Raw genomic sequence first — 52653 nt, forward strand, 5'->3', positions numbered from 1 at the left:
GGCGGGATTTGAACCCACGACCCCCAGTCCCCCAGACTGATGCGCTACCAGGCTGCGCTACTGCCCGATCAAGCCGGCAAACGGCACTCCCCCTCTAGCAGCGCTGCCCTGTGGCCGCAACGCGTCTCGCGCTCACATCCCGCCGGGAACCACTTGGCCGCGGATTTCGCCGCCAGGATGATCCTTGGTGTGGACGTTGATATACCACTCACCCGCCATCAGCTCCTTGGCGTCAGCCTCGGAGAGTGTCGCCTCGCCGGTGATCGGGCCGGTGACGGCGCTGCCCTTCTTGCTCAGCCACAGCTTCACCCCGGCATTCTTGCCCGCCCCGGCAGGGCCATGGAAATGCGCCATCGTCACTTCACTGGAGAGATTCTCGTAGGTCACGTTCCAGGTCAGCTTGCGGCTCGCCGGATCATAGGTGAGATGCGCGACCCCGCTGCCTTTCGTCATGACCGGCGGCACCTGCTCGGCACCGCTGAGCTTGACGTCAAACGACATCGCCGCCGCTCGCGCGCGCCTAACCCCTTCGAGACCAACGCCAACCGCACCGATCATGCCAAAAAACGCCCGCCGAGACACTTCCTTCGCCATCGTGACCTCCATCCTAATCGGGTTCCGGGGCGGCGATGATGGCGCATCCGGGAGGCAAATGCCAGGGCTTGCACATGATGTAGGATTGCTGAGCAACAGGCCGAGCAACGCTTGACATCCCCGCGAGATCGCGCAAGTAATTGATTATCATGGAGAAATCAAAGAAGCGCCGCATCCACGCGCACCCGTTTCGCAGCGGCCCGGTTTTTCTCCGGCGCGCAGCAGAGTAGCACGCAGCCATAGCATAAGGTGATCCCCCATGGCCCTGAGCCACGACCGCAACACCATTGATTTCGCGCAGTATCAGCCACGCCATTTCCGCTGGGCGTTGCGGGATCGGGTAGCCACCATCACCCTCGATCGGCCAGAGCGCAAAAATCCGCTGACCTTCGAGTCCTACGCCGAACTCCGCGATACGTTTCGCGCGCTGCTTTACGCTGATGCGGTGAAAGCGGTGGTGATTACCGGCGCCGGTGGCAATTTTTGCTCCGGCGGCGATGTCCACGAGATCATTGGCCCGCTGGTTCGCATGCAGGAGGCGGGAGACATGCAGGGTCTCCTCGACTTCACCCGCATGACCGGCGATCTCGTCAAGGCGATGCGCGCCTGCCCGCAGGTGATCATCGCCGCGATCGACGGCGTCTGCGCCGGCGCAGGCGCGATCATTGCCATGGCCTCCGATCTTCGCCTCGGTACAGCGGCCAGCAAGGTCGCTTTTCTCTTCACCCGGGTCGGCCTCGCCGGCGCCGATATGGGGGCTTGTAATATCCTGCCGCGCCTCATCGGCGCCGGCCGCGCCGCCGAGCTGCTCTATACCGGCCGGGCGATGGACGGCGCCGAAGCCGAACGCTTCGGCTTCTTCAACCGCCTCGTCGCGCCCGAGGCCCTGGCGGCCGAGGCCGAGGCCCTCGCTGCGTCTCTTGCCGACGGGCCGAGTTTTGCCCACGCAATGACCAAGCGCTGTCTGCACCAGGAATGGAACATGGCGATCGACGAGGCGATCGAAGCGGAAGCACAGGCCCAGGCGATTTGCATGCAGACCAAGGATTTTGGCCGCGCCTATTACGCTTTCGTTGCCAAGCAGAAGCCGGTATTCGCCGGCAACTGACCGCAACCGCCTGATGCCCCCGGCAAAAAAAAGCGCCCGGCGCGAGGCCGGGCGTGAGGCTTGGTTTCCGAAATCCGACACGGGTGGGAAACCCGCATCGCTCACCGAGGGGTGACACCCTTTCTCTCGCCCCACCTGTCACGATGGGCGAAAAAGAGAAATGTCAGCGCGTCACTGGGAATGAACGCACCCCTCCCTCAGCCATTTCCATTCGGAGATGACTGATCCGTATGGGCCGCGGGGGCGCGGCCATAGCCTTGCAAGGCGACCTGATAGGTATGCGCCTTGCCAATCTGATGAATGCTCGCCCGTGTCGCCGGTTGGCTGGCATCAGCCGGATGGGCTTGAAGGACGGCGCCTCCGGAGAGCAACCCTAGGGAGACACAAAGCACGACGAATGCGCGTTTCATAGACAGTCTCCTCACTCTGAGGTTGGCCGGCCCGTGATTTCTCGTATCACGACCGGCTGCATAACCTATAATAACTTTTGTTATGACATGCAACGTGATTAACAGAAATTTGAACTAAGTTTCGCCGCGTGCTCCCAGCCGCACGGTGAGACTTGCGCGCCGCCCGCGAAACCAGGCAGGCTATGGGCGTCGTCGTCATGTTTCGCTCATGAGGTGCCCTATGCCGCCCGTCATTCCCCGCTGGCTCGGTCGCTTTGCGTTCGGCATGGTGCTGTGGCTCGCGCTTTTCGGTGTTCTTTCCTTTGCCCCGGCGCGGGCGGCGGGCTCGGGCTCGCCGACCCTGGATGCGGTGCGCGCCCGCGGTGTGCTCGTCTGCGGCGTTGCTGGCAATGCCGCCGGCTTTTCGCTCCCCGATAGCCAAGGGGTGATGCAGGGGATCGACGCTGAGGGGTGCCGCGCCATCGCCGCCGCCGTGCTCGGTGATCAACACAGGGTGAAATTCGTCCCGACCACCACCGAAAACCGTTTCACCGCCCTGCAATCTGGCGAGATCGACGTCCTCGTGCGCGAAACCACCTGGACGCTTGGGCGCGAGGCGAGCCTCGGTCTCGAATTCGGGGTCATCAATTTCTATGATGGCACTGGCTTCATGGTGAAAAAATCCTCGGGCGTGACCTCGGCTCGCGATCTCGACGGCGCCACCATCTGCGTCGAACCGGGCACCTCGACCGAGCTTGCGATTGCCGATTATTTCCGCGTCAACAATATGAAATACACGCCGGTCGAGATCCAGGATCTCCAGGAAATCCACAATGCCTTTCTCTCTGGGCGTTGTGACGCCTATTCCACCGACAGTTCGGCGCTCGCCGGATTTCGCTTCACGCAAGGCGCACACGCCGAGGATTTCCTCCTCCTCCCCGAGCTGATCAGCAAAGAGCCGCTTGGCCCGATGGTGCGCAAGGGCGATGACAAATGGTTCGACATCGTGCGCTGGGTGTCATTTGCGCAAATCACCGGCGAGGAATATGGCGTTTCTTCGCGCAACGTCGATAGTTTCGCGAACACCGCCAATCCCGATATCCGTCGCCTGCTCGGCCTCGAAGGGGGCCTCGGCAAAGCCCTCGGCCTCGATGATAAATGGGCCTATGATATCCTGAAGCAGGTTGGCAATACCGGCGAGGTGTGGAACAGAACGATGGCGCCGCTCGGTCTGCCGCGGGGATTGAACGGGCTTTGGAATCGCGGCGGGTTGCTGTTCGCGCCACCGATCCGCTGACCAAAATGCGCCGCCCGTCGTTCCGCATGCCGTCGCTCCGTTGGCAGGCGTTGGGATGGCAGGCGCTGGCGTTGGCCGCGGTCGCGCTGGTGATTGCGACGTTCACGAAAAACGCGAGCCAGCACCTCGCCGCCCGCCATATCGCGACCGGATTCGGTTTTCTCCAGCAGGCAGCCCCGATCCCGATCGGCGAATCCTTGCTGTCCTACACGCCCTCGGTCAGCAGCTATGGCCGTGCGATCGTCATCGGTATTCTCAATACTTTAAAAGTCTCGATCCCGGGCTGTCTGCTCGCAACCTTGCTCGGCACCCTGATCGGGATCGCGCGGCTTTCGCCGATCCCACTGCTTGCGCGGCTTGCGGCGCTCTATGTCGAGACCTTGCGTGACTTGCCGCTCTTGCTGCAATTGCTGTTTTGGTATGGCGTATTTCAAACTTTGCCGGCGCCGCGCCAATCCCTTAAGCCGTTCCCCGGGATATTCCTCTCCAATCGGGGCCTTCGTCTTCCCGCTCTCGTCTGGCAAAGCGGGTTCGGTGTGATTTTGCTCGCGGCCTGCGCCGGCCTCGTGCTCGCCCTCATACTCGCCCGCCGGACCGCCCTTAGCCCGCATCCGGCGCGTAGGTTTGCCGCCTTTCTTCCTATTCCGCTGCTCCCTGCCTTGGCCTTCGCCGTCTTGCGTCCCGCCGTTGTTATCGAATGGCCGGCGCTGCATGGCTTTAATTTCCACGGCGGCATGATGGTCAGTCCGGAATATGCCGCCCTCGCGACAGGCCTCGTGCTCTATACGGCAAGCTATGTTGCGGAAATCGTCCGCGGTGGCTTGATGTCGGTTGCTCGCGGCCAATGGGAGGCGGGGGCGGCGCTCGGGCTTTCGCGCGCCGCGGCGCTGCGTCTGATCGTTTTGCCGCAGGCACTCCGCCTCATCATTCCGCCGATGACCAGCCAATATCTCAACCTCGTCAAGAATTCCTCGCTCGCCGTCGCGATCGGCTATCAGGATCTGGTTTCGATCGCCGATACCGCGCTCAATCAGACCGGCCAGGCGATCGAGGGCATCGGCCTGATCATGGCGGTCTATCTCACCATCAGCCTCGGCATCAGCCTTGCGATGAATCTCTACAACGCGCGGCTTGCGCGGCGGACACGCTGATGGCGCGCCGTCTTATCTCGCCGCTCGTGACCCTCGTGCTGGCGCTCGTTCTTGCTGACATAGCCTGGCATTTTTTCTCCTGGGCGGTGCTGCACGCGATCTGGCGCCTGCCCGCAAACGCCGCCCAGGCGCCCGATACCGATCTCTGCCGCGCCGCGATCGGCCATGGCGCCTGCTGGGCGGTGATCGGCGAGAAATACCGTTTCATCTTGTTCGGGTTTTACCCGTACAGCGAGCAATGGCGGCCGGCGCTCGCCATCGTCTGTTTCGTCGCGCTGTTCGGGGTTTCCCTGATGCCACGATTCTGGCGGCCGTCGCTGATTTTGCTGTGGATCGCCCTGCTGTCCGTGGTCGGCATTCTGATGTGGGGTGGGGTGTTCGGCCTTGCCTTCGTCGCCGCCGATCAATGGGGCGGGTTGCCGATCACGCTCATTCTTGCAACGTTTGGCCTTGCCGCTGCATTTCCGCTCGCCGTTCTGGTCGCGCTGGCGCGGCGCGCCGAAGGGCTGCCGGTGATCCGCCTGCTCGCGGTGGCTTATGTCGAGCTGGTCCGCGGCGTCCCCTTGATCAGCCTCCTTTTCATGGCGAGCGTGATGCTGCCATTGTTTTTGCCAACCGGATGGGACATCGACAAGCTGCTACGCGCTCAGCTCGCCTTCGTGCTCTTCGCCGGCGCCTATCTCGCCGAGGTCGTGCGCGCCGGCCTTGCCGCCCTGCCGCGCGGTCAATACGAAGCCGCCGCGGCGCTCGGCCTCTCTTATTGGCAGCAGACGCGCCTGGTCGTGCTACCGCAGGCGCTGCGCCAGGTCATTCCAATGCTGGTCAACACCTTTATCGGATTCTTCAAGGATACGTCTCTGGTTTTGATCATCGGCATTTTCGATCTGATGACCACCGGGCGCACCGCGACCCTCGAGCCCGCCTGGCAGGGGTTCGGCAACGAGGTCTATCTGCTGCTCGCCGCGATCTATTTCGGATTTTGCTTCACCATGGCGCGTATCAGCCGCACGCTCGAGCGCCGCCTCGCGACACCGCATCACGAGATCGAGGAGCCGGCATGAGCCCTTCTTCCACCGCCGCGGCGCCTGCCATCCTCATGGAGGCGGTAGAAAAATGGTATGGCCGCATGCATGTGCTGCGGGGCATTTCGCTCGCCGTCGCCGCCGGCGAGCGGATCGTCATTTGCGGCCCTTCGGGCTCGGGCAAATCGACCCTGATCCGCTGCATCAATCGTCTCGAACGCCATGAGAAAGGCCGCATCCTCGTCGAGGGGCGAGAACTCTCCGATGAGCCCCGCACCCTCGCCTGGATCCGGCGCGAGGTCGGCATGGTATTCCAGTCTTTCAATCTCTTTCCTCACCTCACTGTGCTCGAGAATTGCACCCTGGCCCCGATCCGCGTGCGTGGCCTCGCGCGCGTCGAGGCCGAAGCCCGCGCCATGGAATATCTGACGCGCGTGCGCATTCCCGAACAGGCGCGTAAATATCCGCCCCAGCTCTCCGGCGGCCAGCAGCAACGTGTCGCCATCGCCCGGGCGCTCTGCATGCAGCCGAAAATCATGCTGTTTGATGAGCCGACCTCAGCACTCGATCCCGAAATGGTCCGCGAAGTGCTCGACGTCATGATCGAACTCGCCGAAAGCGGCATGACCATGCTGTGCGTCACCCATGAAATGGGGTTTGCTCGCCGCGTTGCCGACCGCATCCTGTTCATGGACCAGGGCGAGATCGTCGAAACTGGCCCGCCGGAGACGATTTTCAACCGACCGCGCTCGGAACGGCTGCGGATTTTTCTCGATCAGATTCTGCATCAGACCTGAGTTTTTCGGCCCGTGATTGATCTGGATCATGGCGCGGCGGCGCGGCTGGCCTTTAGCGTCGCAGCGTGGCAAAAATCGTATTCATGAAGGATCGTCAGCCAGCGGCGCAGCAGGCCGGGCGCCCGATGGTGCGCGGGGTTAGCCTGCGCGGCGGGGCGAGCGGCGGCCCGGTCCCACTCCTCGATGCCGCTGAGCGCGAGGCGCTGGCCGCCATCGGCACGGTCGTCCGTTTTCCGCGTGGTGCCATCCTCCACGACGAGGGCGAAAAAATCTCGTCGATTTTCAACATCACAGAAGGGGTCGTAAAAACCTACCGGATGACCGAGGATGGCCGGCGCCACGTCCTCGCTTTCCTGTTTCCTGGCGATCTCGTCGGGCTTTATGAGGAGCATCGCTATCTCAATACCGCCGAAGCGGTGACCCCGGTCACTGCCTATCGCCTGCCGGTCGCGGCGTTGGAGAAGCTTCTCGAGCGCGACCCGGCGCTCAATTTGGCGTTCCTCAGCAAGGCTTGCCATGATCTCCGCCAGACCCAGCGCCACGAAATCATGCTCGCGCGTCGCGAAGCGCGCCAGCGTTTGCTGATGTTTCTCGACACGCTGGTGCCGCAAGCGAGCGCCATCGCCGGCAACCCGCAAGGGGCGATCCTCTCGCTGCCGATGCGGCGGGTGGAGATCGCCGATTATCTCGGGCTGTCCCCCGAAGCCGTCAGCCGCGGCTTGCACGCGCTGGTGCGCGAGGGGAAACTCCGGCTGCATGGGCTGCACCAGATCGAAGTGCTCGATCGCGGCGATCTTGCGGCGCTGACCGGCTGATCAGCGTCGTGGCGCCTCGTCGCGCCGTTTCGGCCCGTAATCGCGCAGCACCTCGACCATCTGCCCCTCTCGCGCCGCCATCGCCGCCACCGGATACAGCCCGACCCGATGGCCGGGACGGTAGAGGCTTTCGAACGCATCACCCCCCGGCGCGAGTTCGTGCCCCGGCTCGGCCATGGCCAGCCCGAGCGAACGCGACCCAGGCGCCGCCGCGAGCCGGCCGACCCGCAGGCGATAATCGCTGAAAATCTCCCACCGTCCCCGCATTTGCGCCGCTTGGTGATCGTCCTGTTCGCGCCAGGTGATGAGCGGTGCCTCGGTCTCCCAGACCAACAGCGACAACAGCCAGCCCGGCCGCGCCAGCGCCGCAAAGCGCTCGACCGAGCGGAAGCCGGCGATACCCTCGAGCACCCCACGCAGCGACGCCGCCAGCGCGAGATAGCTCTCCTGCTGCGTCGGGGCCGGCAGCACTTCGAAAATCACCACGAACATGGCGCCTCCTTTGTTACATTACGACACATGAACGAGACGCACCCGCAATCCCGCCATGATAATGTGCTGTCGTTGACTCGCAAAAGCTTGCCGGTTAGCAGAGCCTGATGACCGAACCGTTCGGTCTGATTGCTTCCGCCAGCGGTGGCGAAATCTTGGCATGCCTCGCATGAGGGACATGTTAGAAGCGCTGATGCCACGCTTTATCCGGGATCGATAGAACAGACCGCGACCATGGACCAAAATCTCAGCGAAACCGAGACCAAAGCGGACCAGACGCGCGCCGACGCCCCCCGGCGGGTCGCGCCCGACATCGCCCCGCACGAGCCGATCACGCGCCCCCCGGCGACGCGGCGCGGGCTGCGGCGCGGGCTTGTTCTGGCGCTTTTTCTGTTCGCCGTCGGGCTTGGCGCGTGGTGGAAACTCGGGCCCGGCGCGGCCCATCACGCCGCCCCCCGCCCCGCCGGCCCGCTCGCTCAGCCGGTGCGCGAAGCCACGGCGATCGCCGGTGATTTCCCGGTCGAACTCGTCGAACTCGGCACCGTAACCCCGGTTTATACGGTCACGGTCATTTCGCAGATTGCCGGCTATTTGATGGATGTCGAGTTCAAGGAGGGCGACATCGTCCAGCAGGGCCAGGAGATCGCACTCGTCGATCCTCGCCCCTACCAGGTGCTGCTCGAACAATATGAGGGCCAGCTCGCCGCTGATCAGGCGACGCTCGGCCAAGCGCGCATGGATCTCGAGCGCTATCACGCCCTCAACCGGCAGGATTCGATCGCCCGGCAGACCTATGAAGATCAGGTCTTCGTGGTGAAACAATATGAAGGCAAGGTGAAGCTCGATCAGGCGCAAATCGATAACGCTAAGCTTGATCTGATTTATTGTCACATCGTCGCCCCGATCACCGGGCGGATCGGGCTTCGCCTCGTCGATCCCGGCAATTTCGTACAGCCGAATAGCGCGACCGGCATCGCGGTGATCGCGCAAGTAGAACCCATCACCGTCATCTTCACTCTGCCCGAGGATAATGTGCCGGCGGTGCTCAGCGAACTCAAAAAACAGGGCAAGCTCAAGGTCGCCGCGTTCGACCGCAGCGATAGCGCCCATCTCGCCGATGGCACCGTCTATGCCATCGACAGCGAGATCAACACCTCGACCGGCATGGTCAATCTCCGTGCCATGTTCGACAATAAGAATGAGGAACTCTTCGCTAATCAGTTCGTCAACGCCCATCTTCTCGTCAACACCCTCCATGGCGCGACCATCGTGCCGCATGCCGCGGTACTCACCGGGATGCCGGGCAACTATGTCTATGTCATCAACCCGGATGACACGGTCAGCGCCCGCACCGTCACCATCGGCCCCACGAACAAGGACGAAACCGTGATCACCTCTGGCCTGAAGCCGGGCGAGCATGTCGTCGTGGATGGCGCGGATCGGCTGCGCGACGGCAGCAAGGTGAAAATCGTCGCGCCGCCGACCGCGCCCCCCGCGCCCTGAGATCCCGGGTCCGCTCCGGTGAATCCCTCACGCCTCTTCATCCTGCGTCCGGTCGCAACAACGCTATTGATGATCGCGATCATGCTCGCCGGTCTGGTTGCTTTCGGCTTCTTGCCGGTCTCGGCGCTGCCCGAGGTCGATTACCCGACCATCGAGGTGCAAACCTTCTATCCCGGCGCCAGCCCCGAGGTGATGACCACTTCGGTCACCGCGCCGCTCGAAGAACAGCTCGGCCAGATGCCGGGGCTCAATCAGATGCTCTCGGTCAACTCTGCCGGCGCCTCGATGATCACCCTGCAGTTCAATCTGTCGCTCGGCCTCGATATCGCTGAGGAGGAAGTGCAGGCGGCGATCAATGCCGCGAATAATCTTCTGCCCGCCGATCTCCCGGCGCCGCCGATCTATGCCAAGGTCAACCCGGCCGACGCGCCCATCCTTACGCTTGCGCTGACATCGAAAACCCTGCCGCTGATCAAGCTCGAGGATCTCGCCGAAACCAGGCTCGCGCAGAAGCTTTCGGAAGTGTCTGGCGTCGGCCTCGTCACCATCAGCGGTGGCCATCGCCCGGCGGTCAGGGTGCAGATCAACCCGGTGGCGATGGCCGGCTACGGTCTTAATATCGACGATCTCCGCACCACCATCACCAATATCAACATCAACCTCGCCAAAGGCGGGTTTGACGGCCCGGCCCGTGCCAGCACGATCAATGCCAACGACCAGTTGACGACCGCTGAGGACTATCGGCACGCCGTGGTCGCCTATCGCGCTGGCGCACCGGTTTATCTCTCGGACATCGCAACCGTGATCGACGGCGCGGAAAACGACAAGCTTGCCGCCTGGATGAACCGCGAGCCGGCGATCGTGCTCAATATCCAGCGCCAGCCCGGCGCCAATGTCATCGCCACCGTCAATCGCGTCAAAGCGCTGCTCCCCGATCTCAAAATGACCCTGCCGGCTGCGGTCGATATCGCCGTTCTTGCGGACCGCACGACCAGCATCCGCGCCTCGGTCCGTGATGTCGAGGTGGAGCTCGCGCTCGCCGTCGTCCTGGTCGTTTTGGTGATCTATGTGTTTCTCCAAAGCGTGGCGGCAACCGTGATCCCGAGTCTCGCGGTGCCGCTCTCGCTGGTCGGCACCTTCGGGTTCATGTATCTTGCCGGCTTCAGTCTCGATAATCTCTCGCTGATGTCGCTCACTATCGCGACGGGTTTCGTCGTCGACGACGCCATCGTGATGATCGAAAACGTCTCGCGCTTCATCGAAGCCGGTGAGACGCCACTGGCGGCGGCGCTCAAGGGATCGCAGCAGATCGGCTTTACCATCGTCTCGCTCACCGTCTCGCTGATCGCGGTCTTGATCCCGCTTTTATTCATGGGCGATGTTGTCGGGCGGTTGTTTCATGAATTCGCGATTACACTCGCGGTTACGATTATCATCTCCGCTTTCGTCTCGCTCACGCTCGTGCCGATGCTGTGCAATCGCCTGCTCCGCCGGCGCCCGGAAACGAGCGGCAAGGGCGGCGGGTTTTTTGCCACGTTGCAGCGATTTTATGACCGCCTTCTTGGCGGCGTGCTTCGCCATCAGACCGTGACATTGCTGGTCGCGCTCGCCACTCTGGCGCTCACCGCAGCGCTCTATATCTTCATTCCGAAGGGGTTTTTCCCGCTGCAGGACACCGGATTGATCCAAGGCCTCTCGGAGGCGCCGGGGAATATATCGTTCTCGGCGATGGCCGCGCATCAACAGGCGCTGGCCGAGGCAATCCTGGCCGATCATGATGTCCTGAGCCTCGCCTCGTTTATCGGCGTCGACGGCACGAACACCACCCTCAACCGCGGCCGCTTCCTGATCACGCTCCGCCCGCCGGATCAGCGGCAATTGGGGGTGCGGGATATCATCCGCCGTCTGCAGCAGGAAACGGCGAACGTCACCGGCATCACGCTCTATATGCAGCCGGCGCAAGATCTCACCATCGATAGCGCGATCAGCGCGACACAATATCAATTTGTGCTCGAAAATCCCGATCCCGCGTTGCTCTCGCTCTGGGTGCCACGGCTGGTCGAGCGGCTCCGGCGCTCGCGCGCGCTCGCCGACGTGGTCAGCGATATGCAAAATGGCGGCCGCGCCGTGCAGGTCGAGATCGACCGCGCCACTGCTGCTCGCTTCGGTGTCACGCCGGCGACCATCGACAATGCGCTATACGATGCTTTCGGCCAGCGCATCGTCTCCACTATTTTTACTCAATCGAATCAATATCGGGTGATCATGGAGGTCGCACCCGAAGCCCAACAATCCCTGGCCGATCTTGGCAAGATCTATCTTCCCTCCGCGACCGCGACCACCGGCGAGGTGCCGCTCTCGGCGATCGCAACGATCAGCGAGCGCCCGGCGCCATTGCAGATCGATCATCTGAGCCAGTTCCCGGCCAGTTTCATCTCCTTCAACCTCGCCGAAGGAGCCTCGCTCGGCGCGGCGGTCGGTGACATCAAAGACGCGGTCAAGGAAATTGGCCTGCCCGGGAGTTTCATGCTCCGCTTTCAGGGGGCGACGCTGGCTTTCAATGCCGCGCTCGGCAATGATCTTTTGCTGCTGCTCGCGGCCGTCATCACGATGTATATCGTGCTCGGGGTTCTCTATGAGAGTTTCATCCATCCGGTGACGATTCTTTCCACCCTGCCGTCGGCGGGGATCGGCGCTCTTCTTGCGCTGATGGTCGCGGGCAAGGATCTCGATGTCATCGGGATCATCGGGATCGTGCTCTTGATCGGCATCGTCAAGAAAAACGCCATCATGATAGTCGATTTCGCGTTGCAGGCCGAGCGCGAGGGCGGGCTTTCGCCACGGCTCGCCATCCGCCAAGCGGCGCTACTCCGGCTGCGTCCGATCCTGATGACCACGATGGCGGCCATTCTCGGCGCCCTGCCCTTGATGTTCGCGCACGGCACTGGCGCTGAACTCCGCCGCCCGCTCGGTCTTGCGATCGTCGGGGGCCTGATCGTGAGCCAGGTTTTGACGCTATTCACGACGCCGGTGATTTATCTCTTCTTCGACCGCCTGATCCACCCGCGCCGTGCCCGCGATCAAGCAACCCCAGAGCCGGCGCCATGAACATCTCGGCGCTCTTCATTCGCCGTCCGGTGGCAACGACGCTGCTCACCCTCGCGATCGTGCTTGCCGGCATTCTCGGCTATTTCAAATTGCCGGTGGCGCCCCTGCCGGAGGTCGACTTTCCGGTGATCCTGGTGCAGGCGACCCTGCCCGGGGCCAGCCCCCAGACCGTCGCCAGCAGCGTTGCAGCCCCACTCGAGAAACATCTCGGCCAGATCGCCGACATCGACGAAATGACGTCTCAGAGTTTTACCAGCACCACGCGGGTTGTGCTGCAATTCGGTCTCGACCGCAACATCGATGGCGCGGCGCGTGATGTCGAGGCCGGGCTCAACGCCGCTCATGCCGACCTGCCGACCCAGCTTCGTCTCAATCCCGTCTACCACAAGATCAATCCCGCCGACGCGCCCATTCTGGTCATCGCCCTGACGTCGAAAACCCGCAAGCCCGGGCAAATTTTCGATGCCGCGGCCAATATCGTCCAGCAGCGGCTTTCTGAACTGAGCGGCATCGGCGAAGTCGATGTCGCGGGTGCGGCGCTGCCTTCGGTGCGTGTCGAACTCGACCCCGATCCGCTCGCGGCTTACGGCATCGGCCTTGAGGATATTCGCGCGGCACTCGCATCCGCGAATGCCGACAGCCCCAAGGGCGCGATTGAGATCGGCCCGAAACGCTATCAGGTCTATACCAACGATCAGGCGCTGCGCGCCGCCGATTACCGGCCGCTGGTCATCGCTTATCGCAACAACGCGCCGGTCTTTCTCACCGATGTCGGAGCGGTCGAGGATTCCGTCGAGGATTTGCGCAACGCGGCTCTCGCCAATGGCCAGCCGGCGGTGCTGGTCATCGTCTATCGCCAGCCTGGCGCCAATATCATCGAGGCGGTCGATTCGGTGCGCGGCGCCCTTCCCGCACTGCAGGCGGCTCTCCCTTCCGACATCGATGTCACCCTGATCGCCGACCGCACGCCGACGATTCGCGCCTCGCTGCAAGACACACAAGCCGCACTTCTCATCGCGTTGGCGCTGGTCATTGGCGTCGTCTTCGTCTTTCTCCGCGACCCCCGCGCCGCCCTGATCCCGAGCGTCGTCGTGCCAGTCTCGATCATCGGCACGTTCGGGATCATGTATCTTTTCGGCTACAGCCTCGATAATCTCTCGCTGATGGCGCTCACGATCGCGACCGGATTCGTTGTCGATGACGCGATCGTGGTGCTCGAGAATATCAGCCGCCATATCGAGGCCGGCATGTCACGCCGGGAAGCCGCCTTGCTAGGGGCGCGTGAGGTCGGGTTCACGGTGCTTTCCATCAGCGTGTCTCTGGTCGCGGTATTTTTGCCTATCCTGCTCATGGGTGGACTGGTTGGGCGTCTGTTTCGCGAGTTCGCGGTGACGCTGTCGCTATCGATCATCGTCTCACTGATCGTATCATTGACGACGACACCGATGCTCTGCGCGCAATTTCTGCGTAACCATCACAAGCAGGGCCGCATCGGGCATGCAACCGAGGCGGTGTTCGAGGCCGCCCTTGACGCCTATCGCCGCACGCTGGCTATAGCGCTTCGCCATCCCGCCCTCATGCTGATCTCTTTGTTTATGACGATCGCTTTTAATTTTTACCTCTTCACGGTCGTCCCCAAGGGCTTTTTCCCGCAGCAGGATACCGGCCGGCTGATCGGCACCCTCGTCGGCGATCAAACCATTTCGTTTCAGGCGATGCGCGACAAGATGGTGCAGTTCATGTCCATCGTCCGTGCCGATCCGGCGGTCGAGAACATCGCCGGCTTCACCGGCGGGCGACAGACCAATTCCGGGTTCTTCTTCGTCGCCCTCAAGCCGCGGGCCGCACGTCACGCTTCCGCCGATCAAGTCATCGCGCGGCTGCGCGGCAAACTCGCGCGCGTCGCCGGCGCGCAGCTCTATTTGCAGGTGGTGCAGGATATCCGCGCCGGCGGCCGCCAAAGCAACGCGCAATATCAATTCACCCTCCAGGATATCGATCCCGACGAGCTTTACGTCTGGACCCAGAAATTGACCGCGGCACTGGAGAAAAACCCAGCCCTTGCCGATGTCAGCTCTGATCAGCAGCAGGCGGGGAGCGAAACCTATTTGGAGATCGACCGCAAGACCGCGGCACGTTTCGCCCTCTTCCAAAGCACGATCGATCAGAATCTCTATGATGCGTTTGGCCAGAGGCAGGTCTCGACGATCTACAACCCACTCAATCAGTATCACGTGGTGATGGAGGTGGCGCCGCGCTTCTGGCAGGACCGTACGGAGTTGCCGCGTTTCTATATCAGCCCCGTCGGCTCCTTCCCGAACGGCACATCGCTCACCAATGCGGTGATCGGCACCGTCACCACGCCGCATGGGCGCATCGCCAATTCGCCGCTGTTTGTCGCGGGATCAAATTTCGATCCAACGCTCGCCGGGCGAGATGCCGCCGCCGCCATCGCCACCAACGCCGCTCGCAACAGCCTCAACAACGCCATCGCCAATACCGGTGGCCATGCCGGCTCAACCGGTGCTGCGGTCAGCACGGCGCGCGAAAACATGGTGCCGCTTGCCGCCGTCGCGCATATGGTGGTGGGGAAAACGCCTGTCGTTGTCAATCATCAGGGGCAATTCGTCGCGACCACCATCTCGTTCAATCTGCCGCTCGGGCGTTCGCTGGGCGGCGCGGTGCAGGCGATTGAGAGTACTATGCGCGATCTCGGTATGCCGGCCTCGATTCATGGCAGCTTCGCCGGCACAGCCCGCATCTTTCAGCAATCACTGCGCTATGAGCCGGTATTGATCCTGGCAGCACTCGCCGCCGTTTATATCGTTCTCGGCATGCTCTATGAAAGCTATGTCCATCCGCTCACCATTCTTTCAACGCTTCCTTCCGCCGGAGTCGGTGCCATTCTCGCCTTGATGCTGACCGGACAGCAATTTACCATCATCGCCTTGATTGGCGTGATCCTGCTCATCGGCATTGTCAAAAAAAATGCGATCATGATGATCGATTTCGCGCTCGAGGCCGAGCGGAGCCGTGGGCTCGATCCGCGTGCCGCAATTGCCGAGGCCTGCGCGCTGCGCTTTCGCCCGATCATGATGACCACCTTCGCTGCCATCCTCGGCGCCCTGCCGCTGGCGATCGGCGGCGGTGATGGCGCCGAACTCCGTGCCCCGCTCGGGATTTCGATCATCGGTGGCCTGTTGGTCAGCCAAATCTTGACGCTGTATACGACACCGATCGTCTATCTCGCGCTCGATCGGCTGCGCCTCAGTGTTTTGCGCCGCCGGCGGAGCGCGGCATGAAACCCGCGGTGATTTTTCTTGCGGTACTCGGGCTCGGCGGCTGCATGATCGGGCCGGATTACAAGCGGCCGTCGGCGCCGGTTGCGGTTTCCTACAAGGAATTGGCGGGCTGGCAACCGGCGATGCCGCAGGATGAGCATGACCGCGGGGCCTGGTGGCTGATCTATCATGACCCGCTTCTCGATCAGCTCGAACGCCAGATCGACATTTCCAACTACACGCTCAAGCAAGCGGAGGCGAATTACCGCAATGCGCAGGCGATCGTGCAGGAGGCGCAGGCAAATTTGGTTCCGGTTTTGAACGCGACCGGCAATTTCCAGCGCACCGGGATCGGCGGCGGCAGCCACAGCGTCGTTACCGCCGGCAATGGCGTCGCGGTCTCCGGTGCTTCCGGGTTCGTCGGCAATCAATATACCCTGCAGGGAAATGGGAGCTGGGATCTCGATGTCTGGGGCGAGATCCGGCGCCAAATCGCAAGTGATGTGGATCTTGCGCAATATAGCGCGGCCGAAGTCGCCGATGCCCGACTTTCGGCGCAAGCGGCGCTCGCGACCGCTTATTTCAATTTGCGCGCAGAAGATTCGCTTGCCACTGTTTATGAAAACAACGTCAAGCAATTCGCTGATGCGCTGCGTATCACCGAAAATGAATATCATGCCGGCTATGTCGCGCGCGGCGATGTTCTCACGGCGCAGACGGAATTGCAGACGACACAGGCGCAGCTCATCGCGGTCGGCGTTGCCCGTGCGCAATATGAACACGCGATCGCGGTTTTGATCGGCAAGCCGCCGGCGGATCTCAGCATCGCCCCTGGCGCGCTGCCCAATGATGTGCCGGTGGTGCCGCCCTCGCTCCCCTCGACATTGCTCCAGCGCCGCCCCGATATCGCCGCCGCCGAGCGCCAGATGGCGGCAGAGAATGAGCTGATCGGCGTCGCCCTCGCCGCTTTCTTTCCGCAAATCAGCCTCAGCAGCTTTTACGGCTATTCTGCCCCGCAAATCGCGAATCTGATTGCGCTGCCGAACCGCCTCTGGGGGCTGGGCGCGGCGTTCAATGCGCCGATTTTCGAGGGCGGCGCGCAGATCGCCGCCGTGGTCGCCGCGCGCGCCAATTATGACGCGGCGGTCGCCAATTATCGCCAGACGGTGCTGACCGCCTTTCAACAAGTGGAAGATGAATTGGCAGCTCTGCGTATCCTGGCACAGGAGAAAACCGAGCAGGATGTCGCGGTGAAATCGGCGCAAGACAACGTCGCCTTCGCGATCAATGAATATAAAGCAGGGACGGTGATCTACACCACGGTGCTCACCGATCAGGAACTCGAACTCAGCGATGAGGTCACCGATGTCGCCATCCAGCAGAGCCGCATGGTCGCCTCAGTCGCCCTCGTCGAGGCGCTTGGGGGCGGCTTCACGAGTGATGATCTGCCAGGCACGACGGCGATTCGTGGCCTGGATTTTTATCGCCCGGCGAATGTCGTCGGCAGTAACGCCGCGGAATAGCGCATCGCGGTAAAATGCCCGGACCCTATGAATCGCGAAGGCGGGGGTGTTACGCGGCCGGCCTGCCCGCGTTGGCGGGTGCCGCGGGTCAGACCTCGCGCAGCCAGCTGAGCATCGGGCGCCAGAGAACGGTTTCGGCATTGGTGCCGGCGATCATGCCGATATGGCCGGCCTGCGGGGTGATCAGGGTGGCTTCGGGAACGAGGGTCGCGAGCGGGCGGGCGCTGGCCGGCGGCACCAGCCGGTCGCGGGTCGGCGCGGCGACGAGGGTGGGCAGGCGGAGGGTAGCGGGATCGACGGGAAGGCCCGCGACGAGCCAATTGCCGCGGGCCGGCGTATTGTCGCCATACCAACCGCCGAGGGCTTCGCGCGCCACCGGCGCGGCGAGCGGCACGCCGTCGTTCAGCCAGTCCTCGAGCGCGACGAAGCGGCGGGCGCGTGTGCTCTCCGGGTCGAGGGTCGCGAAAGCGCGATATTTGCGGCCGACACCATAGGGATCGACGAGCGCAAATAGGGTTTGTAGCCAGTCGATCGGAAGCGCGTGGCCGAGGGCGAAGGCCGGTTCCATGAGCGGCAGCAGGCGGGCGAGGGCGGCGGCGCGGGCGGGATCGACGGCGTGGAAATCCCAGGGGGTTGCAAGCAAAGCGAGGGCGCGCAGGCGGCGTGGCTCGCGCAGTGCCGCCGCGAGGGCGAGCAGCCCGCCCATGCAATAGCCGACCAGGATGGGTTTTTCCGCAACCGCGCCAAGCGCGCGATCCAGCCGCCCGGCGATATAGTCGGTGAGGGTGAAGCGCCGTTCGCGCTCGCCGGGCCAGCCCCAATCGAGCAGCAAAGGGTGGAAGCCGGCAGCGGCGAGGAAGCGAACCAGCGAGGCGCCTTCGTCGAGATCGAGGATATGACCGCGATTGATGAGGCTCGGGATAAAGAGGAGGGGTGGCCCCTCGCCGCCGTAATCGAGCAGGCGGGTTTCGCCCTCGCTCCAGATCGCCGGCGGGTCGGGGAGGGTGCGGCGCCAGGGATGGCGGCGATAGGCGGCGATGCCAGCGATGAGGGCGCGATCCTCGGCGAGAGTGGCCGCGAAGACGGTGCGGGCGAAGGCGTCAGGATCGCCGCTTGCGTGCGCGAGGCGGGCGAGATCGGGGTTTCGGCGCGGGTTCCAGCCGGGCCAGGCGCCGTTCGAGAGCGGCAAGCCGGCGATAGAGGCGCTCGATCTCAGCATCGCGAGGGTCAGATGGAGCAGCAGCGGCCGCGGCCCGCGGCGGTGAAGCGGCGCCGGCGACGCCATTGTGGAATGGCTCATGGTGTCGTGGCCTGGGCTCGCGTGGCCCCGGCTCGCGCGGCATCGCCTGAATGGCGCTGGCCAACACGCCGGCCCAGAGGGCAGCGAGGGCTTGCCAGGCTTCCTGCATCTCGCGGTCGGCGACGAGCGCCGAGATCTCGCTTTGCCAAAGCGTGATCCAGTCTTGCGCGAGGGCGGCGAGGTCGGGCGTCTCGTTTCCGGCGCCGCCGGCCGGGCTCTCCCCGTCCGGCGGCGTGCCGGGCGCTCGGGCGGTGCTCATGTCTCATCCATTTACCATTCTCGCCTCGTCATCCGATTCTCCGCCGGCGACCCAAGCCGCGGCGAGAAAATTTGCCTCTCCTCGCGGAGGCGGGCAGAGTGCCGGAAATAACGCGCCGCAACATAAGGAACGATCGATGTCAGAGCCAGAGCCGCCGCGCACCGACGAGACGCCCGCCGCCGCCCTTGTGATCAAGAAATACGCCAATCGGCGCCTCTATAATACCGAGAGTTCGAGCTATATCACGCTCGACACGCTTGCCGACATGGTGCGCGGCGGGCGGGATTTCGTGGTCTATGACGCCAAAACCGGCGACGACATCACCCGTTCGGTGCTCACCCAGATCATCGTCGATGAGGAAAACAAGGGCCGGGCGCTGCTGCCGACCGGGTTTCTGCGGCAGCTCATCGGGCTTTATGGCGAGGGTTTCCAAGGACTTCTGCCGAGTTATCTCGAACAGGCGATGGCAAGCTTCGCCGCCCAGCAGCAGCAGATGCGGCGGGCGATGCAGCAGACGGTTGGCACGCTATTTCCCGGGGTGGAGGAGATGAGCCGGCGCAACCTCGCGATGATGGAGCAGGCGATGAGTTTTTTCTCGCCGTTCCAGAGGGCGCGGGAGCATCAGGGCGAGGCGGCCGAGGCAGCGGCCGAGCGCGACCATGAAATCGCCGTGCTGCGGGCCGAGATCGCGGCGCTCAGGGCCGAGCTTGCGCGTCGCGGGGCGGGGACGGCCGAAAAAACGCCTAAGGCACCCCAACCAGGGGGCGAAAAATCCGGCGACAAACCCGGCTGAATAGTGGATTTCGGGGAGAAAACCACGGTGATGCAATGGTAGGACGTTAATATATCGTTTTTCCTTTGACGATCTTTCGGAAAAATGCCATATTCGCGTATGGAGAGACGGTCGCAGGGCATGACCCAGTGACCTGAAGATGCGAGAAACCGCAGTTTTCCCGTTTTCGATCGTCGTGGAGGCCGCTATGTCCGACCGTGAAGCCATCCCCCCCCGCTATGACGCGTCAGACGACGAAAGCGAGGAATCGATGCCGCTGGTTCGGCTGCGCGCGACCGATTTCACGGGCGTGGCGCCTCGCGAAGGTCGCGGCGCCAGCCGCGCCAGTCTCGCCGATCGTCATGTCGGGGCGCGCATCCGCGAACGCCGCACCATGCTCGGCCTTTCGCAGCAGCAGCTGGCCCAGATGATCGGGGTGACCTATCAGCAGGCGCATAAATATGAACGCGGCTTCAACCGCATCTCGGCGGGGCGGCTCTATGACATCGCGGTGGTGCTCGGGGTGCCGATCGCGTGGTTCTTCGAGGGGCTGGCGCCGGACGAGGAGACCCAAGCGGCGACCCCGCGCCAGCGCATGTGTCTCGAGCTTGCCCGCAATTTCGCCGCGATCGACAATCTCAAGCATCAAGAAGCGCTGAGTAACATGGCCCGCGCCCTCGCGGCCCAGTCAGCCGCGATGCACGGGCGCTAGTGTCCTGTCCCTGACATGCTTTGGCATCTCGGGTGCCGAGCGATGAGTGTGGCCTGACGTTGTTGTCGTCGTAGCGCCACAAGGCCAGCTTGCGGCGGGCATCGCGCAGGCTCAGTCAATAGGGACTCAGTTAATAATCGACCGCTACGTTTTTCGCTTGTTCGTTAAGATTCTCGAAGAAGCGATACATGCGCACGGCATAAGCCTCCCATTGGTTCCAGGCCAACGGATTCTGCCGGGCGCGGAACTCGAAGATGATGCCGGGTTTGGGGCCGGACGGGGTTGGGATTACGTCGGTGCGCTGGCCGAGGCCGCCGAGGCCGCGCAGGCGATGGCCGACCCCGGCGGTATCGCGATAGATCGGGTTGTTGACGGGATGGAGCGCGCCGATCTTATGCGCCGCGGCGGTGAGCAGGTCGCGGCCGCGGGTCATCTCCAGAAGCCAGGCCCGGCGCGTGATGGGAAGCGTGACGCGCTGCCCCGGCCCGAGCTGGTTCTGGTCGGAGATCTCGTAGCCGATCAGCGGCTGGTTGGGATCGGCGCCGCCACCGAAGCCGGCGACATTGGCCATCACCGTGGTGCAGATGTAACTGACCCAGTGAAGAGGGTTTTGCCGATAATGATCGCGCTCGGCCTGCGGCAGGGTCGCGAAGATGCCGGCGAAATTCGTTCTCGCCATGACGACCATGAGATATTTGGCCGCCATTATCGGCGTATTCTGCGCCGGCGGGGTGCCGCGTTTGATATAGGTCGCGATCAGGCTCACGAGGCCGCGCAGCTTTGCGCTCGGGACGTGCCCCGGCCAGTTCGGATCCTGCAAAGCGGCGGGAGGCAGCCGGACGGAGGCGAAGACCCCCGCATAGTTCTGGGTCCAGGCACCGAAAAACTGAGTCGTCGCATTCCGGTTGGGGTTTGCGAGCACGCGTACGAGCTTGCGATAGCGGGTCAGGAGCACGCCCGCCGAAACCTGGGGAATGGCGCTGATGGGCTGGTTTTGCGTGTAGATCACGAAACGCGGGGTCGCCGGGATGTGGCCGGCGAAATCAGTGTTGCGGAGCTGGGCCTGCGCGCGCATCCCATTCATCCTGCTGACGAATGCCTCGAGGGCGCGCATACGCGCGCGGACGCTCCCTTCGCCTTGCGCATTCTCGTCCACGGGTTTGACGACGAACTCGATCTCGTGGCCGTCGATGGTCATGTCCCAGCCGGTAGTCCGCTTGAGGGTAAACCCCTTGGCGAAGAGCGGCGGCCTCGTCTGGCCAGGTGGGATCGGTGCGTCTTTGTAGATTTGCCAGTTGGTTGCGAACTCGAACCCGACGGCCATGGCCGGTCCCTCCTCGTTCTGCGTCGTGCTTTGCAGATCTTCGTCGTATTGCCTGCATTCCTTCGGCCGTGGCACCGCGCCGGCGCTTTTCGATCGCGGCAAGTCAATACCACGAAAGGTTGAATGTGTCGACGCGCATCTCTATGGTCAGCTGAGGCGGGACTGGCGGTGCGCCGCGCTTTGTGGCCGCGGTGCGTAAGAGGGGTGCACGGCATGATGGTGCCCGGAGGGTTGAAGCGCGGCGCAATCGGCACACCGCAGCACCGGGCCGCGGCACGCGCGATGGGAGGCGTCGTTACGGCGTTGTGGCTACTGTTCGTTGCGCCGGCGCCGGCGCGGAGCCAGTCTGATTGCGATACCGCCATCATTACGGCTGAGCGTGAAGCGGCTCTGCCCAGCGGGCTGCTCGCGGCCATTGCCGTCAGGGAATCCGGCCGCCCGGGGCCGGGTGGCGTGCTCGCGCCGTGGCCATGGACGATCAATGCCGAAGGCAATGGGCGTTTTTTCGCCACCGAAAATGAGGCCATCGAGGCCGTGCAGGCTCTGGAAATGCGGGGCGTGCGCTCGATCGATGTCGGATGCCTGCAGGTCAATCTGCGACACCATGCCCACGCCTTCGCCTCGCTCGTGCAAGCCTTCGATCCGGCGGCCAATGCCGCTTACGCCGCCCGCTATCTGACCACATTGTTTGCCGAAACCGGGGATTGGCTGGCCGCCGCCGCCGCCTATCACTCACACACGCCAGCACTCGGCGCACCATACCGTCAAGCGGTGCTCGCGCTCTGGACCGACGGCTGGCCGCAGCGGGGCGGGCGATCGGTGTTGCACCCGTTCGCGCCTTTGCCGCTGGCGGGCGCGGCCGCGGAGGGGGTCGGCGCGGACGCCCTCGCACGCCTGATCGCAGCGACGCCGAATTGCGTTGCGGCGGGGCCGAGCGCCGGCGCCTGGGCGCCGCCAATGCGTGCGCCTGGGTGCGGCGGCTCGCCATTCGCCTCGGTGTGGTCGCTGCGGCGGGCCCTGGCCGGCGATGCGGCGCCAAGTCGCGAATTCCCGCCCCCGCCGAAAAACGGGTCATGAGCCCTGCAACCGCCATCGTTTTTGCCGACAATTCCGAATACAAACCGCTGGCGACTGATTTTTACTGTCTGAATTACTCTTTACGATAGAATTTCATCGACATACTTTACACTGGCCATCGTAATGGTGTATCGTTCGCATTGAAGAGATGCGGTAACGGGGGGGATGCCGGTTCAATTGACAAATGGTGCCGTACTGCAATGCAGCTTCGGTGCGGCCCCTGGGGCCTTGCAGGTCTTGCCGACCAACCGCGTCATGACCAATAGCGCCCCCGCGGCGACCATTATGGACCACGTCCCAATCGTCAATATTTCGTCATTCGGCATGTGTTCCAGCCCGGCCAATCCAACCGTTGCGGCCGCGACCGCGGCGGCGCTTGGCGTGCTCACGCCGATGCCATGCGTCCCGGCGACCGTGGCGCCGTGGCTGCCGGGCGTGCCGACGGTCCTCGTCGGCGCTCTGCCGGCGGTGGATAATACCTGCAAGCTCATGTGCTTGTGGGCGGGGGTCATTCAGGTCGCCGCGCCCGGCCAGTTCACGGTCATGACTCCCTGACGGTGGCGCGGCCGTGAGCTCTCACCCTCGATGTGTTCGCGTCCGCAGTGGCGCGAGGCCTTGTGCCCCTCGGTACGGCGATCGGCGGGCGGTGGTTTGAATGCGGGCCGCGATCCTCATCGTCTTTGCCAATATCAGCGCTTTTTCCCTGGGCGTGGTGATGGGTGTTTGGCTGCTGGCCGCGCATCCCGGCTGGATGGCCTCCACCCTGCCGACACCCCCCCTGCCGACACCGGCGCCGCGCGTATCCCCGTCCGCGCTCTCCGCGCCCGCGCCATCGCTGGCGCCTGATGCGGGCCTGGCCGGCGCTGAGGCGGCCGAACGGCCTGACGCCGCATCGCCGGCGCCGAACGCGCAAGCCGCGCCGCCCGCCCCCGCCGCTCTGCCCCTGACCGGCGCCGCGTCGAGCGCTATCCTGGCCGCCAATCAGGTGGCCGCGCCGAGCCCCCCGCCATCGGCGGCCCCGCCATCTACCATCCCGCCGCCAACCGCATCCGCGCCGCAGCCGAAAGCCGACACCGCTCCGCCCGCGCCCGGCACCCGTGCCGAGCGGCGCGCGCCACCTTCCGCCAAGGAAGCGACGCCGGCCGCAGCCGGCGCCGGCCGGAACAGCCGCTTTCTTTTGCAGGCCGGCGCCTTTCAGGATGAAGCCAATGCGACGCGGCTTGCGGCCGAACTCAATCGTTTCGGCTATAAAGCCACGATCACGCCGGCGACGTTCGGGGCCAGAACGCTGCTTCTGGTTCGCATCAATGGCTTCGGCGATCGCGCGGCGGTTGCCGAGACCGCGGCCGCGATCCAGAAGCGGATCGGGATTCCGGTGCTAATCGTGAGGGCGGCGCCATGATCGCGAGGTTTTTGGCGTCTTCGGGGGGGCGCTTTCGCGCCCGCGCCGGGCTTGGAAAGCGCTTGATGTTTGGCGGCCAATGCCTGGCACTTTCAGTTCTGGCCGGGTGTTCGACCCCGTCCTGGCTCTGTCTTGCCCCCTCCGGCCCGAGCCGGGTGACCCTCGTTGCCGATGCCGACGCCAATCGGACCTCGGCGGTGGCCGTCGACCTCCTTTTCATCTCCGATCCGCTCGCCGCCCAGCAGATCGCACCGCTCACGGCAGAAGCGTATTTCAGCCGGCGCGCGCAGTTGGAGCGGGATTTCCCGACAGGCCTCGTCATACGCTCGTGGGAAATCACGCCGGGACAGATTCTGCGGGATGCTGCCGTCCACCCCGATTGCAACCGGGTGCGTACGCTGCTGTTCGCCCGCTATGGTACGCCGGGCGATCACCGGCAGTCTCTCGGCGATGTCGGCAGCGTCGTGGTTTTTCTCAAGCGAGAGGATTTCTCGGTATCGCCATGATCAAAAAACCACGATATGCGTTGGGAGATCGCTGTGATTGATGCGCGCTCGATTCCGCCGGCGGTGCAATGGCATGAAGGCATGCTGCTGTCGCCGCAACATTTTCAACAGGCGACGCGGCGCCAAGAGAGCTTGCAGAGCTATATGACCCTGGCCGCGGCGCCCTATGGCTGGGGCGTGAGCCGCCTCAGCATCGACAAGGCGGCATTGGTGGGGCGGGTTTTCGCGGTCACCGAGCTTGAGGCCATCCTCCCCGACGGTCTCGTCGTCACCCATTACGCCCATCTCGACCCTGCGGCGCCGCGGCTTGAGTTCGATCTCGCGCCGTTGCTCGCCGATCCGCGGCCAAAACGGATCGCCGTGCATCTCGCAGTCGCAGCCTCGCCTTCTGGCGCCGGTCAGCATGGCGGCCATCAGCGCTATCGGCAGTTCGAGGACTCCAATGTCCTCGATGAAAACACCGCCGATAACGGCATTGCCATGGCCCGCTATGTGCCGCTGCTCGGTTTGCAGATCACCGAGAGTCCGCAGCACCTGCCCTCTCAGCGCTTCGTCAGCCTGCCGCTCGCGGTGCTGGAATGTGGCCCGCAGGGGGCGGTCCAGATCGATTATGAGCCGCCGCGTTTCCGTCTCGATCAGCAATCCCTGGTGTTTCAGTGTGCGAACCGCGTCTGCGCCGATTTGCGCAGTAAGGCGACCGAATGGGGGGTGCGGTTGAGCGGCGCCCTGGCCGAGGGGCAGGCGGCGGTCGCGAGCGAGAGCGTCACCACGCTCCGCATGATCGCCCGCGGGCTCCCGCGGCTCGATGCGCTACTGGCGACGGCGGCGACGCATCCGTTCGATCTCTATCTCGCGCTCTGCGATATTGCCGGCGATTTGTCGGTGATCGGCGGCCAGGTGATGCTGCCAGCCTTCGGCGGTTACCGGCATGTTGAGCTTCTCGGCGCTTTTCAAGCCGTCGCCGGTTACATCGACGCGGCTTTGCGTCAGTTGCGGACGCCCTACAGCTCGGTCGCGTTCGAGCATCCCGAGCCCGGCCGCTTCATTATGGTGATGCGGCCTGAGTATCAACGTGCGGCGAGCCTCGTGATCGGCGCTCGGCTGGGCGCGGGTCAGGATGCCGCCGCGGTGCGGGAATGGTTCGATAGCGCTGTCATCGGCGGCGTCTCGCGGATCGCGGCGATGCGCGACAACGCCGTGATCGGGGCGGCGCGGGAGGCGATCGGCAGTGTGCCCGAACTCGATCTGCTGCCGCCGCCCAACATGGTTCTGTTTCGCGTCTCGACCGAGGCCGGTTTCGTCGCCGCCGGCGACGTGCTGGAAATCAGTCAGACCGCCATGCGCGAGCTTGCGGAGCCGGTGGAACTCCGCCTCTTCTACGCGGCGTCGCAAAGCTGATGGCGACGCTCGTTCTGTCGCGCGAAGCCGAGACCGCGCTCAGACGCTACAGGGTCTTCTATCGCGAACTATTCCAGATCAAACGCTTGCTGCAGGCCGGCAATTTCGCAGCACTGGTCGGCGACGCGGCGGCGTCGGGCATGCTCTCGGGCAGTGTGGGCGAGCAGACGCTGCAGGCGGCGCGGCAGCGATTGCGGACGGCGATCCTCGTCGATGAAGGGCTCGGCGAGGGCGCCGGGGCTGGAATGGGGGCGAGCCGGCGGGCCGGGATCAGCCCGGGCTATGTCTGCGCCGCCGTCGCCGATGCGGCGCTGCTTCACGATATCGACTGGCCGGGCCGGAGCGGCTGGGCGGAGACACCGCTCGAGGTTCTGCTCTATCGCAGCAGGATCGCGGGAGATCGCATTTTCGATGCCGTCGACGATCTCGTCGCCCGACATCGCGAGGACGCCGAGGCAACGGCGCTCACCATCCTGCTTGCGCTTGAGACCGGCTATCGCGGCCGCTATCGCGATAGCGATGACCGCGGTGAGATCGAGCGGCTGAAGGCCCGGCTCTATGAATTCGTCTTCCGGATACCGCCCACCGCCGCCTTTCCCCTCAAGGGGCTTGCCGTCGGCGCTGAGGAGGCGCTCGTCAATGCGCGCCCGGTGTCTCTCCCGGCGTTGCGCCCGTGGCTGATGGCGGCCGTCGGGTTGACACTCGTCTATCTCTTCGTGAGCTTGGCACTTTGGCATGACGGCGTTGCCTCTCTGGTCAGCGATTCCGCGCGGGCCGTCGATCTGCTGCACCAGGTTGTGCCATGACGGGTGCACTCGCCTTGCCGCCGGCTTTGGCCGATCTGCTGCCGGCGCTCGCCATGGTGTTCGCGGGGGCGCTGGTGATGGCAACGATCGCGGCGATCCGCCAGTTCCGGCCGAAGCCCCCGTCCATCCCCGCCCCCGCGCGCGGAGACGGGCCGCCGGCGCCGACGGGCTTCCGCGCCGCTGCCGTGCGGCTCGCCGCGCTCCGCGATCCCCATGACGGCATCGCCGGGATTCCGCTCATGGTCACGATCGGCAGTGCGAGCGCCGATCTGCGGCGCTTTATACCGGCGTTGCGGAGCGGCGATCTCGCCCGCGCCGAGCGGGATCTTTTCGTCGGCGACTGCCGGTTCTCGGTCTGCCCCGATGGGGCCGTGGTGAGCTTTGACGACGGGCTGCTGCAGAGCGAACGCGCCGAGGCCCGCTGGGCCGCACTCCTCAAAGGCCTGGCCACCATCCGTGCCGACCGTCCGTTCGACGGTCTGGTCGTCATGCTCGATGCGGGCGCGCTCCATGGCCCCGGGCGCTGGGCCGATGATCGGATCGTGGCCCTCGGGGAGCGGCTCCATCAGTTGATCTGGATGGCGCAGCGCGCCGGCGGATGGCGGGTGCCGATCTATCTCGTGCTCACCGGATGTGAGTGCCTGACTGGATTTACGGCGACCCTTGAGGCGATGAAGAAGGAAGCGCCGCTCATCCGACAGGCGCCGTTCGGCTGGACGGTTCCCTATGCGCTCGAGAGCATGTTTGAGCGTCGGTGGGTGCAAAACGGTATCGACGCCCTGGTCTCGCGCCTCTCTCTGGCGCAGGCGCCATTGCTCGTCCGCGCCACCGAAACCGCGGCGGCGGAGCAGATCCTATTATTTCCCGAGGCCGTCGCCGCGTTGGAAGAGCCGCTCGCGCAAATACTGACGCCGATGCTGCAGCCGAGTGCCTATCACGAGGCGTTCATGTTTCGTGGTTTCTACTTGACGGGCGGCGCGCCGCCGGATGGCGGCACCGAGCCCGCGGCCTTCGCCGCCAAGCTATTTCACGACAGGATTTTCCCCGAGCACACCCTCGCGCAGCCAGCCCTCGGGGCGACGACGCGCCGGCGGCGCCAGATCCGCATGGCGCAGGCGGGTCTCGCCGTGCTCGCGATGCTGATGGTGATCGGCACTGTCGTCATCGAGCGCGAGCAAAGCGCCATCGCCTCGGCGCAGCCCCTGGTCGCGGCCAGTCTCGACATCGCTTCCGAGGTGAGCATGAAAGGCATACCGGACCTCGCCGAGCAGGCCGCTGCGACCCGAAAACTGCTCAGCGCGATGAGCGGCGTCGGGGTCAACAGCATCGAATCCGTCTGGGCGCCGCTCTCTTTGCTGAGCGGGGCCGATAATACCGTGACCGCTGCGATCCGCGGCGCCTATGAACATGTCATCCTGCGCGAGGTTCGCGGCCGGCTCGCGAGCGGCGAAGCCGTGTTGCCGGGCAATTTCGAAGCGCGCGCGGCGGCCTGCCCCGGGCCATCGGCGCCGTCGGCCAATGAGGCGTCCGCCGGGGGAGGGGGCGTCGACGGGGTCGCGCAGATGCAGCAGATCGTCGGGCGGCTTGCGCAATATCCGCAGCAGATCACCTTCTATCGCCAGCTCAGAAACCACCCGGAGATCGATGCTCTCAAGCGATTGCTCGGGTTTTCCCTCGAGATCGCACTGCCGGATTCATTTGAGACAGACAATTATCTCTACCTCGTCGCTCTGAAACAGGCGCAGTTTCCGCCGTTGTCGATGCCGCGATTGCGCGAGAATATCGGCCGGATCCTGGCCTGCCCATTCGCGAACGCGCTCGCCAGCGCCTATGGCGCCAACCCGCTCGCGCGTGCGGTGGCCAGGGTCGTTGAGGCGAGCCGCGGGATGTCGCCATCACCCTCCTGGCAGGGGGCTGCCGATCACATCCGCGCGCTTGGCGAAGCGCTGCGTGCGGCGGAGACGGAAGCAGCGCAAGGCAAGCATGAATGGCTAATCCACGAGACCGAGATCGCCCCCATCGCCGCGATCCTTGCGCAACTGCGTGGCCTGGCATCGTCGTCGGAAAGCACAGGTCAGGATACCGTCCCGATCGATCCGGCGACGGTGGCGGCGTTTGCCAAACTGGCCGCGAGCGCCGCTGCCGATGCGAGATCGTCGCTGCTCGCGGCAACCGTGTTCGGCGGCACCAAGGTTCTCGCCGTCGAGGGCGGCGCGGTGACAGTTTCGCCCCCGCTCGTCGCGATCCGCAAGACGATCGACGCCCTGCTGTCGCTGCCACTGATGACCACTGTCGCGCCTCCGGCCGATCTCGGGCGGGCGCTCACGGCCGGTTTGCCGCCGGTTTGGGACGACGGCGATTTGCGCATGTTGCAGCTGATCTCAGAGGGTTTTCTGGTTTTCGTCGCGCAGTCTCTGGCCAATGAGCCGGCGCTTTTTCAGGCGCAGGTGTTGGCCGCCGCCGGCGAGCAGCTTGCAAGGCTGCTCGCGGGCGCGATGGTCGCCCCGAACGCCGAGGCGGCGGGCGCCCTGTTCCAGCGAGGGGCGATTTCCGGGGCGGCGGCGTCCGGCGGCGCGGCGGCGCTCCATGCCGACATTGCCCATTTCGCGGAAGCGGCGCCGGTGCTCGCCAATATGCGCGAGGCGCTGCGGACGACCGGGCAGATCGCGAATGCCGCCCGCATCGATCAGCTCGTTGCCGAGCAGGCGGTCGGCCTGCTGGCCCGCGTCGATGCCATTCTGCTTTCAGCCGATCCCTATCAGCTCGCCGATCGCAGCCTCTCCTTCTGGACCGGCGCGCCGCCGCTGGCCGCGCCCGCTTTTGGCGCGTCATCGCTCGCCGATCTCGTCGGCACTCTGCCCGCGCGCCGCGACTATGTCGAGACGCTGGCGCGGGATTATGCCGCGCCGCTGATCAATTATCTCGAGCAGAGTTCGGCATTGCTCGCCGGTAATCAGCGGGCGCTGCAAGATCGCTGGCAAGGCATCATCGCGACACTCGACCGCTATCACGCCAACGATCCCGCCAATGCCCTGAGCCAGCTCGAACAATTCATCGCCGCGGATATGGACCAGATCGATCTCGCCAATTGCCGCCAGCGGCTCGCAGGTGGTGGTGGCGGCAACTGGTTTGCAGACCAGCTCGGCATCATCCGCAATGCCGTCGCCCGGCGCTGCGCCAGCGTCTCCTACAGCGATTTGGTCGCGCAATACGGCGAACTCGCGACGGCGTTCAATCGCGATCTCGCCGGGCGCTTCCCGTTCGGCGATGTCGCCGCGCCGGACGCGTTCGCGGGTGACGTGAAGCGTTTCTTCGACCGTTTCGGCCCCGATCTCGCAACTCTCGCAACGCGGCTCGCGGCCACCCCCGCCTATGCCCGCGCCGGCGCCGATGCGTTCGTTGCCAGCCTGGTTGCCGCACAAGCCGCTCTCGCCCCTATGCTCCTCAATCCCGCGCCGGACGCGCCGCTGACCTATGAGGTCGCGGTCGATTTCCGCACCAATGCGGGCAGCGATCCGGGCGCCGATCAGGTCGCCGAGGCCTCGCTGCAATTCGGCCAGCAGACCTTGTCCTCGTTCGCGGCGCCCGCTGTTTTGGCCTGGAGTAATGGCCAGCCGGCGACGATCGCCGTGCGCTGGGCGACGAATGCGCCGAGCATTCCCGCCGGCGGCGGTGTGCCGAACCCTTCGGTGAACGGTCTCGTCGCATCTTACCGGTTCGGCGGCGCTTGGGCGCTGCTGCGGCTGATCACGACGCTCGCGCCGCCGCCAGGCGTGCTCATGCAGCTTTCCGATCGGCGGCCGGAGACCATCGGCTTGCAGATCAACCTCAAGCCCAATCCGACTGCGGCCACCGGCGGCGATACCCGTGTTGCGGTCGCACGCCTCTTCATGCGAATCGGGTTGACCGCGATCATCCAAATGCCGGGTGCGCCCGACAAGCGTGTGCCCGTTCTGCTCCCGGTCTTTCCGACCGCAGCCCCGTTGCCGCCGCCGGCGTCACTCTCGTCACCGATGAGCGCGCCGCGCGCTCTGCCAAAAGCCGCAGGCTAGCTCATGTGTTTCACCTGATCAGGAGATTATTTATTCCAAAATCAGAAGACCTTTCTGATATCGATGCTCTACTCGCCCCGATCCCGGGGCCGGCGCGCACGGGTGTGGATCTGCGGTGGGATCCGGTCTATCGCGAGATCGCCGAGGCGAGCCGCGATGAGAACCCGCAATTGCCGCAAGGGGTCTGGGCGCGCGACATCAAACGCGCCGATTGGGCGGAGGTCGAGCGTTTGTGCCGCGGCGTGCTCCGCGAGCGCAGCAAGGATTTGCTGGTCGCCGGCCGGCTCACCGAGGCGATCACGCACCGCCAGGGCTTTGCCGGCATGGCATCTGGCTTGCGTCTCGTGCATCTGCTCTGTGAGCAGTTCTGGCCGGATCTCCATCCCGCCATTGATGACGGCGACCTCGCACCGCGGCTTGCGCCGTTCGAGTGGATGAACACCCGGTTCTCGACGCTGCTTCGCAGCCTCCCTCTGGTCCGCGGCCAGGATAGCGAGCAGAAAGCCTATACCTGGACCGATTACGCCAATGCCCAGCTTCTTGAAAGCCTGCGACAACGTGATCCGAAATCGGTCGATCGCTCCGAGGCCGCGGGGGCGGTGACGATGGCGATGTTTGCGGCGATGTGTGAGCGGACGGAGAGTCTGTTCTGGCGGCAAAACATTGCCGCTCTCCATGATAGCCACAGGGCTCTTGCCGCTCTCAATACGGTTCTCGAAGCGCGATGCGGCCGCGATGCGCCGGGCTTGAGCGCGATCGGCAATGCGATCAATGATATCCTCAATCTCACCGAACTTTGGCTTGCCAAGCGGCAGTCGGCGCCGGCGCCCTCCGCGCCACGCGAAAACCCGCCTCCAGCGCCTTCTCCCACGGCGCCGCCGGTGCCCGCTCCGTCTGCTACGCCGCCGGCTGCGGGTGCCATCGCTTCGCGCGAGGACGCTTATGCCCGCCTTGCCGCGATCGCCGATTTCCTGCAACGCGCCGAGCCGCACAGCCCGGTGCCCTATCTGCTCCATTGCGCCGTCTCGTGGGGCGATTTGACCTTCGCACAACTGATCGCCCTGTTTTCGAGCGCCGGCCTCGATATTGCGCAGGTCTTCGACCTTCTCGGCATGGCGGCGATGGTGGGTCCGGAGATGATGGATGATGGAGACAGCGACAAATAATCCGCCAATCGGAGAAGTCGAGCCCACAGGAACGTTAGTTTTTCGTTACCTCACAGCGAAAAATTAACGTAATTGGGCGCCGCATCTGTCGTCAAAGCCCTCACACACCAGTAATCCTTCAGTTGCCCAGAATAATAAGCGCTTTTTTCTGGACAGATAGGGTTTCGTTCGTGCTAAATGGCATTGGATTTTTGCGTCCATGGGGGGGGTCATGTCCGAGAGCAAGCAGCAGGTTCTTTCGCGGGTTCGCCCGCCGCGCGTGCAGATCACTTATGATGTCGAAACGCTCGGCTCCATCCAGAAGAAAGAGCTGCCGTTCATTGTCGGCATTCTCGCCGATCTGTCCGGCAAGCCGGAAAACCCCCTGCCACGGCTCAAGGAGCGGAAATTCGTTGAGATAGACAGAGATAATTTCGACGATGTGATGGGTGCCATAGCCCCCCGGCTCGCCTTCCAGGTGGCGAATAAATTGCAGCCCGATTCGAACGAAATGATCAATGTTCTGCTTTCTCTCAAGAAAATGGGGGATTTCAGCCCCGATCAGATCGTGCAACAAATTCCAGCTCTGAAGAAATTGTTTGACGCTCGCTCCAGACTCAACGATCTGCTCGCCAAGCTCGATGGCAATGATGATCTCGACGGTCTCCTCGGCCAAGTGTTGGCTGACACCGCCGAGCAAGCCAAGCTGCGCGAGGATCTGAAAGCGTCGTCGGCTGCGGATCCGGCGTCGCCGGCGGAAGGTGGGGCGCCAGCGGAAACGCCGGCCGGCTGACAGGTTCGCATCCGCAGAAAATTGAGATCGCGTTTGGATCTGGCCCGTTTGGATTTAGGAGGAATGTCGTGGCTCTCGAACCAGACTCATCCACTGCCTCGGCCCCGGCCACGTTGCTCGATCGCATTCTCGACGAGGGCCGGCTGGTCCGCGATCCCGATCCCGCTATGCGGTTGGCGGCGCGGGGGCTGGTTGAGGAATTTGCCAGCCGCGTGGTCGAGCAGACCGGCACCACCAGCCTTGACGTGACACAGCGGATTCAGTTTTGTATCGCCGAACTCGATGATTTGATTAGCGCGCAGTTGAACGAGGTCATGCATCACGAGGCATTCCAGCGCCTCGAGGCATCATGGCGGGGACTGCATGACCTGGTCATGAATACCGAGACCGGCACCAGGCTAAAGCTGCGGCTGCTGAACGTGAGCAAGGCTGATCTCGCGAAAGATCTGAAGAACGCCATCGAGTTCGACCAGAGTGCTCTGTTCAAGAAGGTCTACGAGGACGAATACGGCACGTTCGGCGGCAATCCCTATAGCATGCTGGTGGGCGATTACGAGTTCGGGCCCGGCGCCGAAGACATGCTGCTGCTGACACGCATCTCGAATGTCGCGGCGGCGGCGCATGCGCCGTTTATCACCGCAGCCGCGCCGGCGATGTTCTTTCTCGACTCCTTTACTGAGCTTTCTGCGCCGCGCGATCTCGCGAAAATTTTCGAAAGCAGCGATTTTGCCGATTGGCGTGCCTTCCGGGCGAGCGAGGATAGCCGCTATACCGCTCTCGTGCTGCCGCGGGTCTTGCAGCGCTTGCCCTACGGCCCCAACACCGTACCGGTCGACGGCATCTCGTTTGTCGAGGACGTGGACGGCACCGACCATAAGAAATATCTCTGGGGGAATGCGGCCTACAAGCTCGCGCACCGCATCGTCAGCGCCTTTGCCGTCTATGGCTGGACGGCGGCGATCCGGGGCGTCGAAGGGGGCGGCAAGGTCGAGGGATTGCCGGCGCATAGTTTCTCCACCCCGGAAGGTGACAGGGTGCTGAAATGCCCGACCGAGGTTGCGATCACGGATCGGCGCGAAAAGGAACTGAACGATCTTGGCTTCATCGCGCTTCTCCACCACAAGGGTGAGAATTTTGCCGCTTTCTTCGGCGGACAAACATCACAAAAGCCCAAACTCTACGTCTCCGAGGCGGCAAACGCCAATGCCCGGCTGTCGGCGATGCTGCCTTATGTTTTGACATCATCACGATTTGCCCACTACATCAAGGTCATCATGCGCGACAAGATCGGCAGTTTCATGACCAAAGAAAACGTCCAGGCATTCCTCAATCTTTGGATAGGCGAGTATGTCCTTGGCAAGGACGATGCCGGGCAGGTTCTGAAGGCGCGCTTTCCACTCCGAGAGGCGCGGGTCGATGTCTTCGATACACCCGGCAAGCCCGGTGTCTACACAGCGACAGTGTTTTTGCGGCCACATTTCCAATTGGAGGAGCTCACCGCATCCATTCGTCTGGTCGCCGAGCTTCCGCCACCGGTCGCCGCCTGACGTCGGTTCGGCCGCCAGTTTCAACCTTTGAGTCAGGACCCGTTTCATGGCCACAAATCTTTTCCTCAAGTTCGAGGAGCCGGAGATCAAGGGCGAATCCGGCGACAGCAACCACAAGGAAGAAATCCAGGTTCTCTCCTGGAGCCACAGCTTCAATCAGCCGACCAGCCCAACCCGGAGTTCCGCCGGCGGCGGCACCGTCGAGCAGGCCAATCATAGCGATTTCACGTTTACTAAATACGTCGATGCCGCGACCGATGATCTGCTGAAATATTGCTGGAGCGGCAAACAGATCGGCAAAGGCACCTTCACCGCCTATCGCGCCGATGGCGACAACAAGCCGGTGAAATATCTTGAAATTATCATGGAGAAAATAATCATCTCCACTGTCGGCTTTGGCGGCGGCGCCGGCGATCTGGCGAGCGAAACCGTCACCCTCGCCTATGGCAAAGTCACCTACACCTATATACCGCAGAAAGTAGATGATGGCACCGGCGGCGGTGCCCAGCCGGTTCATCACGATCTTATCGGGCAAGAGGTGGGCTGATCACGGGAGGCCGTAACGCCGGATCATGAGGAATGCGGAGGACGATGGCGGGTTTTCGCCCTTGCTGTTTGACCGCCTTGAGGCATCGAAGGGCGCCGCCGCCGGCGACGGTGTGCGCGCCTCGATCGCGCGCGAACTCGCCGATCTCCTGAATACGAGAACGCCGCTTGCAATCGATCATCTAGAGCGTCGCTGCCGCAGCGCCATCGATTACGGATTGCCGGATCTGTCAGCGTTTCCGGTCGGCAATCACGACGCCATGGCGCGCCTTACGGCCCATATCCGGCGCGCCATCGCGGCCTATGAGCCGCGCCTTGCCGATCCCACCGTTACCATCGCGCCCGATGCGCGGTCGGGCGAGGCCCTGGCGGTGACGGTGAGCGGCGTGATCATGGTCGGGCAGCGGCGCCAGGCGCCGGTGTCATTTACGCTGCTCCTCGGCGACGCGGTGCTTGGCGGCCATGCCGGTTGACGGGGACGAGACGCTTTTTCAGCATTATCTGGCGGAACTCGACTATCTTCGCACCGCCGGAAGCGAGTTCGCCCGCCGCTATCCGCAGGTCGCGAAGGCGCTCGATCTCACCACGCATGGTAGCACCGACCCCCATGTCCAGCTCCTGATCGAATCTTCGGCATTCCTCACCGCGCGGCTGCAGCGAACCTATGATGCGCAATTGCCGGAAGTTCCGGGCGCGCTGCTCGATGTTCTCTATCCGCAATTGACCGCGCCGATCCCCGCCATGATGGTTGCGGCCTTTCACACCGATCCGGCACAGAGCCGGTCGATCGCCGGCGTCACCGTACCCGCCGGCACCACTCTGCTCACCCGGGCCACAAGCCGCGGGGACGAGATCGTCTGTCGGTTTCGCACCGGCTATCCCGTGGCGTTATGGCCGCTCGACGTCGCCGATGCTGGCATCGACCCGCCGACCGCCTATCCTTTTCTCGACACGCGGCCCGGGGTGCAGCGCGTGCTGCGCATCCGCCTCCGTTGCCAGGGCCATCGCAATTTTGCCGAGTTTACGCCACCATCCTTGCGGTTCTATCTCTCGCCGATGATCGGCAATCGCGACGCGTTTTACGAATTGCTGTTCGCCGAGCCGCCGGCAATCGCGGTCAGCGCGGTCTCGCGAGCGGGCGCGAGCGATACCCCCATGGTCGCGCCCATGATCGTTCCCGAAGCACGGCTCCGTCAGGTCGGCCTTGGCAGCGAGGAGGCGCTGTTGCCCTCCCCGCCGACGGCGCACCAGGCCTATGGTCTGATGCAGGAATATTTCGCTTATCCGGAAAAATTCATGTTCTTTGACGTGACCGGCCTGCCGCCCGGTATTTTCGGCACCGGCACTGACGCGGATCTGCTGATCCTGCTCCCGGCGGCGCCGCGCCAGAGGATCACCCTGCCCGCTGAGAGCCTCCTTTTGCGATGCACGCCGGCCCTCAACCTGTTTTCGCGCGTGAGCGAGCCCATTCGTATCGACCACACGCAGCTCGAATACCGGCTCGTTGCCGACCGGCGCCGCGCCGGTCACGCCGCGATCCACAGCGTCGAGCGCGTGACGCGGATATCGGCCGCGACCGGCAAGGGCGAGACGATGCAGCCCTTGTTCTCGTTCGCACGGGCGGATCGGGACGATAACGGAGCCGCGCTCTATTTCATCCGCCGCGCGCGATCGCCCTTCGCCGCCGACGATAGCGAGGAATTGCTGCTCTCGCTGCTCGATCCCGATCTCGACCCGCATTTACCGGCCGGCGATACGGTGTTTGCGCAACTTCTCTGCACCAATCGGGGCCTGACTGATCAGATGGGGCGCGGTGTGCGGCTCGATGTCGAGGTCGATCTCCCGATTGCGGGCATTGCCAGCGTCACCCGGCCGACGCACGAAATTCCGCCGCCGGCGCAGGGCAAAGCCCTTTGGCAGCTCGTCTCCCATCTCTCGCTCAACCATCTCTCGCTCACCGGCGGCGAGGAGGGCATGGCAGCCCTCCGCGGCATTATCCGGCTTTACGACCCCGCGAACGCGACCGGCATGGATCGGCTGCGTGGGCTGGTTGATCTCGCGTCGCAGCGAGTGGTGCGGCGGATCGGCGAAGATGCCTGGCGGGGATTCTGCCGCGGCCTCCAGATCACCCTTACCTTCGATGCTGAGCGCTATCCGACGCCCGATCTCTATCTTCTGGGCTCGGTGCTTAGCCGCTTTTTCGGTCTCCACGCGGCGGTGAATGCCTTTACCGAGCTGGTGATCGCAAGACGAAACGGGCAACGCGAAGAGACCTGGTCATGGCCGGCAGTGACGGGCGAGACGGCGCTGCTTTAAGCGCGCGGCTGCTGGCCGAGCCGTTTCGGTTCGATGTCCGCCAGGCCGTGCGGCTTTTGGAGTGGATTGCGCGCCGGAGTGCCGAAGCGGGTGATGCGCACGCGTCAGGCGCCGTGGTCGGCCCGCTGCCGCTCGGCCTCGGCAGCGATCCCCGCCACGAGGCCGTCCGGCTCCGCGGCAGTTTCACCGACCGCTTTCCGCCGAGTGATATCGAGGCGCTGAGCCGGGATCCGGCGGATGGGCAGCCGGTTCTGACGGTCGCGTTCTTTGGCCTTGGCGGCGCGCTCGGCCCGCTGCCGCCGCCGCTCAGCGCCCGCGTGGTGGCGCGTGCCCGCGCCCATGATTATGCCGCCCGCGACTTCCTGGACATTTTCAACCATCGCCTGTTGTCACTGTTTCTGCGCCAGTGGCGGCTCTTTCACCCCGCTCTTCAGGATCCGGATGCACCCGCGTCGCCGGCGCGTTTGCCGCTGCTGGCGCTGCTCGGCCTTGCGACATTGCCGGAGAGCGGGCCAGCCGCTGCCGCGTCCCGCCTGCCCGGGGTGATGCAGAGCCTGATCGCTGCGGCGGGGCTCCTCAACCCGCGGCCGGTTTCCGGGCAGGCATTGCTGCGGCTGCTTGCAAACCATTTCGGCGTGCCCGTGCGCCTGCGGCCGCTTCAGGGCCGGTGGCTGCCGTTGGCGGCGGACCAACTGACCCGGCTCGGCCAGACCGGCATTCTTGGCCGCGGCGCGGTGCTCGGCCGCAAGGTGTGGGACCAGCAGGCGGGGCTCGAGATCGAGATCGGGCCGATGGCGTGGCTGCGTTTCCTGTCATTATTGCCAGGTGGTGCAGGACATGATCAACTTCAGGCTCTCGTCGCATTTGCTCTGGGGGGCGCGTTCGACGTCAATGTCCGGCTTCTGCTGCGCGCGGCGGAGGTGCCCGGGGCCCGGCTCGGCCGAGCGGGGGCGCGCCTCGGCTGGACGAGTTTCCTCGGGCGGCAGCCGCGCGTGACGCCGGGGGCCGTCTCGCTCAGCCTCCAGGGAATGCCCTGATGCCCGATCCGAAACGCCTCGCCGGAACGCTGTCTCAGGCTTCGCGCAAGGCGCTGGAACGGGCTGCGGAGCGGGCGCTCCGCGAGACCAATCCAGCGGTCGAGCCGGAGCATTTCCTGCTCGAACTCTTTCGCGGGCCGAACACGGATGCCGCCTTCCTGCTGCGCGAGGGCGGGATCGATCTCGCGCCGATCGCCGCCGGGCTCGAGGCGGTCATCGCCCGATTCCCGCGCGGCAGCCCGCGGGTGCCGGTATTGTCAGAGCCGCTGATGGCGGTGCTCGCGGCCGGCTGGCTGAGTGCGTCCATCGATCACGGCCTGCCGCAGAACCGCTCCGCCTGCCTCCTCCGCGCCATGGCGGCCAATCCCAGCCAGCGCGCCGCACTCCTCGACGCCGCGCCGGCGCTCGCCGGGGTTTTCGAGAGCCGCCTTCTCCTTGATCTCGGCGAGATTCTGCGCCGGGGGCCGGAAATCCCGCTGCCCACGGCGCCGGCCGAACACGGGCAGCGTGACACCGCGCTCGCGGCGTACACCGTCGATCTCACCGCCGCGGCCAAAGCCGGGCGGCTGGATCCGGTGCTTGGCCGTGACGATGAAATTCGCCAGGTCATCGACGTGCTGATGCGCCGCCAGCAGAACAACCCGATCCTCACCGGGCCGGCTGGCGTCGGCAAGACGGCGATCGTCGAGGGCTTCGCCCGCGCCATCGTCGATGGGCGGGTGCCGCCGCGGCTCGCCGACCTCGTGGTGCGTAGCCTCGATCTCGGCCTGCTGCAGGCGGGCGCATCGATGCGCGGGGAGTTCGAGCAGCGGCTGCGAGCAGTGCTCGATGAAGCCGCGGCGGCAATGCCGCGCACCGTGCTCTTCATCGACGAGGCGCATATGCTGATCGGCGCCGGCGGTGCGGCGGGGCAGGGCGACGCCGCCAATCTTCTGAAACCGGCGCTGGCGCGCGGCGCGCTCGGCGTGATCGCGGCCACGACCTGGGGCGAATACAAGCGCTTCATCGAAAAAGACCCGGCCCTGACCCGGCGCTTTCAGGTGATCCGCGTCGGCGAGCCGAGCGAGGCGGTGGCGACCGAGATGCTGCGCGGTGTCGCCCCGGCGCTCGAACAGCATCACGGCGTGCACATCCTGGAGGAGGCACTCGGCGAGGCGGTGCGTCTTTCACATCGTTTCATCCCCGACCGCCAATTGCCGGAAAAAGCGATCGCGCTCCTCGATACCGCCTCGGCGCGCGTTGCCATCGCCGCCAGCACGCCGCCGCAGGCATTGCAGGAGGCCGAGCGGCGCGGCTCAGCACTCGCGGCGGAACTCGCGCGGCTGCGCCGCGAAGCCGATCAGGCCGATCATGGCGAGCGGCTGGAAGCGCTCGAAGCCGCGGCCGAACGCGCCGAGGAGACGCGGCTCCTGCTTGCCAGCCGCTGGCAGTTGGAGCAGGAAACCGCGGCACGTCTCGCGGCACGGCAAGCCCGATTGAGCGGCCCGGGCGAGCGGCCGGACGATGATCTCCGCCATGAAATCGCCGGTCTCCAGCTCGAACTCGACGAACTCCGCGAGGAACGTGGGCTGCACGGCACCGTGGTCGATGGCCGCGTGGTCGCCGAGGTGGTGTCGGGCTGGACCGGCATCCCGGCGGGGCGGATGCTTGCCGACACGGTTGCCAATGCGCGCTCGCTGAAGGCGCGGATGGCGGAGCGCATCATCGGCCAGGACGCCGCGCTCGATGCGATCTGCCGTCGGATTCAGACATTTTATGCGGATCTCGGCGAGCCTAACAAACCGACCGGCGTGTTCCTGCTCTGCGGCCCGAGCGGCGTCGGCAAGACCGAGACCGCGCTCACGCTCGCGGACCTGCTGTTCGGCGGCACGCGCGCGCTGGTGACGGTGAACATGTCAGAATATCAGGAGGCGCACACCGTCTCCACCTTGCGCGGCGCGCCACCCGGCTATGTCGGCTATGGCAGCGGCGGCGTCTTGACCGAGGCCGTCCGCCGCCAGCCCTATTGTGTGCTGCTGCTGGATGAGGTGGAGAAGGCCCATCCCGATGTCATCGAGATGTTCTACCAGGTGTTCGATCGCGGCATGCTCGAAGACAGCGAGGGACAGTTGGTGGATTTCACCAATACGGTGATCCTGCTCACCTCCAATGTCGGCGCCGAGGCGCTGAGCGAGATGGCAGAGCGTCGGCCGGCAGCGGATGCCGCGTCTTTGGTGACGGCGGTCACGCCGGCGTTGCGGCGCCAGTTTCCGGCGGCTTTTCTCGGGCGCCTCGTCGTCGTTCCCTATCGCCCGCTCGATCGCAGCGGGATCGAGGCCGTGACGCGGCTGAAACTGCAGCGCATTCAGGAGCGTTTCGCAACGACCCGCCGCGGCGAGCTGACCTATCACCCCGATGTGGTGCGGGCGATCGCGGACCGGGCGGGTGCGACCGAGGCGGGGGCGCGGATGGTGGATTCGATCCTCACCCATGCCGTGCTGCCGGCGCTCTCTGAGCGGATTCTGGACCATCTCGGCGAAGGCAAGACGATTGCGGGTGCGCATCTTGCGTTCGGTGCCGGCGGCGAACTGGTGGTCGAATTGCGGCCATGAGCGGGTCGGCGCAATGGTCGCTCGCCTTGACGACGCCGCTCGGCGCCGATGCGCCGACGCTTGTGGCACTCGCGGGCGATGAATTTCTCTCCGCCCCCTTCCTGTTCCGCCTCACGATGACCGCGCCCGGACCGGTCGATGCCACCGCCCTTCTCGGCAAGCCAGCCGCGGTGACGCTGATCGATGGCAGTGGCCATAAGCGTTTTCTTCATGGGCTGATCACCCGTTTCACCCAGCGCGGCAGCGACTGCACCGCCGAGATGCGGCCCTGGCTCTGGATGCTGTCGCTCGCCGCCGATAACCGCATCTTCCAGAACCAGAGCGTGCCCGACATCCTTGCCGCGGTGTTCGACGACGCTGGCTTCACCGATTACCGCAACAGCCTGACAGAGACCTATCCGCCGCTCGAATACTGCGTGCAGTTCCAGGAGACCTCGTTGGCCTTCGCCAGCCGGCTGATGGAAGCGGCCGGCATCAGCTATTTCTTCGAGCATAGCGAGAGCGCGCATACGCTGGTGCTTGCCGATGACGCCGCCGCCTTCAAAGATTGCGAGAACGCCGCCAGCATCCCGTTTCTGCCGCTCGCCGCCGGCGATGACTGGCTCAGCGATCTCCGGATCACGGCGCTGGCGGTCGAAAGCGGGGTCGCGGTGCAGGCCTATCAGAGCGACGATTACAATTTCACGACGCCGGCGACGGAGCTCAAAGTGACCAGCGGCAGCGGCGGCCGCCGGGTCTACGAATATCCCGGGCAATATCAGACCGTCGATGCCGGCGAGACGCTCGCCAAGCGCCGCATCGAAGCTTTCCAGGCGGCGGCAACCGAAATCACCGGCGCTTCCCCCGTGCGCGCGCTCTGCGCCGGCGGCGCCTTCACCCTCACCGGGCATCCCGATCCGGGCTTGAACGCGCGCTACGTGGTGCGATCGGTTTCTCATCACGCGGCCCGGCGCGAATACACCAACGGTTTCACCGCTTTTCCGGCAGCGACACCCTTCCGCCCGCCGCGGGTCACACCGCCGCCGCGGATCAGCGGGGCGCAGACCGCGATCGTCGTCGGGCCGTCCGGCAAGGAGATCTACACCGACAATTACGGCCGAGTGAAAGTGCAGTTCCACTGGGATCAGCATGGCCAGAAAGACGAAAACAGCTCTTGCTGGATCCGGGTGGCACAGAGCTGGGCGGGGGTGGGCTGGGGTGCCTTCATCTTGCCGCGTATCGGGCAGGAGGTCGTGGTGACCTTCCTCAACGGCGATCCCGACCGGCCGCTGATCACCGGCTCCGTCTATAACGGCGACAATCCGGTGCCCTACGCCCTGCCCGACGAGCAGACCAAGACGGTGCTGAAATCGAATTCATCCGCGGGCGGCGGCGGCTTCAACGAAATCCGGCTGGAAGACAAGAAAGACAGCGAGGAATTCCATCTCCATGCCCAGAAAGACATGACCATCGAGGTCTTGAACACCCAGACGGTGACGATCACCCAGGACCGGGGGGTGACGATCTCGAAGGGCAACGATACACTGACGGTCTCGGAGGGCGACCGGACCGTCGCGGTGAGCAAGGGCAATGAGACCCACAGCGTCGCCGGGACGCGCGATCTGACCGTCACCGGCAACGAGACGCACACCAACAAAGCCGATTTCAGCCACAGCGTTTCCGGCAATTTCACGCTCGATGTCAGCGGCGATATCACCATCAAGGCTTCGGGCGCAGTGACGCTGCAAGCGGGGACGGGGCTTACGCTGAAGGCCGGCACCTCGCTCGAGGCCAAGGCCGGGACAGGGCTGAGCCTTTCCGGCGGCACGACCGCCGAGGTGAAGGCAGGCGCCAGCGGCACCGTCGATGGCGGCGGCATGCTGAACTTGAAGGGCGGCCTGGTGAAGCTGAACTGAGCGGAGATGAGTGCGGCAAATCCTCCGGAGACGATCGAGCGCCGCAATGCCGCCGGTGCGTTGGTCGAGCGGGCCACGTTCCGCGATGGCGTGCTCGACGGGCCGACGGTGCTGTTCGGGCCGGAGAGGCTGGCCGCGGTCGAGATCGGCTTTGCCGCCGGCGTCCGCGACGGGCCGATGGTGCTCTATGACGCCGACGGCGCCGTGCTTGCGCGGCTTACGTATCGGGCGGGTGTGCTGGATGGGCCGGCGACGCTTTACGCTGCCGGCAAGCCGCTAACGGAGATGACCTATGCGGCCGGGGTCGGGGACGGGCCGCTCCGCAGTTTCACGCCTGCGGGGGGCTTGGCGGCGAGCGGTGCGTTGCGCCGCGGGCGGCTGCATGGCGCGTTCACGATCTTTCGCCCCGATGGCAGCGTGATGCAGCGGCAGCATTATGCCGGCGGGCTTTTGGAGGGCGAGCAACTCGATCTCGATCCCGCCGGCGTGGTGCGCCGCCGCGCCGAATACCGCGCCGGGCGGCTGGACGGGACCGTCACGCATTATGACGCCGCCGGCCAGCCGACCGCGCATCAGGTCTTCGTCGCCGACAAGGAAGTCACCGCCGCTCCGCCGCCCGGCGTATCCAAGATGCCCAAGCCACAAAAACCCTGGCTCCAGCGCTGGTGGGACGCGGCGAAGGCCCTGATCGGGGCGCAATAGCAATATCGGCGCAATCCGCTACCCGATTTCCATCAGGTCGGACCGTGCGCCAGCGTCCGGAAATTGGACACCTCCATTTACCCCTCGCCCAAACAAGATCCGATCATCGCATGAGCAGGTTGGTATAAGACTATACTGCCATTGTCCCGCCATCCCCGAACTCTTCCCGGATCGCCGCCGAGTGCGCCCCGAGCGCCGGCACTGGGCCGAGGGCACGTGCTCCGTCGCTAAAAAGCGCGGGTGGCGCGGCGAGTGCCACATCGCCGTTCGGGGTCGCGACGGTGACGCGGCGCAAGGCGGGGTGCGCTTGCAGGCCGGCGCAATCATTGACGAAACCGAAGGCGATATTGGCGGCCCGCAGCCGTGCCGCCGCCTCCTCGTGCGAGAGCGTCGCGAACACCGCCGCGATATGCGCGTCTACCCTCGCTCGCTCGCTCACCCGGATGGTGTTGGTCTCGAACCCGGGCTTTTGCGGCAACTCCGGCTCACGCAGGAAATCGCGGCAGAAATTCGCCCATTCGCGCTCGTTCTGGATCGCGATCAGGATCAGCGCCTGATCGCGGGTCGCGAACGCGCCGTAGGGGCAGATCGAAGGGTGGGCAAGGCCCATGCGCGGCGGGGTCTTGCCGGTGCCCTCATAGAACAGCAGCGGCACGTTCATCCAATCGGCCATGCCGTCGAACAGGCTAACGGCGATGCCTTTTCCCTGGCCGGTGCGGCCGCGCTCGATCAGCGCTTCGAGCACGGCGGCGTGGGCGGCCATGCCGCACGCGATATCGCAGGCCGAAACCCCGACCCGGCCGGGCCCGGCGGGATGGCCGGTGATCATCGCCAGGCCCGACTCCGCCTGCACCAGGAGATCATAGGCTTTCATCGTCGCATAGTCGCCGCTTTCGCCATAGCCGGAAATATCGACGGTGATCAGGCGGGGGTGACGGCGGCGGAGTTCAGCCGCGCCGAATCCGGCCCGCGCCGCCGCGCCCGGGGCGAGATTTTGGATGAACACATCAGCCCGTGCGGCGATGCGATGGAGCAGTGCTGCGTCGTTGGGGTTCTTGAGATCGGCGACCAGGCTCTCCTTGCCGCGATTGAGCCAGACGAAGTAGCTCGACTGCCCTTTTGCGACCGCGTCATAGCCGCGCGCGAAATCGCCTTCTGGGCGTTCGACCTTGATCACCCGCGCCCCGGCATCGGCAAGGCGCGAGGCGCAATAGGGCGCGGCGACGGCTTGCTCGAGCGAGAGCACGAGCAGCCCGGCAAGCGGTTTTCCCATCCTCGCCCCCTCAGTAGCTACGCGGCAGGCCGAGCACATGCTCGGCGATGTAGGAGAGGATGAGGTTGGTCGAGATCGGCGCCACCTGATAGAGGCGGGTTTCGCGGAATTTGCGTTCGATGTCGTATTCCTCGGCGAAACCGAAGCCGCCATGGGTTTGAACGCAGCTCTCGGCGGCGGCCCAAGCGGCGTCGGCGGCCAGCAGCTTCGCCATGTTCGCCTCCTCGCCACACGGGAGCCCAGCCTCGAACTTCTCGCAACCGCGATGGACCATCAGTTCTGCCGCGCGCCACTGCGCATAGGCGCGCGCGATCGGGAACTGCACGCCCTGGTTCTGGCCGATCGGGCGGTCGAACACCCGCCGCTCATTGGCATAGGCGACCGAGCGCGCGGTGAACCATTTGGCGTCGCCGATCGATTCGGAGGCGATCAGCAGCCGCTCGGCATTCATGCCGTCGAGAATGTAGCGGAATCCTTTGCCCTCCTCGCCGATCAGGCTGTCGGCGGGGATTTCCATGTTGTCGAAAAACACCTCGCAGGAATTGTGGTTCATCATCGTGCGGATCGGGCGGATGGTGAGGCCGCAGCCGAGCACTTCGCGCATATCGATGAGAAAGACCGAAAGCCCGTCAGTTTTCTTGCGGCCTTCTTCGCGCTTCTGCGTCCGCGCGAGCAGCAGCATTAGGTCGGAATGCTCGGCGCGGCTGGTCCAGACTTTTTGGCCGTTGACGATGTAGCGATCGCCTTTCCGCCGCGCCGTGGTGCGGAGTGCTCCGGTATCGGTGCCGCTGGTCGGCTCGGTGACACCAAAAGCCTGAAGCCGCAGGCGCCCGGCGGCGATTTCCGGCAGGTAGCGGCGTTTCTGCGCCTCGGTGCCGTGGCGCAGCACGGTGCCCATGGTGTACATCTGGGCGTGACAGGCGGCGCCGTTGGCGCCCTCTTCATGGATGGTCTCGAGAATTGCCGAGGCGGCGCCGAGGCCGAGGCCGGCGCCGCCATATTCCTCCGGGATCAGCACCGAGAGATAGCCGGCTTCGGTGAGTGCGGTGACGAATTCGCTCGGATAGGCGCGCGCGGCGTCAAGCTTGCGCCAGTATTCGCCGGGGAAGCGAGCGCAAAGCTTTTTCACTTCTTCGCGAATTTCGGCATGCGGCAAGGCGGCGTCGCGCGGCGTCATGATTTCCCCCGGTCTCGATGGCAATCAACAAAAAGATAGAAAATATAACAAAAACTTCTTTTTCTGAAGAAAAGAAGCAAAAAGACTTTTATCTGTTGGTGCAATGCCAGCAGCATCGCCCATCAAACACAATGACAAAAGTTTTTTGGTTCTTTTTTTCAAAAAAGAACGTCTCTTCTTTTTATGCCGCCCACGGCCAAGGCGCAAGCTTGCCGCACGCCGGCCACGGGGGCAAATTCACGCCATTGGAGAGACGTCATGTCATGAACACGCCAGACTGGCCCGATCAGGTTTTCGCTGCCCTCAAGCGCGCCGCGGTGCGCCAGATCGCCTATGTCCCGGATGCCGGGCATGCCCGGCTGATCACCCGCGCGCATGAAGACCCGTCACTCAACACCATCGTTTTGACGACGGAGGAAGAAGGGATCGCGCTCGCGGCTGGCGCGTGGCTTGGCGGGGTTCGCGCTGCCCTTCTCATGCAATCCTCGGGGGTGGGCAACTGCATCAACATGCTTTCCCTGCCGGTGAATTGTCGCGTACCGCTGTTGCTGCTGGTGACGATGCGCGGCGAATGGGGGGAGTTCAATCCCTGGCAAGTGCCGATGGGGCAGGCGACGGAAGCGGTGCTGCGTGCCGCCGGCGTCATCGTCCATCGTGCGATCACGGCCGAGGAGGTGGCGCCGATGGTCGCCGCGGCTGCGCACCTCGCCTATGACAGCCGGGTCAGTGTCGCCGTGCTTTTTTCCCAACGCCTGATCGGGGCCAAGCAATTTGTTGCGACGGAGGCGGCGCCATGAGCGAGGGTTTGGATCGGCGGGCGGTGGTGGCCGCCCTCCTCGCCGGGCGGCACGATCTTCTCGTCGTCACCGGGCTCGGCTCGGCGTCTTATGATGTCGCGGCGTGCGGCGATCGGGTGGAGAATTTCTATCTCTGGGGGGCGATGGGCGGGGCGGCGATGGTCGGCCTTGGTCTTGCGCTCGCGCAGCCGGAGCGGCGTGTCCTGGTGGTCACTGGCGATGGCGAGATGCTGATGGGCCTCGGCGCTTTGGCAACGATCGCCGTTGCCGGCGCCCGCAATCTCGCGATCGTCGTGCTCGATAACCGGCGCTACGGCGAAACTGGCGCACAGCCGAGCCACACCGCGCATGGCGTCAACCTCGCCGCCATCGCCAAAGGCTGCGGCTGGGAAAATACCTCGACCATCGCCGACGAGCCCGGCCTCGATCAGCTCGCCCGCGCGATCCACCGGGACGGGCCGCTTTTCGCCGTGATTCGCATCGCGCCAGGTGAGAAGCCGCGTGTTCTCCCGCCGCGCGACGGCGCGTTCCTCGCCCAGCGATTTCGCGCCGGGCTCGGCCTCGCCGAGCCATGAGATGAGGCGCGTTCAACGCTGACGCGCAAGGTCGCCGAAGGCTTTATCAGACGTGGAAACTCTCGCCGCAGCCGCAGCGGCCCTTTTCGTTCGGGTTGACGAATGTAAACCCGGATTCGAGCGCGGTTTCGCGATAATCCATCGTCGTGCCGATGAGAAAGAGAGTGGCTTGGCGGTCGATCAACACGGTGACGCCATCTTGGGTGATGGTCTCATCGCCGGGGCCTGGCGCTGCCACCCAGCTCATCTGATAGGAAAGGCCGGAACACCCCTTGGTGCCGACGGCAACGCGGAGCAGGCGGCCTTCCTCGCCGCTCTCATAAAGCCGGCGCAGGCGCGCGACCGCGGCCTCGCTCAGGGTTAGCAGCGGCGGCAGGCCGCGACGTGGCGTGGTGCTGGCGGGGCGGAGCGTCATGGTCATCGTATCATCCCTCCGTATCAAAACATGTTGAGCGCGAGCCGCGCTTCTTCGCTCATCCGGCTCGGATCCCACGGCGGATCCCAAACGGTCTCCACCGAGACGCCGCGCACGCCGGGCAGGGCGGCCACCGCGTCTTCGACCTGGGCGGGCAATTCCTGCGCGCTCGGGCAGGCCGGCGCGGTCAGCGTCATCTCGATCTTGACGAGACCATCATCGCCGATCTCGATCGCGTAGATCAGGCCGAGTTCGTAGATGTTCACGGGAATTTCGGGATCATAGATGGTGGCGATGGCGGCGATCACGGCGTCTTCGCCGGGCGGCGGCACGGTTTCTCCCACCGGCGTCCAGGCGCCATGCGCGGCACGCTGCGGATCGCTGTTCGGTTGGTCATTCACTGGAAGCATCCTCCGTGCCGGCGAGGGCGGCGAGCAGCGCGTGCCATGGCAAGGTCGCGCACTTTACCCGCGAGGGAAATTCATGCACCCCCCCGAGCGGTAAAAGCCGTTCGAGGCGTTCGGCAAGCGCCGCGTCGAGAGGTGGCGCCTGCCCGGTTTTGGCAAGCGTCTGCATGGCGCCGGCAAGCGTGCGTGCCGCCTCGGCATCGAGCCCGGCGATGGTCTCGGCCAAGAGATCGGCGGAGGCAATGCTGATCGCGCAGCCTTTGGCCTCAAACCCGGCGCGCGCGATCGCGCCGGTCGGCGCGTATTGCAGCCAGAGCGTAATCCGATCGCCGCAGAGCGGATTGTCGCCGCGCGCGCTGGCATCATAGGCGGCAAGCTTGCCGCTATGGCGCGGCCTACGGCCGTGATCGAGAATGACTTCTTGATAAAGATCGCGGAGATCCTCGAACATCAGGCAAAAAACTCCGAGACGCGCAAAAGCCCTTCAACGAGAGCATCGATTTCCGCCGGCGTCGTGTAAAGCGCGAAACTCGCCCGCGCGGTGCTTTCCACCCCCAACCGATACATCAAGGGCTCGGCGCAATGATGGCCGGCGCGGACAGCGATTCCTTGGCGGTCGAGGAGGGTTGCGACATCATGCGGATGCGCGCCAGCGAGGGTGAAACTGATGACGCCACCGCGATCTTGTGCTGCGCCAAAAATCCGCAGGCCCGGGATCGCGGCGAGGCGCGAGAGCGCATGATCGGTGAGTGCCGCCTCATGCGCCGCGATCGCCGGATAGCCGATCGCTTCGACATAGGCGATGGCGGCGGCGAGGCCGATCGCCTCCAAAATCGCCGGTGTGCCGGCCTCGAATTTATGCGGCACCTGCGCCCATTTGCTGCGCGCAAAACTGACCGAGGCGATCATGTCGCCGCCGCCAAGAAATGGCGGCATGCGTTCGAGCAGCTCGCGCCGTGCCCAGAGCGCGCCGATCCCGGTCGGGCCATAGAGCTTATGGCCGGTGAAGACGTAGAAGTCGCAATCGATCTCCTGCACATCGACCTTGCGATGGACGATCGCTTGCGAGCCATCGAGCAGCAGCTTCGCGCCATGCGCATGCACGAGGCGGGCGAGCCGCGCCGCCGGCGCATAGGTTCCGAGAACGTTCGACATATGGGTGAGCGCGACGAGGCCGACCTTGCCATCCTCGAGCAAGCGGCTCAGACTTTCGAGGTCAAATTCTCCGGCCTCGGTGATCGGCGCGATGCGCAGCTCGACGCCATGCGCATCGCGCAACATCTGCCACGGCACGATGTTGGAATGATGCTCCATCTCCGAAATCACCACCGCCTGGCCGGGACGAAGCACACCGTGGCCATAGCTGTGAGCGACGAGATTGATCGCCTCCGTGCTGTTGCGGGTGAAAACGATTTCGTGGCGATCACGCGCGTTCAAAAGCCGGGCGACCGCGTCACGCGCCGCCTCATAGGCTTCGGTGGTGCGCTCGCTCATCCAATGGAGACCGCGATGAACATTGGCGTATTGCGTCTCCATCGCCGCTGTCATCGCCGCGATCACCGCGCGCGGCTTCTGTGCTGATGCCGCGCTATCGAGAAACACCAAATCCCGCCCATGCACTTTCTGCGCGAGAATCGGGAAATCGGCGCGCACCCGCGCGACATCGAGTGCCACCGGGTCGCGTCCGGCGTTCATCATGCGCCCTCCCACCAGCCGCCGATCGCGCTTTCGAGCAGGGCGCGAGCGGCGCCATTGGCAACGCCCTCGATCGCCTCATCGAGAAACGCGCGCACCAGCATCGCCCGCGCTGCCGCCTCGGGAATGCCGCGCGCGCGGAGGTAAAAGAGTTGCTCGGTATCGAGGGCGCCGATTGTTGCGCCATGGCTGCATTTGACGTCGTCGGCGAAAATTTCCAGCTCCGGCTTGCAGTCGATCTCCGCCTCCGGCGACAATAGCAAGGCTTGGCTCATCTGATAGCCATCGGTTTTTTGTGCGGCGCGTGCGACCTCGATGCGCCCCTGAAACACCGCACGGGCGCGCCCGTCGAGGACGTTTTTCACCGTCTGGCGCGAGGTGCAGCCGGGCGCGTCATGGGCGACGACGCTGGTGATGTCGCCATGCTGGTTGCCGCGCAGCAATTGCACGCCGCTGAGCGCCGCGTGCGCGCCGGTGCCACCGAGCCGGGCGTGGGTTTCACTGCGCGCAAGCCGCGCGCCGACGCCAAAGGTGAAGGCGTCATAGCGCGCGCCAGCGAGAAGATCGACAAAAAGGGTCGCGGTGTGAAAGCTTTCGTGGTCCTCGGCCTGGATGCGGACGTGGCGCAAGGTCGCGCCGGGCGCGAGCGCGATTTCGAAGACCGGATTATGCCAGTAAACGCCATGGCCGGTGGCGTATTCGATCATGGTGAGCGCCGCCCCGGCCGCGAGCGTGATACGATGCCGGGGATGGACGAAGACCGGCGTTGCGTCTTCGGCGAGGGTGAGATGGACGAGCGCCAGGGTGCCAGCATCAACCCCCGCGGGCACATGGATCGCAGCACCCAAGGCGGCGAAGCGGGCATTGAGGGCCGCAAGCGGCGCCGGCTCGGGATGCGTGTGGCTAGTTTCGTGCGCGCACTCGTCGCTCACGCTCACCGGCGGCGAGACCGAGAGCGAGGCCGCGCGCCGGCCATTGACGAAGACGAGACGCGGGCCGGCAAGCGGCGGCAGATCGGCGGCAAGCGCGGCGGTCTCGGCAATCGCCGGCGCTGGCACCGGCGCCAGGGCCGCGAGCGCGCGAAGATCGGTATATTTCCAGGCTTCCAGCCTGCGGCTTGGCAGGTCGGTTGCCGCAAAGGCCGCCGTTTTTGCCATCGCGACGGTCATAGCGCGCCCTCGCTGACCGCCTCCAGGCCGAGCCCGGCATAACCGCTTTCCTCGAGCGCACGCGCAAGCTCCGGCCCGCCCGAGCGAAGAATGCGCCCGCCGGCGAGAACATGCACACGATCGGGGACGATGTGATCGAGCAGACGCTGATAATGGGTGATGACGAGCGCGGAAAATCCGGGCCCGCGCAACGCATTGACGCCATTGGCGACGATTTTGAGGGCGTCGATGTCGAGCCCGGAATCGGTCTCGTCGAGGATCGCGAATTTCGGCTGCAAAATCGCCATCTGCAGCACTTCGTTGCGCTTTTTCTCGCCGCCCGAGAAGCCGACATTGACGTTGCGCTTCAGCATGTCGTCCGCCATCGCGAGATCACGAAGTGCCGCGCGAGCAAGTTTGAGAAACTGCACGGCATCGAGTTCGCTCTCGCCGCGGGCGCGACGGATGGCGTTGAGCGCGGTGCGGAGAAAATTGGCGTTGCCGACGCCGGGCAGCTCGACCGGATATTGAAAGGCGAGAAAAAGCCCGGCGGTCGCGCGCTCTTCCGGCGCCAGCGCCAGAAGATCGACGCCGTCGAGCCGCACCTCGCCGCCGGTCACCTGATAGCCATCACGCCCGGCGAGGACGTAGGAAAGCGTCGACTTGCCCGAGCCGTTCGGCCCCATGATGGCATGCACCTCGCCGGTCGGGACTAAGAGATCGATACCGTTCAGGATCGGCTTGCCGTCGATCTCAGCGGTGAGGCCACGAATTTCCAGCATCTCAGCCCACCGAGCCTTCGAGACTGACGGCCAGCAATTTCTGCGCCTCGACGGCGAATTCCATCGGCAACTCCTTCAGAACGTCCTTGCAGAATCCATTGACGATCAGATTGACCGCGTCTTCCTGCGAAAGCCCACGCGAGCGGCAGTAGAAAAGCTGATCGTCGGCGATTTTCGAGGTGGTGGCCTCGTGTTCCACCCGCGCGCTGGGATTGCGGCTTTCGATATAGGGGATGGTATGGGCACCGCAGCGATCACCGATCAAGAGACTGTCGCACTGGGTGAAGTTGCGCGCCCCATGCGCGCGCGGCATCATGCGCACGAGACCGCGATAGGTGTTGTTCGAACGCCCGGCGCTGATCCCCTTCGAGATGATCGTGCTTTTGGTGTTGGCGCCGAGATGGATCATCTTGGTGCCGGTATCGGCCTGCTGATGATGGTTGGTGAGGGCGACGGAATAGAACTCGCCGACGCTGCCTTCGCCCTGCAAGATGCAGGAGGGATATTTCCAGGTGATCGCCGAACCGGTTTCAACCTGCGTCCAGCTGATCTTGCTGCGGGCGCCGCGGCAGGCGCCGCGCTTGGTGACGAAATTATAGATCCCGCCGCGACCTTCGGCGTCGCCCGGATACCAGTTCTGCACGGTGGAATATTTGATGGTCGCGTCATCGAGGGCGACGAGTTCGACCACCGCCGCATGGAGCTGGTTCTCGTCGCGCTGGGGGGCGGTGCAGCCTTCGAGATAGCTAACATAAGCCCCCTCTTCGGCGATGATCAGGGTGCGTTCGAATTGCCCAGTGTTGCGGGCATTGATGCGGAAATAGGTGGAAAGCTCCATCGGGCAGCGCACGCCCTTGGGGATGAAAACGAAGCTGCCATCGGTGAACACCGCGGAATTGAGGGCGGCGAAGAAATTATCACCTGGCGGCACCACGCTGCCGAGATAGCGGCGGACGAGTTCGGGATGGTCGCGCACCGCCTCGCTGATCGGGCAGAAAATCACCCCCGCCTTCGCGAGCGTTTCGCGGAAGGTGGTGGCGACCGAGACGCTATCGAACACCGCGTCGATCGCGACATCGGGCGCGACATCGGGCCGCGCCTCGCCCGCGCCCTCGACGCCAGCA

The 52653-nt window shown here is 64.6% G+C and carries 43 protein-coding genes, 1 tRNA gene and 2 pseudogenes; 31 read left to right on the plus strand and 15 right to left on the minus strand.

The features are described from left to right. Together ACP5M5_RS04945 and ACP5M5_RS04950 are read right to left on the minus strand one after the other, a co-directional pair. Nucleotides 1–59 (minus strand) — tRNA-Pro (locus tag ACP5M5_RS04945). Nucleotides 60–132: 73 nt separating this feature from the next. Next, nucleotides 133–594, minus strand: coding sequence for a CHRD domain-containing protein (locus tag ACP5M5_RS04950; RefSeq protein WP_427935930.1), 462 nt, complete (start codon nt 592–594; stop codon nt 133–135). A 259-nt stretch (nt 595–853) separates the two neighbouring features. Between ACP5M5_RS04950 and ACP5M5_RS04955 the strand changes: the two genes are divergently transcribed. The 6 genes from ACP5M5_RS04955 (at nt 854) to ACP5M5_RS04980 (ending at nt 7173) form a co-directional block, all read left to right on the plus strand. Next, nucleotides 854–1702, plus strand: a complete 849-nt coding sequence (locus ACP5M5_RS04955; protein ID WP_427935931.1) for an enoyl-CoA hydratase family protein — start codon at nt 854–856, stop codon at nt 1700–1702. A 630-nt stretch (nt 1703–2332) separates the two neighbouring features. After that, nucleotides 2333–3388 (plus strand): amino acid ABC transporter substrate-binding protein, encoded by a 1056-nt coding sequence (locus tag ACP5M5_RS04960; RefSeq protein ID WP_427935932.1) that lies wholly within the window; start codon nt 2333–2335, stop codon nt 3386–3388. A 26-nt stretch (nt 3389–3414) separates the two neighbouring features. Next, nucleotides 3415–4539 (plus strand): amino acid ABC transporter permease, encoded by a 1125-nt coding sequence (locus tag ACP5M5_RS04965; RefSeq protein WP_427935934.1) that lies wholly within the window; start codon nt 3415–3417, stop codon nt 4537–4539. Then, nucleotides 4539–5600 (plus strand): amino acid ABC transporter permease, encoded by a 1062-nt coding sequence (locus ACP5M5_RS04970; protein WP_427935935.1) that lies wholly within the window; start codon nt 4539–4541, stop codon nt 5598–5600. Before ACP5M5_RS04965 ends, ACP5M5_RS04970 begins: the two co-directional genes overlap by 1 nt. Further along, nucleotides 5597–6358 (plus strand): amino acid ABC transporter ATP-binding protein, encoded by a 762-nt coding sequence (locus ACP5M5_RS04975; protein WP_427935937.1) that lies wholly within the window; start codon nt 5597–5599, stop codon nt 6356–6358. The genes ACP5M5_RS04970 and ACP5M5_RS04975 overlap by 4 nt, the downstream gene beginning before the upstream one ends. An 83-nt stretch (nt 6359–6441) precedes the next feature. After that, nucleotides 6442–7173, plus strand: a complete 732-nt coding sequence (locus tag ACP5M5_RS04980) for a Crp/Fnr family transcriptional regulator (RefSeq protein WP_427935938.1) — start codon at nt 6442–6444, stop codon at nt 7171–7173. Here ACP5M5_RS04980 and ACP5M5_RS04985 read toward each other — a convergent pair whose 3' ends face one another. Next, nucleotides 7174–7665 (minus strand): antibiotic biosynthesis monooxygenase family protein, encoded by a 492-nt coding sequence (locus ACP5M5_RS04985; RefSeq protein ID WP_427935940.1) that lies wholly within the window; start codon nt 7663–7665, stop codon nt 7174–7176. A gap of 234 nt (nt 7666–7899) precedes the next feature. On the opposite strand from ACP5M5_RS04985, the gene ACP5M5_RS04990 reads away from it, so the two are divergent. The 4 genes from ACP5M5_RS04990 to ACP5M5_RS05005 are packed head-to-tail and all read left to right on the plus strand — an operon-like array spanning nt 7900 to nt 17080. Next, entirely contained in the window at nt 7900–9168 is a 1269-nt protein-coding gene (locus ACP5M5_RS04990; RefSeq protein ID WP_427935941.1) for an efflux RND transporter periplasmic adaptor subunit, read from the plus strand. 18 nt (nt 9169–9186) lie between these two features. Then, on the plus strand, nt 9187–12276 hold the full coding sequence (locus tag ACP5M5_RS04995) for an efflux RND transporter permease subunit (protein WP_427935942.1): 3090 nt from the start codon (nt 9187–9189) through the stop codon (nt 12274–12276). Then, nucleotides 12273–15578 carry an efflux RND transporter permease subunit gene (locus ACP5M5_RS05000; RefSeq protein WP_427935943.1) on the plus strand — a complete coding sequence of 1102 codons (3306 nt, stop codon included), beginning with the start codon at nt 12273–12275 and terminating at the stop codon, nt 15576–15578. Before ACP5M5_RS04995 ends, ACP5M5_RS05000 begins: the two co-directional genes overlap by 4 nt. After that, nucleotides 15575–17080, plus strand: coding sequence for an efflux transporter outer membrane subunit (locus ACP5M5_RS05005; RefSeq protein ID WP_427935944.1), 1506 nt, complete (start codon nt 15575–15577; stop codon nt 17078–17080). Before ACP5M5_RS05000 ends, ACP5M5_RS05005 begins: the two co-directional genes overlap by 4 nt. Nucleotides 17081–17168: 88 nt before the next feature. On the opposite strand, the gene ACP5M5_RS05010 is transcribed toward ACP5M5_RS05005, so the two are convergent. After that, nucleotides 17169–18380, minus strand: coding sequence for an alpha/beta fold hydrolase (locus tag ACP5M5_RS05010; protein ID WP_427935945.1), 1212 nt, complete (start codon nt 18378–18380; stop codon nt 17169–17171). A 395-nt stretch (nt 18381–18775) separates the two neighbouring features. Here ACP5M5_RS05010 and phaR point away from each other — a divergent pair, with 395 nt between their 5' ends. Further along, on the plus strand, nt 18776–19432 hold the full coding sequence (gene phaR, locus ACP5M5_RS05015) for a polyhydroxyalkanoate synthesis repressor PhaR (protein WP_427935946.1): 657 nt from the start codon (nt 18776–18778) through the stop codon (nt 19430–19432). A 187-nt stretch (nt 19433–19619) separates the two neighbouring features. Beyond that, nucleotides 19620–20123 (plus strand): helix-turn-helix domain-containing protein, encoded by a 504-nt coding sequence (locus ACP5M5_RS05020; protein WP_427935947.1) that lies wholly within the window; start codon nt 19620–19622, stop codon nt 20121–20123. A gap of 28 nt (nt 20124–20151) precedes the next feature. Here ACP5M5_RS05020 and ACP5M5_RS05025 read toward each other — a convergent pair. Both ACP5M5_RS05025 and ACP5M5_RS05030 read right to left on the minus strand, forming a co-directional pair. Next, a pseudogene (locus tag ACP5M5_RS05025) lies at nt 20152–20235 on the minus strand (integrase core domain-containing protein); the annotation flags it as partial. 18 nt (nt 20236–20253) lie between these two features. Beyond that, entirely contained in the window at nt 20254–21447 is a 1194-nt protein-coding gene (locus tag ACP5M5_RS05030; RefSeq protein WP_427935949.1) for a hypothetical protein, read from the minus strand. 213 nt (nt 21448–21660) lie between these two features. Between ACP5M5_RS05030 and ACP5M5_RS05035 the strand changes: the two genes are divergently transcribed. The 17 genes from ACP5M5_RS05035 (at nt 21661) to ACP5M5_RS05115 (ending at nt 43260) form a co-directional block, all read left to right on the plus strand. Continuing rightward, nucleotides 21661–22524 (plus strand): transglycosylase SLT domain-containing protein, encoded by an 864-nt coding sequence (locus tag ACP5M5_RS05035; protein ID WP_427935950.1) that lies wholly within the window; start codon nt 21661–21663, stop codon nt 22522–22524. 177 nt (nt 22525–22701) lie between these two features. Continuing rightward, nucleotides 22702–23079: a DUF4280 domain-containing protein gene (locus ACP5M5_RS05040; RefSeq protein ID WP_427935951.1), complete on the plus strand. Its 378-nt coding sequence runs from the start codon at nt 22702–22704 to the stop codon at nt 23077–23079. Between the two features lie 100 nt (nt 23080–23179). Continuing rightward, complete coding sequence (locus ACP5M5_RS05045; protein ID WP_427935952.1) at nt 23180–23926, plus strand: SPOR domain-containing protein; 747 nt, start codon at nt 23180–23182, stop codon at nt 23924–23926. Next, nucleotides 23923–24432: a hypothetical protein gene (locus ACP5M5_RS05050; RefSeq protein ID WP_427935953.1), complete on the plus strand. Its 510-nt coding sequence runs from the start codon at nt 23923–23925 to the stop codon at nt 24430–24432. Before ACP5M5_RS05045 ends, ACP5M5_RS05050 begins: the two co-directional genes overlap by 4 nt. A 33-nt stretch (nt 24433–24465) precedes the next feature. Further along, nucleotides 24466–25830, plus strand: a complete 1365-nt coding sequence (gene tssK, locus ACP5M5_RS05055) for a type VI secretion system baseplate subunit TssK (RefSeq protein WP_427935954.1) — start codon at nt 24466–24468, stop codon at nt 25828–25830. Continuing rightward, nucleotides 25830–26636: a DotU family type IV/VI secretion system protein gene (locus tag ACP5M5_RS05060; protein WP_427935955.1), complete on the plus strand. Its 807-nt coding sequence runs from the start codon at nt 25830–25832 to the stop codon at nt 26634–26636. The genes tssK and ACP5M5_RS05060 overlap by 1 nt, the downstream gene beginning before the upstream one ends. Further along, nucleotides 26633–30688 carry a type VI secretion system protein gene (locus ACP5M5_RS05065; RefSeq protein WP_427935956.1) on the plus strand — a complete coding sequence of 1352 codons (4056 nt, stop codon included), beginning with the start codon at nt 26633–26635 and terminating at the stop codon, nt 30686–30688. The genes ACP5M5_RS05060 and ACP5M5_RS05065 overlap by 4 nt, the downstream gene beginning before the upstream one ends. 5 nt (nt 30689–30693) lie before the next feature. Next, nucleotides 30694–31854, plus strand: coding sequence for a type VI secretion system protein TssA (gene tssA / locus ACP5M5_RS05070; RefSeq protein ID WP_427935957.1), 1161 nt, complete (start codon nt 30694–30696; stop codon nt 31852–31854). Between the two features lie 211 nt (nt 31855–32065). Further along, complete coding sequence (gene tssB / locus ACP5M5_RS05075; RefSeq protein WP_427935958.1) at nt 32066–32626, plus strand: type VI secretion system contractile sheath small subunit; 561 nt, start codon at nt 32066–32068, stop codon at nt 32624–32626. A gap of 68 nt (nt 32627–32694) precedes the next feature. After that, nucleotides 32695–34173 carry a type VI secretion system contractile sheath large subunit gene (tssC, locus tag ACP5M5_RS05080; protein WP_427935960.1) on the plus strand — a complete coding sequence of 493 codons (1479 nt, stop codon included), beginning with the start codon at nt 32695–32697 and terminating at the stop codon, nt 34171–34173. A 46-nt stretch (nt 34174–34219) separates the two neighbouring features. Beyond that, on the plus strand, nt 34220–34720 hold the full coding sequence (locus tag ACP5M5_RS05085) for an Hcp family type VI secretion system effector (RefSeq protein WP_427935961.1): 501 nt from the start codon (nt 34220–34222) through the stop codon (nt 34718–34720). A 25-nt stretch (nt 34721–34745) separates the two neighbouring features. Then, nucleotides 34746–35192, plus strand: coding sequence for a type VI secretion system baseplate subunit TssE (tssE, locus tag ACP5M5_RS05090; protein ID WP_427935962.1), 447 nt, complete (start codon nt 34746–34748; stop codon nt 35190–35192). Further along, on the plus strand, nt 35182–37035 hold the full coding sequence (gene tssF, locus ACP5M5_RS05095; protein ID WP_427935963.1) for a type VI secretion system baseplate subunit TssF: 1854 nt from the start codon (nt 35182–35184) through the stop codon (nt 37033–37035). Before tssE ends, tssF begins: the two co-directional genes overlap by 11 nt. Beyond that, a complete protein-coding gene (tssG, locus tag ACP5M5_RS05100; protein WP_427935964.1) occupies nt 36999–38072 on the plus strand; it encodes a type VI secretion system baseplate subunit TssG in 1074 nt (357 codons plus the stop codon). The genes tssF and tssG overlap by 37 nt, the downstream gene beginning before the upstream one ends. After that, on the plus strand, nt 38072–40663 hold the full coding sequence (tssH, locus tag ACP5M5_RS05105; RefSeq protein WP_427935965.1) for a type VI secretion system ATPase TssH: 2592 nt from the start codon (nt 38072–38074) through the stop codon (nt 40661–40663). The genes tssG and tssH overlap by 1 nt, the downstream gene beginning before the upstream one ends. Next, nucleotides 40660–42558, plus strand: coding sequence for a type VI secretion system Vgr family protein (locus tag ACP5M5_RS05110; protein WP_427935966.1), 1899 nt, complete (start codon nt 40660–40662; stop codon nt 42556–42558). Before tssH ends, ACP5M5_RS05110 begins: the two co-directional genes overlap by 4 nt. Before the next feature lie 6 nt (nt 42559–42564). Further along, nucleotides 42565–43260: a toxin-antitoxin system YwqK family antitoxin gene (locus ACP5M5_RS05115; protein ID WP_427935967.1), complete on the plus strand. Its 696-nt coding sequence runs from the start codon at nt 42565–42567 to the stop codon at nt 43258–43260. Nucleotides 43261–43390: 130 nt separating this feature from the next. Here ACP5M5_RS05115 and ACP5M5_RS05120 read toward each other — a convergent pair whose 3' ends face one another. Then, nucleotides 43391–44533 (minus strand): CaiB/BaiF CoA transferase family protein, encoded by a 1143-nt coding sequence (locus ACP5M5_RS05120; protein ID WP_427935968.1) that lies wholly within the window; start codon nt 44531–44533, stop codon nt 43391–43393. A 10-nt stretch (nt 44534–44543) separates the two neighbouring features. After that, a complete protein-coding gene (locus ACP5M5_RS05125) occupies nt 44544–45710 on the minus strand; it encodes an acyl-CoA dehydrogenase family protein (RefSeq protein ID WP_427935969.1) in 1167 nt (388 codons plus the stop codon). 263 nt (nt 45711–45973) lie between these two features. Between ACP5M5_RS05125 and ACP5M5_RS05130 the strand changes: the two genes are divergently transcribed. Together ACP5M5_RS05130 and ACP5M5_RS05135 are read left to right on the plus strand one after the other, a co-directional pair. Continuing rightward, the gene (locus ACP5M5_RS05130) at nt 45974–46507 is read left to right on the plus strand and encodes a phosphonopyruvate decarboxylase (RefSeq protein WP_427935970.1); all 534 of its coding nucleotides are present in this window, start codon (nt 45974–45976) and stop codon (nt 46505–46507) included. Beyond that, nucleotides 46504–47082, plus strand: a complete 579-nt coding sequence (locus tag ACP5M5_RS05135; RefSeq protein ID WP_427935971.1) for a thiamine pyrophosphate-dependent enzyme — start codon at nt 46504–46506, stop codon at nt 47080–47082. Before ACP5M5_RS05130 ends, ACP5M5_RS05135 begins: the two co-directional genes overlap by 4 nt. 46 nt (nt 47083–47128) lie before the next feature. Here the strand turns inward: ACP5M5_RS05135 and ACP5M5_RS05140 are convergent, their stop codons facing one another. The 7 genes and pseudogenes from ACP5M5_RS05140 to sufB form a co-directional block, all read right to left on the minus strand. After that, complete coding sequence (locus tag ACP5M5_RS05140) at nt 47129–47497, minus strand: HesB/IscA family protein (RefSeq protein ID WP_427936006.1); 369 nt, start codon at nt 47495–47497, stop codon at nt 47129–47131. A gap of 23 nt (nt 47498–47520) precedes the next feature. Continuing rightward, nucleotides 47521–47907, minus strand: a complete 387-nt coding sequence (locus ACP5M5_RS05145; RefSeq protein WP_427935972.1) for an SUF system Fe-S cluster assembly protein — start codon at nt 47905–47907, stop codon at nt 47521–47523. After that, nucleotides 47891–48355 (minus strand): Fe-S cluster assembly sulfur transfer protein SufU, encoded by a 465-nt coding sequence (gene sufU / locus ACP5M5_RS05150; protein ID WP_427935973.1) that lies wholly within the window; start codon nt 48353–48355, stop codon nt 47891–47893. Before sufU ends, ACP5M5_RS05145 begins: the two co-directional genes overlap by 17 nt. Continuing rightward, nucleotides 48355–49602, minus strand: coding sequence for an aminotransferase class V-fold PLP-dependent enzyme (locus ACP5M5_RS05155; RefSeq protein WP_427935974.1), 1248 nt, complete (start codon nt 49600–49602; stop codon nt 48355–48357). Before ACP5M5_RS05155 ends, sufU begins: the two co-directional genes overlap by 1 nt. Continuing rightward, nucleotides 49599–50756 carry a Fe-S cluster assembly protein SufD gene (gene sufD, locus ACP5M5_RS05160; RefSeq protein WP_427935975.1) on the minus strand — a complete coding sequence of 386 codons (1158 nt, stop codon included), beginning with the start codon at nt 50754–50756 and terminating at the stop codon, nt 49599–49601. Before sufD ends, ACP5M5_RS05155 begins: the two co-directional genes overlap by 4 nt. Before the next feature lie 8 nt (nt 50757–50764). After that, the gene (sufC, locus tag ACP5M5_RS05165; protein WP_427935976.1) at nt 50765–51529 is read right to left on the minus strand and encodes a Fe-S cluster assembly ATPase SufC; all 765 of its coding nucleotides are present in this window, start codon (nt 51527–51529) and stop codon (nt 50765–50767) included. A 1-nt stretch (nt 51530) separates the two neighbouring features. Next, nucleotides 51531–52653 (minus strand): annotated as a pseudogene (gene sufB / locus ACP5M5_RS05170) (Fe-S cluster assembly protein SufB); the annotation flags it as partial.

This window comes from Acidibrevibacterium sp., from assembly GCF_049965395.1.
In the GTDB taxonomy this organism is placed as follows: Bacteria; Pseudomonadota; Alphaproteobacteria; order Acetobacterales; family Acetobacteraceae; genus Acidibrevibacterium; species Acidibrevibacterium fodinaquatile.

What these genes read in the sequence shown, in the direction of transcription:
- ACP5M5_RS04950 (WP_427935930.1), bottom strand. Translation starts at nt 594, where the DNA reads ATGGCGAAGGAAGTGTCTCGGCGGGCGTTTTTTGGCATGATCGGTGCG.
- ACP5M5_RS04955 (WP_427935931.1), top strand. Translation starts at nt 854, where the DNA reads ATGGCCCTGAGCCACGACCGCAACACCATTGATTTCGCGCAGTATCAG.
- ACP5M5_RS04960 (WP_427935932.1), top strand. Translation starts at nt 2,333, where the DNA reads ATGCCGCCCGTCATTCCCCGCTGGCTCGGTCGCTTTGCGTTCGGCATG.
- ACP5M5_RS04965 (WP_427935934.1), top strand. Translation starts at nt 3,415, where the DNA reads ATGCCGTCGCTCCGTTGGCAGGCGTTGGGATGGCAGGCGCTGGCGTTG.
- ACP5M5_RS04970 (WP_427935935.1), top strand. Translation starts at nt 4,539, where the DNA reads ATGGCGCGCCGTCTTATCTCGCCGCTCGTGACCCTCGTGCTGGCGCTC.
- ACP5M5_RS04975 (WP_427935937.1), top strand. Translation starts at nt 5,597, where the DNA reads ATGAGCCCTTCTTCCACCGCCGCGGCGCCTGCCATCCTCATGGAGGCG.
- ACP5M5_RS04980 (WP_427935938.1), top strand. Translation starts at nt 6,442, where the DNA reads ATGAAGGATCGTCAGCCAGCGGCGCAGCAGGCCGGGCGCCCGATGGTG.
- ACP5M5_RS04985 (WP_427935940.1), bottom strand. Translation starts at nt 7,665, where the DNA reads ATGTTCGTGGTGATTTTCGAAGTGCTGCCGGCCCCGACGCAGCAGGAG.
- ACP5M5_RS04990 (WP_427935941.1), top strand. Translation starts at nt 7,900, where the DNA reads ATGGACCAAAATCTCAGCGAAACCGAGACCAAAGCGGACCAGACGCGC.
- ACP5M5_RS05000 (WP_427935943.1), top strand. Translation starts at nt 12,273, where the DNA reads ATGAACATCTCGGCGCTCTTCATTCGCCGTCCGGTGGCAACGACGCTG.
- ACP5M5_RS05005 (WP_427935944.1), top strand. Translation starts at nt 15,575, where the DNA reads ATGAAACCCGCGGTGATTTTTCTTGCGGTACTCGGGCTCGGCGGCTGC.
- ACP5M5_RS05010 (WP_427935945.1), bottom strand. Translation starts at nt 18,380, where the DNA reads ATGAGCCATTCCACAATGGCGTCGCCGGCGCCGCTTCACCGCCGCGGG.
- phaR (WP_427935946.1), top strand. Translation starts at nt 18,776, where the DNA reads ATGTCAGAGCCAGAGCCGCCGCGCACCGACGAGACGCCCGCCGCCGCC.
- ACP5M5_RS05020 (WP_427935947.1), top strand. Translation starts at nt 19,620, where the DNA reads ATGTCCGACCGTGAAGCCATCCCCCCCCGCTATGACGCGTCAGACGAC.
- ACP5M5_RS05030 (WP_427935949.1), bottom strand. Translation starts at nt 21,447, where the DNA reads ATGGCCGTCGGGTTCGAGTTCGCAACCAACTGGCAAATCTACAAAGAC.
- ACP5M5_RS05035 (WP_427935950.1), top strand. Translation starts at nt 21,661, where the DNA reads ATGATGGTGCCCGGAGGGTTGAAGCGCGGCGCAATCGGCACACCGCAG.
- ACP5M5_RS05045 (WP_427935952.1), top strand. Translation starts at nt 23,180, where the DNA reads ATGCGGGCCGCGATCCTCATCGTCTTTGCCAATATCAGCGCTTTTTCC.
- ACP5M5_RS05050 (WP_427935953.1), top strand. Translation starts at nt 23,923, where the DNA reads ATGATCGCGAGGTTTTTGGCGTCTTCGGGGGGGCGCTTTCGCGCCCGC.
- ACP5M5_RS05060 (WP_427935955.1), top strand. Translation starts at nt 25,830, where the DNA reads ATGGCGACGCTCGTTCTGTCGCGCGAAGCCGAGACCGCGCTCAGACGC.
- ACP5M5_RS05065 (WP_427935956.1), top strand. Translation starts at nt 26,633, where the DNA reads ATGACGGGTGCACTCGCCTTGCCGCCGGCTTTGGCCGATCTGCTGCCG.
- tssB (WP_427935958.1), top strand. Translation starts at nt 32,066, where the DNA reads ATGTCCGAGAGCAAGCAGCAGGTTCTTTCGCGGGTTCGCCCGCCGCGC.
- ACP5M5_RS05085 (WP_427935961.1), top strand. Translation starts at nt 34,220, where the DNA reads ATGGCCACAAATCTTTTCCTCAAGTTCGAGGAGCCGGAGATCAAGGGC.
- tssE (WP_427935962.1), top strand. Translation starts at nt 34,746, where the DNA reads ATGAGGAATGCGGAGGACGATGGCGGGTTTTCGCCCTTGCTGTTTGAC.
- tssF (WP_427935963.1), top strand. Translation starts at nt 35,182, where the DNA reads ATGCCGGTTGACGGGGACGAGACGCTTTTTCAGCATTATCTGGCGGAA.
- tssG (WP_427935964.1), top strand. Translation starts at nt 36,999, where the DNA reads ATGGCCGGCAGTGACGGGCGAGACGGCGCTGCTTTAAGCGCGCGGCTG.
- tssH (WP_427935965.1), top strand. Translation starts at nt 38,072, where the DNA reads ATGCCCGATCCGAAACGCCTCGCCGGAACGCTGTCTCAGGCTTCGCGC.
- ACP5M5_RS05110 (WP_427935966.1), top strand. Translation starts at nt 40,660, where the DNA reads ATGAGCGGGTCGGCGCAATGGTCGCTCGCCTTGACGACGCCGCTCGGC.
- ACP5M5_RS05115 (WP_427935967.1), top strand. Translation starts at nt 42,565, where the DNA reads ATGAGTGCGGCAAATCCTCCGGAGACGATCGAGCGCCGCAATGCCGCC.
- ACP5M5_RS05120 (WP_427935968.1), bottom strand. Translation starts at nt 44,533, where the DNA reads ATGGGAAAACCGCTTGCCGGGCTGCTCGTGCTCTCGCTCGAGCAAGCC.
- ACP5M5_RS05125 (WP_427935969.1), bottom strand. Translation starts at nt 45,710, where the DNA reads ATGACGCCGCGCGACGCCGCCTTGCCGCATGCCGAAATTCGCGAAGAA.
- ACP5M5_RS05130 (WP_427935970.1), top strand. Translation starts at nt 45,974, where the DNA reads ATGAACACGCCAGACTGGCCCGATCAGGTTTTCGCTGCCCTCAAGCGC.
- ACP5M5_RS05135 (WP_427935971.1), top strand. Translation starts at nt 46,504, where the DNA reads ATGAGCGAGGGTTTGGATCGGCGGGCGGTGGTGGCCGCCCTCCTCGCC.
- ACP5M5_RS05140 (WP_427936006.1), bottom strand. Translation starts at nt 47,497, where the DNA reads ATGACGCTCCGCCCCGCCAGCACCACGCCACGTCGCGGCCTGCCGCCG.
- ACP5M5_RS05145 (WP_427935972.1), bottom strand. Translation starts at nt 47,907, where the DNA reads ATGCTTCCAGTGAATGACCAACCGAACAGCGATCCGCAGCGTGCCGCG.
- sufU (WP_427935973.1), bottom strand. Translation starts at nt 48,355, where the DNA reads ATGTTCGAGGATCTCCGCGATCTTTATCAAGAAGTCATTCTCGATCAC.
- ACP5M5_RS05155 (WP_427935974.1), bottom strand. Translation starts at nt 49,602, where the DNA reads ATGATGAACGCCGGACGCGACCCGGTGGCACTCGATGTCGCGCGGGTG.
- sufD (WP_427935975.1), bottom strand. Translation starts at nt 50,756, where the DNA reads ATGGCAAAAACGGCGGCCTTTGCGGCAACCGACCTGCCAAGCCGCAGG.
- sufC (WP_427935976.1), bottom strand. Translation starts at nt 51,529, where the DNA reads ATGCTGGAAATTCGTGGCCTCACCGCTGAGATCGACGGCAAGCCGATC.